We start from the raw sequence: 54,739 nt of genomic DNA, 5'->3' as shown, positions 1-54,739 counted from the left end.
CCCTGGCGGACCTGATGCCTTGCCTGGACCTCGGCCTTGTCCGGCTGCCGATGCGCCGCAATCCGCATCCGTCGGACTGGTCCTGCCTCCGGGCCGTGGCGCAGAGGGCCGCGGAGGTCGGCGCGGAGGTCCTGCACGGACACGGCGCCAAGGGCGGCGCCTATGCCCGGCTCGCCGCAGCGGGTCCGGCGATCCGCGCCTACACGCCGCACGGCGGCAGCTACAATTACCGGCCGGGCAGCCCGCTGCACCGCCTCTACATGGGTGCCGAGGCGGTGCTCGCCCGCCGCACCGACGCGTTCCTGTTCGAGAGCGAGTACGTCGCCGGCCGCCATCGGAGCTTCGTCGGGGGTCCCGAGCGGGTGACGCGGATCGTGCACAACGGCATCGCCGAGGCCGAGTTCGCGCCGCTGGACCGCGTCGCCGAGCCCTTCGACCTGCTCTACGTCGGCGAACTGCGGGAGGCAAAGGGCCTGCCCTACCTGCTCGAGGCCCTCGTCCGGCTGCGGGCCGAGGGCCGGGCGCTGCGCCTGCTCCTCGTTGGGTCGGGACCGGATGCCGAGATCCTTCGCGACACCGTGGCGCGGCTCGGCCTCGCCGACGCGGTGGCGTTCGAGCCGCCGCAGGCGATCCGCTCCGTGCTCGCCCGCGGGCGGATCCTCGTCGTCCCGTCGCTCGCGGAGTCGCTGCCCTACGTCGTGCTAGAAGCTGCCGCGGCGGCGCAGCCCCTGGTCGCCACTCGGGTCGGCGGAATCCCGGAGATCTTCGGCGCGGCCGCGCGCGACCTCGTGCCGTCGCGCGACCCGGCGGCGCTCGTGGAGGGCATCCGACGGGTCCTCGACGCCGCGCCGGAGGCCCTGGCCGAGCGGACGCAGAGTCTGAGCGCCTCGATCCGGCAGCGCTTCTCCCTGGAACGCATGGGTAGCGAGGTGATCTCCGGCTACGCCGCGGCCTTCGAGGCCCGCGCGGAGCGCCGCGACCCCGCACCGCGCGCGATCGCCGGGGCCCGGACCGCCTGACGACGAGACCAGCAGCAAGAGGAACGGGGGCCTGTGCGCCGCGGTGGAAAAGGCGGCGGCGCCCGCGCTCTTAAATGTTCCCACAACGCCCCGTGCCAGGGTTTCGCCGAGGCAGCGACCGCAAGGCTCGGGGGGAGCCGATCGATGAGCGCGTTCGACATTCGCGATCTTCTCGAGGCCGCCGTCCCGATGGAGGCGTCCTCGACCCCGGCCGCGGGCAGCGTGCCCCTCGCCGAGACCGCCGTCCCCGGCCCGACGGCGATCTCGCCCGTCGTGGTGGCCGGTCTGGTGCGCGGGCTGGAATGCGCGCTCATTTTCGGCTTGGGCGCATTGCTGCACGTGCTGATGCTCCGCGGCCGCGTCCCGTTCGGACTGACCTACGCGGGCGCGATCGGCATGATCGCGGTGATCACCGTGACGCTGATCCAGGCGTCCGGCGGCTACCGGGTCGCTGCCTTCCGGAGCTTCTTCAAGACCGCCGTCCGGCTGATCGCGGCGTGGTCGATGACATTCTTGATGGTGGCCGCCGGCCTCGTGCTGGCCAAGGTCGCCGACCACTACTCGCGCCTCTGGCTCGCGACCTTCTTCGGCACCGGCCTCGCGATGCTGCTGGTCGGCCGCTTCGTCCTGTTTCGCATCATCGATGCCCAGACCCGGGCAGGACGGTTCGACCGGCGCACCGCGATCGTTGGCGGCGGGCAGCCCGCGGAGGACCTGATCGCCGCCCTGGAGACGCAGAGCGAGAGCGGCATCCGCATCGTCGGGGTGTTCGACGACCGCAATGCCGATCGCTCTTCGGACGTGGTGGCGGGGCACCCGAAGCTCGGCAACGTCGACGACCTCGTCGCCTACGCGCGGCACGCCCGGCTCGACCTGATCGTCTTCACGATCCCGATCACCGCGGAGGCCCGGATCCTCCAGATGCTCGCCAAGCTCTGGGTCCTGCCGATCGACATCCGTCTCTCGGCGCACGCCGCAAAGCTGCGCCTGCGCCCGCGCAGCTACTCGTATCTGGGCTCCGTCCCGGTGCTGGACGTGTTCGACCGTCCGATCGCCGACTGGGACGTCGTGGTGAAGGCGCTGTTCGACCGCTGCGTCGGCCTTATGATGCTGCTGGCGCTATCGCCGCTCATGCTGGTCATCGCTCTCGCGGTCCGGCTGACATCGCGCGGGCCGGTGCTGTTCCGGCAGAAGCGCCACGGGTTCAACAACGAGCTGATCGAGGTCTACAAGTTCCGCTCGATGTACGTGGATCAGTGCGACGCCGGCGCGGCCAAGATGGTGACACGGGGCGATCCCCGGGTCACGCCGGTCGGGCGCTTCATCCGGAAGACCTCGCTCGACGAGCTGCCGCAGCTGTTCAACGTGCTCAAGGGCGACCTGTCGCTGGTCGGCCCGCGCCCGCACGCGTTGCAGGCCAAAGCCGCCAACACGCTCTACGACCAAGTGGTCGACGGCTACTTCGCGCGCCACAAGGTGAAGCCCGGCATCACCGGATGGGCGCAGGTCAACGGCTGGCGCGGCGAGACCGACACCTCAGAGAAGCTGCAGAGGCGCGTCGAGCACGACCTCTACTACATTGAGAACTGGTCGGTGCTACTCGACCTGCAGATCCTGCTGACCACGCCGTTCGCGCTGTTCAAGACCGAGAACGCCTACTGAGAGAAAGGGCCGGCACCGGAGCGGCGCCGGCCGGAAGCCCGCTACGGCAGCGCGCCGGCCTTCTCCTTGGCCTTCAGGATCGTGTCGCGGCAGCCTTGGGCGTCGCCGGCCTTGTCCTGCTGGCGCGCCTGGGCGACCAGCTTCTTGGCCTCCTCCACGCCCGAGGCTGTGGGCTTCACGGCGGCGTCCGACTTGGTGAGCGCCGGCGGCGTGTCGAGCGCCTTGGGCGAGTTCGAGGACGTGGTGCCGCCGGGCGGCGTCGTGCCGGTCACCGAGGCCGCGCCGGCGCTGTCCAGCCGCCGCTGCAGCGTGTCGACCTCGTCGGCGCACGGGGTCGCCAGGGCTGGCGTCGCGGCCGCTAGGGCCAGGGCTGCAACGGCGAAACGCATGATCATCGGGACGAGGCTCCACGGTGTCGGGATGCGGCCGGCGCCGACCCCTCATGCATGAGCGGACGGTAATGCGCCGGTGCGGCTACCGGGGAGACGCCGGGCGAACGGGCCCGTTCCCGAGACAGGAGGCCGCATGCGGTAGCGCGGAAACGCGACGGGCGCCCCGCGCGGCCCTCTGGCCGCGGGAGGCGCCCGCCTCTCGACGCCGCTGACGGATCAGTACTTCCGGATGATCGGCTCCGGCGACATCGGCACCGGATCGGCGCCGAAGGCGTAGCGGATGCCGGCGTAGACCGAGAAGGGCTGCGCCAGGGTCGTGGTCCGCGGATCGCTGATCCGCAGGTTGCCCGCCACCGCGCCCGGCTCGGCGTAGGTGCCGAACGTGGTGTAGCGGTTGTTGGTCAGGTTGGTGATGAGGCCGAAGACCTCGAGGTTCTTCGTCACCTGATACTTCGTCTGGAAGTTCAGAACGTAGTACGGCGGCAGCTTGCGGTTCAGGTTCGACTCGTCGCCGCGGAAATAGGACGAGGAGAAGGCCTGGAGGTAGAGGCCGAACTGCCAGTTGGGCGTGACGAAGTAGTCGAACCCGGCCTTGATCTGGTGGGTCGGCACCAGCGGCACGACGTTGCCCTTGCGGACCTGGATCGCGCCGTCATCCGCGAGCGGGTTGTTGGGCGACGACAGGGTGCCGTTGAACTGGAAGGTCGCGTCGACCAGCGCGTAGTTGGCGTAGACCCGCAGGTAATCGGCCGTGTACTCGCCGCCGACCTCGATGCCCTGTCGCTGCGTCGACGGCACGTTGACGAAGTAGGCGCGGGCGGTGTTGCCCGGGGTGGCCAGCGACAGGATGTCGTTGGCGAGATCGGTGCGGAAGGCGCCGATCTTGTAGGTGATGATGCCGCCGTCATAGGTGTTCGGCAGCTGGCCGCGGAAGCCGACCTCGTAGGTCCGCCCGGTGACCTGCTTGAGCGGCGGGTCGGCCACCAGCGAGTTCGGCAGCAGGCACGGCCGGTCCGGGTTGGCGCAGGCCAGCTCCAGCGGGGTCGGGGCGCGGTTCGACTCCGAGTAGCTGCCGTAGAGGTTCAGCGCGTCGAAGAACCGGTAGGTCAGGCCGGCGACCGGGTTGATCTTGTTGAAGTAGTGCGTGCCGGTCACGTCCGGCGAGAAGCCGGTCAGATCCTCGCTCTGGATGCGCGCGAAGTTGAGCCGCGCGCCGGCGGTCAGCGACAGCCGGTCGGTCACGTCGAGCGTGTCGAGGGTGTAGAGGCCCATGTAGAGGTTGGAGCCGTTGACCGAGCTCGGAGCGATGCCGAGCGCGCCGGCGGTCCGCAGCTGCGGCGTGCCGAGGCCCGGGACGTTGCCGTAGAACGGGTTGCTCGGGTTGGTGGTGATCGACAGATCCGGGTTGATGACGCCGAGCGTGCTGGACGACTTGAAGCCGTAATTGGCCGCGTCGATGCTGCCGCCGACCACGAAGGTGTTGGACAGGCCGAAGATCCGGTCGCGGTTGGCGGCCTGGAGCGAGCCGCCGAAGCCGGTGGCTTCCGTCCGGGTCGTGTCCAGCGTGCCGTACGGGATGCCCGCCCGGAACGGAATGCGCTGGTTCTGCTGCCCCAGGATCAGGAACTGGTTGCGGAAGGCGAGCTGCGACTGTCCGGCCGCCGGGCTGAACCCATCATCCTCGAAGCAGAGGTTGCCGCGGAAGCTGGAGCGCGTGCTGCAGTTCTCGAAGTTGCCGTCGTTGCCGTCGACGTAGGTCTGGCTGAAGCGGCGGAAATAGGCGTTGCCGGCGAGATCCCAGGTCGGCGAGATGTCGACCCGGCCGGTCAGCTGGAGCGTGCCGACCTCGGTGGTGGTGGTCTGCGGGAAGGTGAAGATCGCCCGCGGGTCGCGGTGGGTGAAGTCCACCGGCGTGGCCGCGGCCGCGCCGAAGAAGCTGCGGGCGGCGAGCCCGATCAGGTGGAACTCCGCATCCTGCGAGCGGTAGCCGATGTCACCGTAGAGGCGGCCGATCGTGCTCGGGCTCTCGTAGCGCCAGCCGCGGTCGTTCAGGCCGTCGCCGGTGAAGTAGACGCTCCACGGGCCGGAGACCTTGCCGTACTCGAGATAGCCGGCGGTGCGCGCGTCCGAGCCGCCCCAGGCCGAGATCTCGGTGCCCTGCCAGGTGAAGCCGTTCTTCATCTGGATGTTGACCGCGCCGCCGAGCGCATTGAGGCCGAAGACCGGGTTGCCGGTAACGACGTCGATGCGCTGGATCGCCTGCGGCGGGATCAGGTCGAAATTGACGATGTCGCCGAAGGCCTCGTTGATGCGCACGCCGTTCTGGTAGACGGCGAGCCCCTGCGGCACGCCCTGCACGGGCGAGGCCGTGAAGCCGCGATAGGTGATGTCGACGCGGTTGTTGTTGCCCTGCGAGTCCGAGACGTTGATGCCGGGCGTGCGCCGGGCCAGCGTCGTGGTCAGGTTGTCGCTGGTGCGATCGATCGTGATATCGCTCGCCGTGACCGATTCGACGGTGCTGGGGATCTTGTAGAGCGGCTGCTCGGAGCCGCGCAGCCGTACGCCGGTGCTCGGTACCAGGGAGCCGGCCGGCGGCACCGGTCCGGGACCGTTGAAGATCTGCGCCTGGCTCGAATTTCCGCCGCCGGACCCGACCGGCGACGTCGAGACGACGCTGATCTCGCCGAGCGTCACCGATTGCTGAGCCTGCACCGCCGCCGGAACGACAGTCCCGGCGAGAACCGACGCCGACGCGACCAGGCTGCTCCGAAGCGCCCGAAGTGACATCCCCAACCCCCTCAAACCCAAACACGTGCTCGTGACTGCCGAGCTTGGGTCTTTCTTGGAGGGTGCCGGGAACGCGCACAATTGGTTCAAGAACACGTGAGATGCGTTTCGGCGTCATTTCCGGCCTGCGCCGAGCGAAGCCGCCGCCACGTGGTTAAACAGCAACAGTTTCGGTAAAGATTTCAGCCACTTAAGGATATTTCGGCAATCTGTCCGGGATAGTTTGGCAATGATCGCTGGCGCGGGGTCAGAGCCGCGCCTGAATCAGGCGCGCGATCTCGCCGAGCCGCTGCTCAAGCAGCTGCGGAACCTCGCAGACATAGGTCAGCGACTGGCTTCGCTCCTGAAAGATCCGGCGATCCCAGGCGAACTTCGTCTCCAGCTCGGACTGGTCCTTCGGGAGTTCCGTGGCGTCGGAGGCGCTCGGCGCGTCCTTCACCTGACTGATCTTGTCGGCCTCGTCGCGGATTCGCTCGGCCATCCGGCGCTGGCCCTGCGCGTAGCGCGCGATGCCACCCACTACCTTGTTGCGCTCGCCGTTCAGCACCTCGAACACGCCGGCGTAGACGCGGGTCAGGGACTTGTCCTTCGCGTCCTTGTCGGAGCCGAACTTCTCCGCGAACGTGTCGAGAAGCGGGCCGACCTGCGAGAGGTCGGTGCGGCGCGACGCGATCTTCTGCGCCAGGACGGCGGCGTCGTTGTCGCTGCCCCAGTCGCCGGCGGCCTCCACGTCGGGGCCGGTCCAGAATTGGCCGGGGCTGAGTGTGGCGACCTTGCGCTGGACGCAGGGCCAATCCGGATCCTGCTTCGGCTGCGCCAGGGCGGGACCGGCGAGGATCGCGAGCCCCAGCGCCGGGCCGACGATGCGGGTCAGGAGGACGTTCATCGGGCGGACTCCATCAAGTGTTGTCGCCGGCCGGGCCGCCGCGCCGGGCCATGATGCCGCGGCCGGGGTCGTAGGCGACCACCGCCATGCCGAAGAAAGCGAGCCCCACGCCCACCACAACGGCGCAGGCGACCGGCTCGAACTGAAGGTAGAGGGCGAAGCGGACGAGCTGGACCGCGTGGCTGAACGGGTTCAGCTCGCAGATCCAGTAGAGAGTCTCGGAGGATTCCCGGATCCGCCACAGGGGGTAGAGGGCCGACGAGGCGAAGAACATCGGGAAGATCACGAAGTTCATCACGCTGGCGAAGTTCTCGAGCTGGCGAACCAGCGAGGACAGGAACAGCCCGATCGCTCCCAGCATCAGCCCCGTGGCCAGGAAGGCCGGCAGCGCCGCGAGGTAGCCCAGCCACGGGATGTCGCTCTCCCAGAAATACGCCACGGCCAGGAACGCGTAGGCCTGCACGATCGAGACGGCGACGCCGGCGATCAGCTTGGCGAGCAGGAGCAGCCACCGCGGATAGGGCGAGGTGAGCAGCACCTTCATCGAGCCGACCTCGCGGTCGTAGACCATCGACAGCGACGATTGCATGCCGTTGAACAGCTGGATCATCACGGCGAGGCCCGGGACCACGTAGACCTCGTAGAGCACGTAGGTCTGGTAGGGCGGCTCGATGGACACGCCGAGCGTGTTGCGGAAGCCGGCCGCGAAGATGAACAGCCAGACCAGCGGCCGGACCAGCGCCGAGAAGAACCGCTCCTTCTGATTGAAGAAGCGCAGCAGCTCGCGGCGGACGATGCCGCCGAGGCAGATCAGGTAGCCGACCGCGTCGAGGCGGCCGATCCGCGCGGCCTGGCCGCGCGGCGGGGCGGTGCCGATCCGGGTGGCGAGCGGTGTCGGGTTCGTCATGCCGCCGCCCTCCCCGGCTCGGCGACCAGGCGGCGGAACGCGTCGGCGAGCGCCTCGCCGGGCCTGCCGATCCCGCCGGCCCGGCCCCGGGCGACGATCCGGCCCCGGTGCAGCACCACGGCGTCGTCGTCGTCCGCGATCTCCTCGAAGATGTGGGTCGCCCAGAGCACCGACAAGCCCTCCTCCCGCACCAGGGCGCGGACGATCGCCACGATGTCGGCCCGCGACTCGAGGTCGAGGCCGACGGTGGGCTCGTCGAGGAGCAGCAGGTCCGGGCGGTGGATCAGCGAGCGGGCGATCTCGATCCGGCGCGACTGGCCGCCCGAGAGTGTGCGCACCTTGTCGTGGCGGCGGTCCGCGAGTCCGACGCGGTCGAGCAGCTCGCCCACACGGACCTTGGCGGCGCCGCGGGCGATGCCGTGCAGGCTCGCGTGGTAGAGGAGATTCTGCTCGACGGTGAGATCGGTGTCGAGGGTGCGGGCCTGGAACACGACGCCGAGCCGCGCCAGCGCCCGGGACGGCTCGCGATCCAGGGCGTGGCCGAAGATCGAGACCCGCCCGGTCTGGTTGTTGTAGAGCCGGGTGATGACCGAGAACAGCGTCGTCTTGCCGGCGCCGTTCGGCCCCAGCAGCGCGGCGAAGTGGCCACGCTCCACCGTGATCGAGACGTCGTCCAGCGCGGCGCGGGCGCCGAACTTGTGGCCGACATGCTCGATCAGGAGGGCCGCCGGCTCGGTCGCGCTCATCGGCCCAGGACCTTCCGGGCGTCAGAGACGGCGTCGAGGCACTCGTCGAACTCGCCCTCCTTCTGCTCCCGCTCGGCCACCCGCAGGGCCTTCTTGAGCTTCGGCACCGCCGTCTCGGGCGGGTTCAGGGCGAGGGCGTCGCGGATCATCGTGATGCCCTCGGCGCAGGACGCGGCGTCGTCGGCCGCGAGGGCCGGGCCGGCGGCGAGGAGGCAGGCGGAGAGGAGGAGGATGCGCATCACTTCACCGTCAGCGTGCCGGTCATGCCCTTGGACTCCAGGCCGTGCACCGACCACGTGTAGGTGCCGGGCTTGATCGCGACGAACTCGATGGCGATCTCGCCGGGATCGTCGAACTCCAGGTGATCGGGTGGGCCGCCGCCGTGGATCTCCTTGTGCTCGATCACGATCTGGTTGAACCAGATGTAGCGGAAGAACTCCGGCGCGTAGAATTTGTATTCCTGGCGCCCCTTGGCGACGATCCGTAGCCGGTAGGCCTTGCCGGATTCCAGCGTGATGTCCTTGTTCTCGACCACGAAGTCGTTGCCCTGATCGTCGCCCAGGACGAGGTCGGGCAGGTTCTCCCGCTTCTTGGTCAGGTCGAGGGCACTGGCCGGTGCCGCGGCGAGCAGCCCTGCCAGGCCGAGGGCCGCCGTTCGAAACATGCGTGTCATGTCGTGTTCCACCCTAGGGCCGCGTCGCGCGCGGCCGTCCTCGCTCAGCGCCCGGAGGTCGCTCGGATCAGTTCGGCGAGATCGCCACGCCCCAGGGCAAGAGCCCGACCGGGATGCTCTTCACCACCTTCTCGGCGGCCACGTCGATCACCGAGACGTCGTTGGAGGTGCCGTTCGTGGTGAAGAGCTGCTTCTGGTCAGGCGTGAAGGCCAGCTGCCAGACCCGCTGGCCGACCGGCAGATACTTCTCGACCGCGTAGGTCTTGGCGTCGATCACGGCGACGCGGTTCGCCGGCCCGAGGGCCACGAAGGCCTTGGACCCGTCCTTGGTGATCCGGATGCCCACCGGCTGGATCGCCTCGTCGTTCACGCCCGGGATCTTGAAGGTGATCTTCCTGATCACGCGGCGCTGGGCGACGTCGATCACGCTCACCGTGCCGCCGACCTCCGACGAGACCCACAGGAACTTGCCGTCGGCGGTGAACTCGGCGAAGCGCGGCCGGGCGTCGACCAGCACGTTGTCGATGACCTGGAATGTCTTCGTATCGATGAAGTGGGCCATGTTGGTCGTCTCGGAGGTGTTGACGAGGATCTTCCCGTCCGGCGACAGGCCCATCCCCTCCGGCTCGACGCCCACCGGTACCTCGGCGAGCACCTTGTTCTTCTCGATGTCGATGATCGTGACCTGGCTGTCGTCCTCGTTGGCCACGTAGAGCGGGTTCCCGGAGGCGTCGAGGATGAACTGCTCCGGATCCGGCCCGGAGCGCAGCGAGCGCACCACCTTTCCGGAACTGGTGTCGAGCACGTCGATCCGGTCGTCGTCGCTCGCGCAGACGAACAGCTCCTTGCCATCCTTGGAGACGGTCACACCGCGCGGGCGCCGCCCGACCTTCCACGTCGCCGTCACCGCCATCGTGTTGGTGTCGATGACGCTGACCGAGTTGCCCTTCTCGTTCGTCACGTAGGCGGTGAAGGCGGCGGCCGGCCCGCACAGGGCGAACCACGCACCGAGGGCGACCCCACTCAGACATGCCTCGACGCGGCGGCTCATACGGTTTCCTTCCCTTGCGACGGCCCGGCGCCCTGGGCGGACGTTCTCGGGGGACGTTTGTAGTGCGATTTCCGCGCGTTGCGAGGGCCTTGGCCGCTCGCCATCGCCGCAGGCCGCGGGTTCACTTGAACTTGCAGGTGGTCTCGGGGAGGTCGACGCCCAGCGTGTCGAGGGGCGTGCGCTGGTGCAGGAAACCCTGCTCCGGCGCGACGGAGACCAGCGCCTTCGGCTGTACCACGATGATCGCCTGGCGGAGCTGGTGGTCCCAGGGCCGGAAGCTCAGCGGCACGCCCTTGTAGGCCGGCAGCGTGAAGGCGGGCTCGACGAGGTAAGGGGCGATCACGGCCGGGTCGTTGGTCTTCTTGGCCGTCACGGCCTCGCCCACCGTCCGCACCGCGGCCCAGACCTGATAGTCCAGCGGGCGCATCAGCCGGGAGGCGAGCCGCCGGAACCGGTTCTGGGCCTGCGCGGCGCCCCAGGTCTCCAGCACGGGGGACCAGGTCGTCGGCGTCAGCGCCTGCGTGCCGCCGACGGGGCGCGGATCGACCGTGCGGTAGGGCACGTAGTCGCCCCAGTCGCCCTCCTCGTCGGCCACGATGGCCATGTCGTAGTCGAGGCCCCGGGTGAAGACCATCGCCTCGGCGCGAGTCGGCGTGTCGCCGCGCGCCTTGGCAAGGGGCCCGAAGGTCCAGGGCTTCTCGGCGGTGATCTTCAGCGCGAACTTCCGCGCCGAGTTGCGCATCGCGTCGGCGTAGGCCTTGTCGGCGTCGGTCGGGCCGACGATCAGGAAGAGCTTCCGCCAGCGCATCACGGTCAGGTACTGCGCCAGCGCGTCGGTGAGCATCGCCCGCGACGGCAGGATGTGGAACACGTTGGCCCGGCACTCGGCGCCGCGCAGACGATCGTCGGGCGCCCCCGCGTTGAGCACGACCGCGCCCGTGTCCTTGACGGCGTCGGCCACGGCCAGAACCGCGTCGGCGGGGAGCGCCAGGACCAGGTAGCGCACGCCCTTGCCGATCAGCTCCTTGGCCGCCGCCACCGCGTCCGGCTTGTCGTCGGTCAGCGCGACTTCATCCAGGACGTAGGTCTGCTTGGTGAAGCGGCCGGTGGTGTTGTTGTCGGCGATGCCCATCTTGGCGCCGGCCAGGCCCTCGTCCTCCGGCGCCGCCTCGGCATCGTACGAGGACGGGGCAGGCTGCGGCCGGTAGATCAGGCCGACATGGGTCTCGAGCGCCTGCGGAGCGGCGGCCTGGGCCGGCTGCGCCGCCGCGGCCGGCGCCGGGTCCTCGGCCCGCGCCGCCGCCGGGGCGATGGCGAGCGCGACGGCGGCCGCGCGCAGCCAGGACGGGCGCGTCTTGTGCCGGAGGGCCGTGTCGGGTGCAGGATGGTGCATGCGCGCGGCCTCTATCAGCTTCCGCTCAGGCCGCTCAACCGCGGCGTCTCGTCCCGACGTTCACGTTACCGTCGTGGGATAGGCGGGCGCGGAAGTACATTGCCAAATTGTCCCTTCGCCCGACCTATGGCGGGAACGATGCCGCCGCCTCGGGCGGTCGAACGCCTCGAGAGGAAGCTCCCGCCGATGCGCCACATGTCTCTCAGCGCCGCGCTCGCCTGCGGCGTCGTCCTGTGGACCGCCCTGCCCGGTGCGGCCGGCGCCGCCGAGAAGGCCGCCGTCTTCCCGGTCGAGCTGTTCGATCCCGGTGCCGCCTACGGATCCCGGACGCGGCCGATGGACGCCCGGAAGCTCGCCCTCGTCACCGACGAGTTGCGCAACGCCCTGCGCGACAAGGCCGGTCTGGAGATCGTCGATACCGCGCCCAAGGCCGACGTCGTGGCCAAGGAGGGGCCGCTCTACAAATGCAACGGCTGCGCGGCCGACATCGCCAAGAGCCTGGGTGCGGACCTCGTCGTGACCGGTTATGTGGAGAAGGGGTCCGGCCAGATCTTCAACCTGAGCGTCGCGATCGCCGAAGCCGATACCGGCAAGGTGGTGCGCGGCGGGCAGGTGACGATCCGGGCCGACACCGACGATACCTGGGCGCACGCGATGCGTTGGGTGGTGAAGAACCGCCTGCTCGCCGAGCCGTTGCCCGGGAAGTCCTGAGACGGCCCGTTCAAGTCCGAGTGTTTCGTGCCCGCGTCCACCATCCAGCAAGACCCCCTGCCCCGGCTCCTCGTCAGCGTTCGCGATCCGGCCGAGGCCGAGGCAGCCCGCCTCGCCGGCGCCGACCTGATCGACGCCAAGGACCCGGAGCGCGGGGCGCTCGGCGCCCTGGACGAGGCCGTCGTGCGGGAGATCGTCGCCCGCGTGTCCGGCGGTGCCGCGACGAGCGCGGTGGCCGATCCGGCGGCCGGATCCGTCGCCGCCCTGGCCCGGACCGGCGTCGACTGGGTGAAGGTCGGTCTACGTCCTGCCGAGATCCGGGACGCGGCGACGCTGGCCGATCGCGTCGCGGCCGCGCCAGGCCGGCTGATCGCCGTGCTGTTCGCCGAGGACGGGCCGGCGGCCCCGCACGTGCCCGCCCTGGCGGCGGCAGGCTTCGCCGGCGCCATGATCGACACCGCCGGCAAGACTGGCGCCCGCCTGCCCGACCTCGCCGCGCCCTCGGACCTCTCGGCCTTCACCACCGCCTGCCGGGCGCACGGCCTGATGAGCGGCCTCGCCGGGTCGCTGCGGGTCATCGACATCCCCGGCCTCTGCGCGCACCGGCCGGATTACCTCGGCTTCCGCGGCGGCCTGTGCCGGGACTTCGACCGCCGCAACGGCATCGATCCCCTGCGCGTGGCCGAGGCCCTGCGCGCCCTGCGGCCGAGCCGGCAGGACGCGGCGTGACGAGCGTCATCAAGATCGGCGGCAGCCTCGAGGCGGATCCGCATCGCCGCCGCGCCCTGCTGGAGGCGATCGGCGACGGCGCGCACGGGCGCTGCATCGTGGTGCCGGGCGGCGGCGCCTTCGCGGACGCCGTCCGGGCCGCGCAGGCGCGGGAGCGCTTCGGCGACGCCGAGGCCCATCGCCGGGCGCTCGACGCCATGAGCGACGCGGCCGGCATCTTCCGCGGGATCGAGCCGCGGCTCGTGCAGAGCCTGGAGCCCTGGGCTGAGACGGCGCCCGCGCGGATTCGGGTCTGGAACCCGCGCGCTCTCCGAGCCGGCCACCCGGACATCCCGGAGACCTGGGACGTCACCTCGGACAGCCTCGCCCTCTGGCTCGCCGCGCGGGTCGGGGCGGAGCGCTGCGTCCTGGTGAAATCCGTCGATGCGCCGCCGCGCGTCGACCCCGCCGCGCTGGCGCGGGACCGGATCGTGGACGCCGCCTTCCCGGGCTTCGCGGCATGTTTCGGGGGTACGATCGAGGTCTGGGGACCGCACCGCCGCGTCGCGGTCGAGACGAGGGCCGCCGCGTGAGCACCGCCGAGCACATCGTCTTCGTCACCGGCCGCCTCGCCCGGGCGCGGCTCGAGAAGGTCGCGGCGGGGCTTCCGCAGACCCTCCACTGGAGCATCGCGGATGCCGGCGTGAAGGTCGCGGCGCTGATGACCGAGGAGATCATCCGCCGGCGGGTCGTGCTGCCCGAGGGCGCCACGCGGATCGTCCTGCCGGGCCGGTGCCGGGCCGATCCCGAGCACCTTGCGGCGCATTTCGGCGTCCCGGTGGAGCGCGGACCCGACGAGGTGGTCGACCTGCCGGCCTGGCTCGGCCTGACCGCCCGCAAGGTCGACCTGTCCCGGCACGACCTCCGGATCTTCTCGGAGATCGTGGACGCGTCGAAGATGAGCGTCGACCAGATCCTCGCCAAGGGGCTCGATCTCGCCGGGCGCGGCGCGGACGTCATCGATCTCGGCGGCCTGCCCGATACCCCGTTCCCGCACCTCGAGGATTCCGTGCGGGCCCTGAAGGGCGCCGGCCTGAGGGTCAGCGTCGATTCCTTCTCCCGCGAGGAACTGGTCCGGGGCGCCGGCGCCGGCGCCGACTTCCTGCTGAGCCTGAACGAGGAGACCCTCGATCTCGCCTTCGAGACCGACGCGATGCCGATCCTCGTGCCGATGCGGCCGGACGACCTGCCCTCCCTCGATCGCGCGATCGAGCGCATGCTCAAGGCGGGGCGGCCGTTCCTGGCCGACCCGATCCTCGAGCCGATCCACCACGGCTTCGTCGACTCGATCGCGCGTTACCGCGACACCCGCGCCCGCTGGCCCGAGATCGACATGATGATGGGCACCGGCAACCTCACCGAGCTGACCGAGGCCGATTCCCTGGGCGTCACGGCGCTGCTCGTCGGGATGTGCTCGGAGCTGTCGATCCGCAACGTACTGATCGTGCAGGTCTCCAACCACACCCGCCGCACCGTCGAGGAGCACGACGCCGCCCGGCGGGTCATGTACGCGGCCAAGGCCGATTCGGCGCTGCCGAAGGGCTACGGCCGGGCGCTCCTCGCCCTTCACGACAAGCGCCCGTTCGTGCAGACCGCCGACGAGATCGCCCAGGCCGCCGCCGAGGTGCGCGACCCGAATTACCGGATCGTGATCGCCGAGGACGGGATCCACCTCTACAACCGCGACATCCACAGGGTCGGCACCGACGCGATGGCCTTCTTCCCCGACCTCGACGTGGCGAGCGACGGCGCCCACGCCTTCTATCTCGGCGCCGAACTCGGCAAGGCCGAGACGGCGTGGCGGCTCGGCAAGCGCTACGTTCAGGACGAGGCCCTCGACTGGGGCTGCGCGGCCGACGCCGACGTCGAGGATGCCACCGCCTTCAAGAAGGCCGGCCACACCCGCCATTCCGGACCCGACGCGCCCCCGCCCGGGACCCGCGACGCGCGCCTGGCCGGGCCCGAAGCCGGCGCGAGCCCGCCCGAGACCGTCCCGGAGGCCGCGGCGCGCGCCGCGGTCGCGCCCGAGCGCCCGCAGGATCTGCCGTCGAAGCTGGTCTGCGGGCGCCTCGTCCCCGCCGACAAGGCGTGAGGCCATGCCGCTGATCCTCGAGACCATCGTCACCACCCTGTCCCCGGCGGGCGAGCTGCACCTCGTCCCGTTCGGGCTGATCGGCGAGGATGAGGGCTACGTCCTCGCGCCGTTCCGGCCATCGCCGACGATCGTCAACCTGGAGGCCAATCCCTGCTTCGCTGCCTCGAGCCCGCGCGACATCCGCGTGATCGCCGGCGCGGTGACGGGCCGGCGCGAGTGGCCGACGCTGCCGTGCGCGGCGATCGAGGGCCGCCGCCTCGCCGACAGTTTCGGCCACGCGGAATTCGCGGTCGCCTCCGTCGAAGCCCACGAGACCCGGCCGCGCTTCCGGGGCCGGATGGTCCACAGCGCCGCGCACGCGCCGTTCATCGGCTTCAACCGCGCGCAGGCGGCGGTCCTCGAGGCCGCCATTCTTTCGACCCGGCTCCACATGCTGGAGCCCGGGAAGGTGTTGACGGAGATGGCCTACCTCGCCATCGCCATTGGCAAGACCGCGGGACCGCGCGAGCGCGAGGCCTGGGGTTGGATCGAGGACAAGGTCGCGGCGGCCCTCGGCCCCGAGGCGCGCGTCCTCGATCGCGACGACCGCTGAGGGCGGGAGGAGAAGGACAAGATGAAGAAAATCACCCTGGCCCTGGCGGCCACGGCGGCTCTGGTGGCGGCGACCGCGCAGGCCCACGGCCCGACCCGGCGCAAGATCACCGAGTCGATCGAGATCAACGCCCCCGCCGACAAGGTCTGGGCCGTGGTCGGCGACCTGAAGAACGCCGACTGGATGCAGAACGTCACCAAGACGGAACTCAACGGCGACCCGGCCGGCAAGTTCAAGCGCGTTCTGACGCTCAAGAACGGCAATCAGATTTCCGAGACCAGCAACAAGTACAAGCCCGAGGACAAGATGTTCTCCTACTACATCGACAAGGTCGATGTGAAGGATCTTCCGGCGAACGACTACTCGGCGACGATCACGGTCGAGCCCGAGGGCAACGCCAAGTCGAAGGTCGAATGGAAGGCGGCGTTCTACCGCGGCTACATGAACAACGACCCGCCGCCGGATCTGAACGACGAGGCCTCCGAGAAGGGCGTCGGCGACTGGATCAAGGCGAGCCTCGCCAACCTGAAGGCCAAGGTCGAGAAGGGCTCGTGAGCCCAGCACGGGGCCGCGCGGCCCTCGCCGCCGGCCTCGTCCTCGTGGCGACGGCCTCCCGTGCCGAACCGGCCCGGGAGGCCATCGTCACCGCCCAGCTCGGCGGCGCGGTCGAGATCGTCGACCTAGCCGCCGGGAAGGTGGTGCGCCGCATCCCCGTCGACGGGGCCCCGGCTGGGATCGCCCTGTCGCCCGATCGCCGGCGGGCCTACGTCACGCGCCCGGAGGGGCACGGCCTCGCGATCCTCGACCTCGACGCTGGCAAGGTCCTGTCCGAGGTGCCGCTGCCCGGCGGCCCGCTCGGCGTCGCTTCCGACCCGCGGGGCTGCGCGGTCTACGTGGCCGACTGGTACGGGCACCGCCTGTTCGTGCTGACCGAGCGCGACGGCACCCTGGTTCCGGACGGCGAGATCGCGGTCGGCGCTTCGCCCTCGGGGATCGCCGTCAGCCCCGACGGGGCGACGCTCTACGTCGCCAACCGCGAGGCTGACACGGTCTCGGTCGTGGACGCCGCGACCCGGCGGGAGACCAAGGTCATCCCGGTGGGGCAGCATCCGTTCGGAATCACGCTCGATGCCGCGGCGGGGCGCGCCTACACGGCCAACGTGACCGGCGACGACGTCTCGGTGCTGGATCTGAAGACAGGGCGCGAGATCGGCCGCATCCCGACCGGCCGCCGGCCCTACGTCATCGCCCTCGCCGGCGGGCGCGGCTTCGTGACGGACCAGTATGCCGGCAGCGTCACGGCGTTCGACCTCGCCACGCTCAAGCCGATCGCCGACGTCGATGTCGGCGACCACCCGGAAGGGATCGCCGCGGATCCCGACGGACGCCTCTACGTCGCCAACTGGGGCGACAACACGCTGAGCGTCCTCGATTCGAAGACGCTCAAGGTGCTGGCGACCATCCCGACGGGCAACGGCCCACGCTCGTTCGGCGCGTTCCTGCGCTGAGCGTCAGCCCGGTCGGCGCTGGGGCGCCCGCCGGTAGGCCGCCCGGGCCATCAGGAGCGCACCGCCGACCTGCAGGAAGCCGGTCTCGCCGAGATCCGAGGGGGCGATATGCGCCTGGATCAGCAGCCGTGTCAGCGCGTTCAGCGCGAGCAACGTCAGGCAGAAGGCCGCGGCGGCGAGCAGGCTGGCGACGAACTCGGGCATGATCTCCCTCCCGTGTCGAACGGGGAGAGATTAGCAAGCCGCGCGCCAAGGCCAAGCTGTCGCAGCGTCCGATCTCAGCGCTTGCGTCCGGCGGGTGCGGGCGCCGGAGTCCCGGCCTGAGCGGCCGGTGTGGGCCGCGGCGTCTCGACGGCGAGCCGCTTCACCGGCCAGCCGTCGCTCCAGCGCTCCATGTCGGCGAGGCGCGGATTGTTCTTCAGCGCCGCAGCATCCGACCCGGCGAAGGCCGCCGCGGCGGCGAGGTCGAAGGTCTTCCAGAAACCGAGATAATCGAGCGCGTCGACCCGGGCGAGGTTGATCTGCGAGACCAGGGTCTGCTGCTCGCCGGACAGCGCCATGTCGGCGGACCAGCGGAACGGCGGCGGCTTCGTCGCGTCCTTGGGCGCGTCCTTCGGCTCAGGGCCCGGCTTGATGGCGCCGCCGTCGTAGGCCGTGTCCACGCCGGCCGGGGCCGCCAGGGTCGCCGTCAGGGCCGGGAAGCCGTGATCGTCCGACAGCGCCCGCACGAAGAGCTTGCGCTCCAGCGGCACGGCACTCGCCTCGCGCAGGAGGCGCTTGGCCGCGAGATCGGCGGCCCGCGTGTCCTTGTCGCCGACCATGGTCACGATCAGCGTCGCGGGATCGATCGCCGACAGGTCGTTGAGGGCGATGCCGCGGGATTTCGGCCCGCTGGCGATGCCGCCAGGCATCACCGCGAAGATCAGCTTCGGCACCGGCAGGCCCTGGGCCTTGGCCGCGGCAGCCAGATCCATGGCGAGCGGAGCCCCGGCGAGGTGGCCGATCATCGCGACGCGGCCGAGGTCGGGCTTCGCCTCGCCGTCCGTCGCGATCTCGGCGAGGGCCGCCTTGACGAGGGATTCCGCGATGGCCGGGGCGTCGGCCGGGCGGGTCCGGTTCACCTCCTGAAATCGTGGATACAAGATGAGCCAGCCCTGGCGGGCGAGATGATCGATCCAGCCGCCGTAGCTCTGCGGATTGACCGCGCCCCACCCGTGCAGGACGATCGCGACCGGCCGGCCCGTCTCGGGGGCCGCGCCCGCGGCGTAGAACGCGTAGGTCGAGGCCGTGCCGCGCCCGAGCAGCCGCTTGGTCACCGTCGCCTTGCGGTCACCCACACCGCCCGCGCCGTCGGCGGGCTGGGCCGGCGGGGTCGCCGCCTGAACGGACGCGAGGCCGGCCAGGGTCATGATCGCGGCGGCGGTGAGCGATCCGCGAAGAACTGTGAGACGCATCCGGGACTCGACTGAGAGACGCACTGCGTCGGCAGGTCAGAATGCGCTGAATAGCAGATTCTCTCGTCTTGGCGACCCGCTGGCGCAGTCTCCTGTCAAGGTTCCGCGGCGGAAGCTAGGTCGGGCCGCAGCCCGCGGGACCCGGACGGTCGAGCTGCCGCGCCAGCGCCGCCAATTCCGCCGGCAGGTCGCGATCCGCCGTGCCGTAGACACTGAGCAGCCCCTCCCGGACCGTGTCGAGAACGGCGGATTCCGCCGAATCCCGCGAACCGGGGCGTCGGAGTGAATCGGCGTGGTTGGTTGCGACAATCTTCATGGCGGCGTCGGGGATCGGTTGTACTGCGGAAGTCCGGGCGCGGCGCGCTCCGGAGTGGCGTACAACTGTGCGGCCGCCTCAGGTTTCCAGGCCGGACGGGATTATTTTGCCGCCCGGTCCGATAACGGACGGTCCCGACCCGGCCGAGGGTCGCCCGGCCGCCTGCTCCACCCAGGCGAGGATGTCTTCGGCGCGCCACGGCTTCGGGATGAAGGTCGCCGAGACGCGCAGGTCGCTCGGCTGGTCGCCCGCGTCGCCCGAGGTCAGCAGGACCCGCACGCGCGGCCAAGTCACGCCGATGATCCGCGCGAGCTCGAAGCCGCCGATCGGTCCGGGCGTGCGGACGTCCGAGAAGACGACACTGACCTCGTCCGCGCGATCGTTGAGGATCGCCAGGGCGCGATCGGCGGTCTCGGCCTCGATCACCGTGAAGCCGGTATCCTCCAGCAGCGTGGCCGCGAGGAAGCGCTCGTCGGGCTGGTCCTCCACGACGAGGATCACGGGCTTCTGGCCAGGCTGTACCGAATCGCTCATGGACCAGGACACTCTACAGGGGCTGAACGGCGGTCGCTTCGATCGGTTCAACGCCCGAGCGCCGCGAAGGGCCAGACCCGCGCGGGCACAGATCCTCCTTGGATCCTTGCACGATTGTGAAGTTGTGGCCGTGTCTTGGGTAACACAGCCACCCCGGAACGCGCCCGATCGGGCGTCCTGGGCCGACTATTCAGCCGACGCCGTGCGATTTCAGGAAGGCCAGCGCGCGCTTCCAGCCGTCCTCCGCCGCCTCGCGGCGGTAGCTCGGACGATAATCCGCGTGGAAGCCGTGCGGCGCGTCCGGGTAAACCACGAGTTCGACGCTCTTGCCGGCCGCCCTGGCGCGGTCGCGCGCCTCCTCGACCGCCGCCACGGGGATGCCGGTATCGGCCCCGCCGTAGAGGGCGAGGAGCGGCGCGTGGATCTCGGCCGCCACGTCGCCGGCGGTGCGTGGCTGGATGTCGGTCCGCTCGCCACCGACCGGCCCGTACCAGGCGACGGCCGCCTTCAGGTCGCGACGATGCGCCGCGTAGAGCCACGTGGCGCGCCCGCCGCGGCACCATCCCATGACGCCGAGGCGGTTCGGGTCGCCTTTCGCCGCCGAGGCCGCCCAGGCCACCGTCGCGTCGAGATCGCCGATCCACTGCGCGTCCGGCGTCTTCGCGATGACGTCGCGGATGATCTGCTTCGGATCCGACATGGTCGAGAGGTCGCCCTGGCGGGCGTAGAGCTCGGGGGCCACGGCGCAGTAGCCGGCCTTCGCGAGCCTGCGGCAGATGTCCTTGATGTAGTCGTGGACGCCGAAGATCTCCTCGATCACCAGGACGATCGGGAACGGGCCCGCGCCCTCCGGAACCGCGCGGTAGGCCGGCATCGGCCCGTCCGCGGCCGGGATCTTTACCTCGCCGGCCTCGATGCCCGCACTGTCGGTGTGGATCACCTGGGCCTCGACGCGGGTGGTCGCGAGCGTCAGCCCGCTCATCAGGCTCGTCATCACGAAGCCCCGTCGCGACAGGGGCGGCGTGATCAACCCGTCGAGTCCGGCCCGTTCGTGATCCGCCATCGTGCTCTCTCCCTCGTTCCGAGGCTGAGGGCTATCCGCGGGCGGCCGCCCGGGTCAAATCGGCCGCCGTCGCCGGGCCCTCAGGCGCCGGCCGCCGCCAGGGCCCGGACGGGCCGCGGGCTGGCGGCGCGCGCCGGCTCGGCGATCTCGCGGGGCTTCAGCATGTCGCCCAGGCTCACGAAGGTCTCGGCGGCCGGCGAGATCACGGCGCGAATGCCGTAGCCCAGCGCGAAGGAGCGGATCAGCTCGGCGTCCCGCGGGATGCCGAACCGGTCGAGAGCGGCGAGGAACGCCTCGCGGAACAGGCTCGGCCGGCACCAGCGCTTCTCGGCCATCTGCAGCGGCCAGTCCCACAGGCCCTCCGCCCGGCGCGTCGCGAGCGCCGAGCGGGCGATGAAGTAGCCGGTCTGGCGGTGCTCGATTCCGTCCGCCTGCACCGACCAGTCGTCGTTGCCGAACAGTTCGACCTCAGCCGCGTCGCCCATCGGGTCCTCCGCCCTGAACCAGCCTTCCGGCGCGCCGGAACATTGCCGGAACACTGGAGCGGAAATCGGCGGTGGTCAAGGCGCTTGTTCCCGGTGCGTTCGCGAATCGCGCGGGCCGCCTCAGCGGGCCTTGAACATGGCGTGCTCGATCCGGTCGCCCGGGGCGATCCCGAGCTTCGCCGCGGTGCCGGCGTTCAGCTCGAGTACCGCCACCACCGGGCCGCCCGACGGGATGATCGCCGTAGAGAGCGGCTCAGTGTCGGCGGCGATCCGGCTGATCGTCCCGTCGGGCCGGATGAACACCATGTCGAGCGGCAGGTAGGTGTTCTTCATCCACATCGTGACGGGCTGGTTCTGCTCGAAGTCGAACAGCATGCCGTGGTCGGCCGCCATGTGCCGGCGGAACATGAGGCCGCGGGCGCGGGCGGCGTCGTCGCGCATTACCTCGACGTCGAAGCGCTTCGGCCCGGCCTTCGTGACGATCGTCAGCGGCTCCGACTTGGTCGCGGCGGCCCGGGCGGCCGCCTGCGCCACGACGGCGGGCGCCGGGGCGATCGCGGTCAGGGCGAGGCAGGCGATGGCGGTCACCCGGGCGGTGCGAAGGAGGGGTTTCACAGGCTCATGCCTCTCGTGGGATGGCGCGCGGACCGTAAGGCCCGTCGCCCGGTGATAGACCAGGACATGCCGAAGGGGAATCCGGTTCCGGATTTTCCGAGCTTCAACAAGGAGATAGGACGGGGTATGCCGGGCCGGGGAAACGCGGCCTCAATGGGACGCGGGCATCGTCCCGTCGATCAGCCGCACCTCCGCCGCCATCACGCCCTTCGAGCCATCGCCGTAGCGCACCAGGACGGACTCGCCGGGCTTCAGCTCGGCGATCCCGTAGCGCCGCAGCGTCTCCATGTGCACGAAGATGTCCGGCGTCCCGTCGCCGCGGGTCAGGAATCCGAACCCGCGCAGGCGGTTGAACCACTTCACGACGGCGGTCTCGAGCCCGCTGGTCGGCGTCACGGTGACGTGCGTGCGCGGCATCGGCAGCTCGGAGGGATGCACCGCCGTCGCCTGATCGAGGGAGATGACCCGGAAGGCCTGCCAGCCGCGGGGCCGCTCGACGGCCTCCACGACGATGCGGGCGCCCTCGCTGGCCGCCTGGTAGCCGTCGCGCCGCAGGCACGTGACGTGGAGCAGGATGTCGGGCGCACCGTCGTCGGGCACGATGAACCCGAAACCCTTGGACACGTCGAACCACTTGATGCGGCCGGCCACCTCGACGAGGTCGAGCGCCTCATCCTCGTGCTGATCCAGTTCGCCGGTTCGGGCGACAATCCCCCGCTCGGGGTTCTCCGGCCCGGATCCGCGTTCGTCAGACATGGCCGAGCAACCTACACCGAATCACGCCGCGCGCTCTCCCAGCAAGATTAACGAAGTCCTGATGTCCGGGAAGCCCATTTGGCCGGCAGAACAGTGACGCCAAGTTGCAATCTTGGCGCAAGGAGGCGGGGCCGCAACAGTCGATCGGTCGCAGGCTCGGGCGAAACCGGCGTTTAAGCGTCGGGGCTGCCGAGGGGTTTTCCGGATGCCGGCTCTCCCTCCCGGCACTCCCGCGCACGCCGCGTCGGCGTTCACGTTTCCGAGAGCCGACGCACCCGCTTCGGGCTCGGTCGGAGCGTCCGTCGCACGGCGCGATGGAAAGGGCGGCCCCGACATGGTTTGGGTGCACCATCATGTCCGTTGACGTCACCCTCGACCGTCCCGTCGCCGCCTCCCCGGTCGCGCCCGCCTCGCAGCGCCGCCGCCTGCCGGTCGTCGACGCGGCGCGGGCGGCCGCCCTGCTGGCGATGGCGAGCTACCACACGCTCTGGGATCTCGGTCACCTGCGGCTGACCGCGGAGAACTACGCGCTGACGCCGACGGGGCGGCACGCCGCCGAGGCGATCGCCGGCACCTTCCTGGTCCTGGTCGGCATCGGCCTCGTGCTGATGAACGGGCGCGGGGTCCGGCTTCGACCGACGCTGCTGCGGCTCGCGCGGATCGGCGGGGCGGCGCTCTTGGTGACCCTCGGCACCTGGGTCATGTTCCCGGACGCCTTCGTGTTCTTCGGCGTGCTCCACTGCATCGCCGTCTCGAGCCTGCTCGGGCTGCCGTTCCTTTTCTTGCCGGTCCCGGTCACCGCCGTCGCGGCCGCGGCCGTGCTCGCCGCGCCGCACGTGGTGCACGCGCCCGTCCTCGACGCGCCGGCCCTGTTCTTCCTCGGCCTCGGCTCGGTGTTGCCGCGGACGAACGACTACGTGCCGCTCTTCCCCTGGTTCGGGCTTGTGCTGGCCGGCATCGTCCTGGGTCGTCTGGCCCTGCCGCCGCTCGCCCGGTCGCGGCTGGGAGCCTGGGCGCCGCGCACGCGGCTCGGCCGCGCCGCCACCTTCGCGGGCCGGCACAGCCTCGCGATCTACCTCATCCACCAGCCGCTGCTGCTGGCGCTGCTGACCGGGCTCGTCACGGTGGTCGGCGCCAATCCGCGTGCCGGGCTGCGGGCGTTCCGCGCCGATTACGTGACGATCTGCGCGCGCACCGGCGGCGAGCCGCCGCTCTGCCGCATCGCGGCCCGCTGCACCTCGGAGGCGCTGCTCCGCGAGGACCTGTTCCGGGAGGATGGCCGCCCCTTCAGCGGGACGGAGCGCCTGCGCGCGCAGGCGATCTCGCAGGGCTGCTACGCCACCCTGGAGGCCGCCGCGCGATCCGCGCGCTGAACGCGGCGACCGACCTCGCAGGGTTGGTCGCCGGCGCGGACCGGATCAGTCCTTGGCGCGCTCGACGTAGGACCCGTCGGCCGTCATGACGACGACGCGGGTGCCGGCGGCGATGTGGGGCGGCACGGTCGTGCGCACGCCGTTCGACAGGGTCGCGGGCTTGTAGGACGACGAGGCGGTCTGGCCCTTCAGGACCGGCTCGGTCTCGGCGACCTCGAGCGTGACGCGCTGGGGCAGCTCGATGGTCAGCGGGACGCCGTTATGGACGGAGAGCATCACCGCCATGCCCTCCTGGAGATACGGGGCGGCGTCGCCGACCACGTCCTGCGGCACCGCGATCTGCTCGTAGTTCTCGGGGTTCATGAAATGGAACCCCTCGCCGTCGCTGTAGAGGAAGGTGTGCTCGCGATCCTCCACGAAGGCGCGCTCGACCTGCTCGGTCGTCCGGTAGCGCTCGGACACCTTCACGCCGTCCGTGATCCGGCGCATGTCGAGCTGGGTCACCGGGGTGCCCTTGCCGGGGTGGATGTTCTCGGCGAACAGGATCACGTAGAGCTTGCCGTCCTTCTCGACGACGTTGCCCTTGCGGAGCGTTGAGGCGATCACCTTCACGGAATTGCGTCCTGCATTGACATGGGGGCCGGCACGCGCCAAGCGCGGGCGCTGCATCTCGGACCCCGCCACTATCGCATCTGCGCCGCGGTTGCCAGCGGGCGGGCGCGGACCGTCGATGGCAACCGGCATCGGCCGCGGCGCGTCCCCGCGGTCCGGACCCAGTCAGGGCCGAGGATGATAGTGCTTCAGAACGCGACGCGTCCCGGTCGGAGCCGGCCGGTCCCGATCCGGCTCAGAGGCCGGTCGTGAGCGGACCCGCCTCCCCCTGGTGGTCGGCCGGCCGCCACGCCGACCGGCGCCCGGCGCTGCTCCTGCGCAACCGCGTCCTCGCCGCGTTCCGCGCGTGGTTCGCGGACCGCGACTTCGTCGAGGCCGAAGCCGCCTGCCTGCAGGTCTCGCCCGGCAACGAGGCGCATCTGTCGGCCTTCGCCACGGAAGCCATCGGCGCGAGCGGCGCCCGCACGCCGCTCTACCTGCACACCTCGCCGGAATTCGCCTGCAAGAAGCTCCTGGCCGCGGGCGAGACGCGGCTGTTCAGCGTCGCGCGGGTGTTCCGAAACCGCGAGCGCGGGCCGCTGCACCATCCCGAGTTCACGATGCTCGAGTGGTACCGGGCCGGCGCCCCCTACACGGCGCTGATGGGGGATTGCGCCGACCTGCTCGCCGGCGCGGCCGAGACCGCCGGCGCCCGCCGCTTCACCTTCCGCGACCGGGAGACGGATCCCTTCGCCGAGCCGGAGCGCCTGACCCTGGCCGAGGCCTTCGACCGCTTCGCCGGGATCGACCTGCTGGCGAGCGTCGCGCCGGGCGGCGAGACGGACCGCGAGACTCTGGCCGCCGCCGTCGCGGCCTCCGGCCTCCGGGTCGCCCCGGACGATACCTGGGCCGACCTGTTCTCCCGCGTCCTCGTCGCGCGGATCGAGCCGCATCTCGGCCTCGGCCGCCCGACCATCCTGTGCGAGTACCCGATCAGCGAGGCCGCCCTCGCCCGTCCGGCGCCGCACGACCCGCGGGTGGCCGAGCGGTTCGAGCTCTACGCCTGCGGCGTCGAGCTGGCCAACGCGTTCGGCGAGCTGACCGACCCGGCGGAGCAGCGCCGCCGGTTCGAGGCCGAGATGGCCGAGAAGCAGCGGGTCTACGGCGAGCGCTACCCGATCGACGACGAGTTCCTCGCGGCGCTGGCCGTCATGCCGGAGGCGTCGGGAGTTGCCCTGGGCTTCGACCGCCTGGCGATGCTGGCCTGCGGGGCTACCCGGGTCGAGGACGTGATCTGGACTCCCGTGGCGGAGACGCGGCCATGAACCGGGTCCTGAGCAGCGCGGACGACCTCCTCACCGCCGGCCTGATCTCGGGGGCGGAGGCCGAGGCCCTCGGCGCCGTCCTCTCGCGCTATGCGGTCTCGGTGACGCCCGACATGGCCGAGCTGATCGACCCGCAGGACCCCGACGACCCGATCGGCCGCCAGTTCGTGCCCCGCGCCGCGGAAGCCGTGGCGACGCCGGAGGAGCGCGCCGACCCGATCGGCGACGCCGCCCACGCCCCGGTGACGGGGATCGTGCACCGCTACCCGGATCGCGTGCTGCTGAAGCCGCTCCACATCTGCCCGGTCTACTGCCGCTTCTGCTTCCGCCGGGAGATGGTCGGACCCGACGGGCTCGGGACCCTCACCGACGCCGAGCTCGACGCCGCCCTCGCCTACATCGCGCGGGATCCGCGGATCTGGGAGGTGGTGCTCACCGGCGGCGACCCGTTCGCGCTCTCGCCGCGCCGCCTCGGCGCCATCGCGGAGCGCCTCGCCGCCATCCCCCATGTCCGGGTCATGCGGGTCCACACGCGCGTGCCCGTGGTGAAGCCCGATCTCGTCTCCGACGCCCTCGTCGAAGCGCTCAAGCGGTTCGGGCGCGCGGTCTTCGTCGCCGTCCACGCCAACCATCCGCGGGAATTCACCGCCGCCGCCAGCGCCGCCTGCGCCCGCCTGGTCGATGCCGGCATTCCCCTGGTCAGCCAGTCGGTGCTCCTGCGCGGCGTCAACGACGAGGCCGCGACCCTCGAGGCGCTGATGCGGGTCCTCGTCGAGAACCGGATCAAACCGTACTATCTCCACCACGGCGACTTGGCCCCCGGGACGGCGCACCTGCGCACGGACGTGCCCGAGGGGCAGGCGCTGATGCGCGCCCTGCGCGGCCGCCTCTCCGGCCTCGCCCAGCCAACCTACGTGCTCGACATTCCCGGCGGCCACGGCAAGGTGCCGATCGGACCGGGCTACCTGCACGACACCCCCGACGGGGTGCGCGTGACCGATCCGGGCGGGCAGGACCACGCCTACCCGCCGAAGGCGTGACGGAGACTCTTCGATTATGCGCAGGCTATGGGGCCGCCTCACCTCGGTGAACGTGCAGAAGGCGGTGTGGGGACTCGACGAGACGGGCCTGCCGTACGAGCGGGTCGAGGCCGGCGGCGCCCACGGGGTCGTCGACGACCCCGGCTACCGCGCGATGAACCCGAACGGTCTCGTCCCGACCTTGGCGGAGGACGGCTTCGTCCTGTGGGAATCCAACGCGATCCTCCGCTACCTGGCGGCTGTGAGCCCGGCCCTGGCCCTGCCGGCTGACCCCCGGGCGCGCGCCCACGCGGAGCAGTGGCTCGACTGGCAGGCCACGAGCTTCACGCCGGCCATGCGCGACGCCTTCTGGCAGCTCTACCGCGCGGCCGACCCGGACCGCGGCCTGATCGCCGCATCGCTGAAGAAGAGCGAGGCCATGGCGGAGATCCTCGACCGCCATCTCGCGGACCGGACCTACGCGGTCGGCGACAGCTTCGGCATCGCCGACATCGCCCTCGGCTGCGCGGCGCATCGCTGGCTGAACCTTCCGGCCGAGCGGATCGAGCGCCCGGCGCTGCGGCGCTGGTACGACCGGATCGCCGCCCGGCCCGGCGCCGCCCGGGCGCTCGGCGAGCCCATCGCCTGACGGCCGCCGCGGGCGCCCGGAGCCTTGCCGGCACGCCCGCGCGATCCACCTTCCCCGATCGCGCCGCCCGGACCGGGACCGGCCTTTCACGGAGCCCCCGATGGCGATCGACCCGACCCTGCGCGACGCGCTCTCCGCCGTGACACCGGCGAGCCTCGCCCGCGCCCTGGCGCGGGCCGGGGTGAAGGCCTGCACGCCGCACGGGCTCTCGGCGCGGGGGAGCGGAACCGTGGTCGGGCCCGCCTACACGATGCGGATGATCCCGGCCCGCGACGACGCCGCGGGCGATCTCGCCGCGGCCATCGATGCCGTCCCCGAAGGCGCTGTGGTCGTGATCGATGCCGCGGCCTCCGCCCTCGCCCTGCCATTCGGAGCGATCCTGGCGGCACGCCTCGCCCAGCGCGGCGCCGTCGGTCTGATCACCGACGCGGCCCTGCCCGAGGAGATCGGCCTCCCCGCCTGGTGCCGGCCGGCCGCGGCCACAGGGGCCCTGGCCCTGGTCGGCACGCAGGAGCGCGTCGCCTGCGGCGGCGCCGCCATCCATCCCGGCGATATCCTGGTCGGCGACTCGAGCGGCCTCGTCGCCGTGCCGGCGGCGCTCGCCGAGCGGGTCGCCCTGGAGGCCGTCGAGCAGCAGCGCCTCGATCTCTGGATCCAGCGCGAGGTCGAGCGCGGCGCCGACCTCGCGAGTCTCCTTCCGCCGGACGCCGCGGCGCTCGCCCGGTTCGAGGCCGAGACGAAGCCGGCCTGAGCACCGTGTTCTTCCCCGTCTCGAAGGTGATCTTCTTCCTGATCACCCCGTCGAACTTCTGCATCTTCGCGATCCTGCTCGGGATCGCCGTCGCGGCGGTGACGCGGTGGCGGAGGGCCGGCCTCGGCCTGGCGCTGCTCGGCACCCTGCTGCTCGGCGCGGCCGGGCTGGCGCCCCTGTCGGACGTGGCCCTGATTCCCCTCGAGCAGCGCTTCCCCGCCTATCCGGATGACGGGCCGGCCCCGGCCGGGATCATCGTGCTGGGCGGCGGCATCGAGACGGGCCTCTCGGAGGCGCGTCGCCAGATCGTCGTCAACGATGCCGGCGAGCGGCCGATCTATCTCGCCGACCTCGCCCGGCGCTACCCGGCGGCGCGGCTGGTCTTCTCCGGCGGCAGCGGCTTCATCGCGGGCGGCATGGCCGAAGCCGACATCGTGAGCCGGCAGGCGGACGTGATCGGCGTGCCGCGGACGCGCCTCATCCTGGAGAACCGCTCGCGCAATACCCACGAGAACGCCGCCTTCTCGGCGGCCCTGGTCCAGCCGAAGCCCGGCGAGCGCTGGCTGCTCGTGACCTCGGCCTGGCACATGCCCCGGGCGGTCGGCTGCTTCCGGCAGGCCGGTTTCACGGTGGACGCGTTCCCGGTGGATTACCGGACCCGCGGCTGGGGCGACGTCGCGCATTTCCACGGCTTCGCGTCGGACGGGCTGCTCCAGTTCGACCTGGCCGTGAAGGAGTGGATCGGCCTCGTCGCCTACCGCCTGTCCGGCTACACGCCGGACTGGCTGCCGGGCCCGGATCCCGAGGGGGCCGCATCGGAGGCCGGCAGCGACAGGCGGTAGATCCCGCGGAAATCGTCCGGGTCGACGGGCTTCCCCTTCCGCAGGATCGCGATCCGCCCGGCATGGGCGAGCCGCACCGCGACCCGGCGGACCGGCTGCATCAGCGGGCCCCAGCCGTCCGGGTGCGGGCCGCCGAGGGCGCGGGCGACCTCCGAGGGGCAGACGGTCTTGTCGGCGCCGCGCTCGGCCACGAGGCGCAGCATCGCCGTCTCGATCGCGGCGTCGTCGGGTCGTGGGTCGGTCATGTGCGGGCCTCTTCGGCGGGCGACAGGAGCGGCGCCTCGAGCGGTCCCTCGTGAGGCCCCTCCCCGGCTTCGAGGAGCGCCTTGCGGATCTCCGAGGCAAACTGGCGGCGCCACATGATGATCACGACGGCCGTCGTCGAGACGAACAGCACGTAGGGGCTGATGAACCAGCCGAGATAGGCCAGCGCGAAGAAGAACGCGCGCTGACCGCGGGCGAAGTGCCGCCCGGCGCTGACGTTCATGGCCGCGAGCCGCCGCACTGCCCGCAGCATCTCGACGTCGCTCGTGCCGGACCCCTTGTGCGGCACGGCGCCCAGCAGGATCGCCGTGTAATTGAACAGCCTGTAGGCCCAGGCGAACTTGAAGAACGCGTAGACGAAGATCAGCGCGAGGCCGGCGACCTTCAGCTCCCAGGTCAGGCGATTGGCCACCGTCCCGAAGGGTAGCGTGGCGAACAGGTTCAGGACGTCCTCCCCGGAGCGCGACAGGGTCAGGACGGACCCCAGCGCGATGAGCGAGGTCGAGGCGAAGAAGGCCGTGCCGTTCTGCAGCGACGCGTTGATCTGCGTGTCGACCACCCGGTTGTCGCGGCCGATGACCTGGCGCGCCCAGTTGGCCCGGTGGCCGTTCATGATCTGGCTGAGGGAGACCATCCTGCCGCGCAGCCGGCCGACGGACAGGCCGTAGGCGATCCAGGCGAGGACGAAGTAGAGCAGCGCCGCGAGATCGAGATGCGAGAAGGCGGCGCTGCCGGCGGACAGGTCGGTCATGGTCTCCGGATGGCGGATACGCGAAGGGGCCGTCCGCCATACCAGTCCGCGGGCGCGCGCTGAACCCGCGGCGGCGATCTCAGTCGCGCAGGATCCGGAATTCGCCGCCGCGCGGCACGTCGCCGCCGTCCCGCGCGGCCACGTCGGTCACGCGCGCACCCGGCGGACCCGACCGGCACAGGGCCGCCATCTCCGCCACGGCCTCCGGCGCGCCGCTGAAGACCGCCTCGACCGTGCCGTCGTCGCGGTTGCGCACGGAGCCGGCGAGGCCGCGGGCGCGGGCCTCGGACTGCGTCCAGGCCCGGTAGGACACGCCCTGGACGCGACCGGTGACGATGACGGAGATCGTCCGGGTCTCGCTCATGCGGGCGCGGTCTCGCCTGGAAGGGCCCGCGCCGGCGGCGCGGGCCGGGATGGCCTCACTCGGCCGCGATCGGGCGACGCATGCCGGCGCCGAGGGCCGGGGTCCGCGTCGCGCCGGTGCGGACATGCGTGGAGTAGAGCATCAGGCCCGTGAAGGCGATGCCGCCCACGATGTTCCCGATCAGCGTCGGGATCTCGTTCCAGAGCAGGTAGTCCATCACCGTGAGGTGGCCGCCCATGAGGATCGCCGACGGGAACAGGAACATGTTCACCACCGAGTGCTCGAAGGTCATGAAGAAGAACACCGTGATCGGCATCCACATCGCGATGACCTTGCCGGGCACCGAGGTCGACAGCATGGCGCCGATGACGCCGGTCGAGACCATCCAGTTGCACAGCATGGCGCGGACGAAGAGCGTCAGCATCCCCGAGGCGCCGTACTTCTCGTAGCCGAGGGTGCGCGCCTCGCCGATCCCGGCGATGAGCTTGCCGACGGCGTTCGGCTCGGTGGCGAAGCCGAAGGTGAAGACGATCGACATCATCACCGCGGTGGTCAGGGCGCCCGCGAAGTTGCCGAAGAAGACCAGCACCCAGTTGCGGGCGACGCCGGCCACGGTGACGCCGGGGCGCTTGTCGATGAGGGCGAGCGGCGTGAGCACGCAGACGCCGGTGAACAGGTCGTAGCCGAGAAGGTACAGCATCGAGAAGCCGACCGGGAACAGCAGCGCCGCGACCAGCGGCTGGCCGGTCGCCTGGTTGACGCTCACCGCGAAGGCGGCGGCGAGCGCCAGGATCGCGCCGGCCATGTAGGCCCGGATGAACGTGTCCTTGGTAGCCATGAAGACCTTCGCCTCACCGGCATCGACGGCCTTCTTCACGAAATCGGCGGGCGCCAGATACGACATGCACAACTCTCCCTCGCGAACGCACGCCGATCGTCGTTGACCGACGGGCGCGCCGCGCAATCACGGATGGCCGGACGGGCGCGGTGCTGCCGCTCGCCCTCCAGCTCGCTCGTGGGCAAGCATGTCGCGTACCAACTGCGCGACGCTCAGGCGGGCAGGCCGCGGGTCCAGGTGCCGAGTTCCCGAAGATAGGCGGGCGGCAGCTGCGCCGCGCGCGCCGCCGCGACGACCGCCTCCAGGTACCCGGGCCTCGGACGGCCGGGCGCCGTCGAGCATCCGCGATAGATCAGGGCGCGCTTGACGCCCTCCCCGGTGCGGACCGGCAGCGCCGCCTTGGTGTAGAGACCCCCGGCGACACCCTCGTAGCGGTCGAGGGCCGGGATGTCGTCGGGAGCGAGTTCCCACAGGACGCCCCAGACGGTGCGCCTTGGATCGGGCACGACGGACGCGTAGCCCTCGCGCATGATGATGAAGCGGTGGTTCGGCAGATGTCCGCCGCCGATCAGCCGCGAAACCGGGCAGCGCAGCGCCATCGCGGCGGCATCCATGTTGGCGCCGTAGGCGAAATAGAGGGGCATGCCGGAGCTTTGAGAGCCTACTCGCCCGCTGGGGGATCGAGGCGATGCGCGGCCCGCTCGTTCGCGCGCACGGCCGCGTAGGCGATCGCCAGCGTGATCGCCGGAATGCCGAACGTTACGAAGATCCAGTCGTAGTTCACGGCTTCAGGCTCCGGAGGGCACGCCTCGCACCGTAACAGTAGTGCGCAGCCGGTCCCCAGCCAAACGAGCGTGAAGATCGCGTTCTCGACGCGCAGCGCCGGTGCACTCGGCACACCGAAGCTCGCGGCCGTCATCGGCGTGACGAAGCCGATGACGACGTAGGCAACGGCGATGTTGTTCAGCGCCGTCGCCAGCAGCTTGGTCTGCTCGTTGTGAACCGCGGTCACGGCCGCGAGCGCGACGCGTGCCCCGCGATCAGGCGAATTCCAGGATCACCGCGTCGACCGCGAGGCTGTCGCCCTCCTTGGCGTGGATCTTCCCCACCGTCGCGTCGCGCTCGGCGCGGAGGACGTTCTCCATCTTCATGGCCTCGACGACCGCGATCGGCTCGCCGTTCTTCACCTCCTGGCCCTCGGTGACGAGGATCTGCTTCACGAGGCCGGGCATCGGGCAGAGCACCTGCTTGCCCGAGCCGGCCTGCTCCTTCACCGGCATCAGGGCGGCGAGCTCCGCCTCGCGACGGGTGTAGACCCGGGCCTCGGCGGCCGCGCCGGCGTGCTGCAGGAACACGCCGTTGAGCAGGCTGCGCACCTGGATCGCCACGCGCTCCGAGCCGATCGTGCCGATCCAGACCGGCTCGCCCGGGCGCCAGGCGCTCGCCACCGTGAGCGCCGTGCCGTCGTCGCGGGTGACGAGGATGTCCTCGCCCTCCGGCTCGACCGTCACCGGGAAGGAGTGACCCGCCAGGATCACCACGCGCTCACGCTCGAAGGCGAAGAGGCCGGGCGCGCGCATCTGCCCGGAGATGCCGCGCTTGCGCTGGTTGAGCTTGTGGTCGATCGCCGCCGCCGCCGCCATCATGCGGATCGCCACCGGGCCGGCGGGCTCCGGAGCCGTGAAACCCTCGGGGAATTCCTCGGCGATGAAGCCTGTGGACAGCCGACCCTCCTGCCAGCGCGGATGAGCCATCAGCGCCGAGAGGAACGGGATGTTGTGGCGGATGCCGTCGATGGCGAAGGCGTCGAGGGCCTCGCCCTGCGCGGCGATCGCCTCGGCCCGGGTGGGCGCCCAGGAGACCAGCTTGGCGATCATCGGGTCGTAGTGGATGGCGATCTCGCCGCCCTCCTCCACGCCGGTATCGTTGCGGATGATCGCCGTGCCCTGCTGGCCCTCCTCCGGCGGACGGTAGGTGGTCAGCCGACCGATCGAGGGCAGGAAGTTGCGGGTCGGGTCCTCGGCGTAGACGCGGCTCTCGACCGCCCAGCCGTTCAGCTTCACGTCGTCCTGGGTGATCGGCAGCTTCTCGCCGGCCGCGACGCGGATCATCAGCTCGACGAGGTCGAGGCCGGTGATCATCTCGGTGACCGGATGCTCGACCTGCAGACGGGTGTTCATCTCCAGGAAGTAGAAGGACTTGTCCTGCCCGGCGACGAACTCGACCGTGCCGGCCGAATCGTAGTTCACCGCCTTGGCGAGCGCGACGGCCTGCTCGCCCATCTTGCGGCGGGTCTTCTTGTCGAGGAGCGGCGACGGCGCCTCCTCGATCACTTTCTGGTTACGGCGCTGGATCGAGCACTCGCGCTCGCCGAGGTAGACGACGTTGCCGTGCTTGTCGCCGATCAGCTGGATCTCGATGTGGCGCGGGTCGGTGATGAACTTCTCGATGAAGACGCGGTCGTCGCCGAAGGAGGAGGCCGCCTCCGACTTCGCGCGGGCGAAGCCCTCCGCCACTTCCTCGCCCGAGTAGGCGATGCGCATCCCCTTGCCGCCGCCGCCCGCGGAGGCCTTGATCATCACCGGGTAACCGATCTCGTCGGCGATCTTCCTGGCGTGCTCGGGTGATTCGATCACGCCGAGGAAGCCCGGAACCGTCGAGACCTCGGCGGCGGCGGCCGCCTTCTTCGACTCGATCTTATCGCCCATGGCGGCGATGGCCCCCGGGTTGGGGCCGATGAAAACGATTCCGGCGGCCTCGAGCGCCTTCGGGAAGGCCTCGCGCTCGGAGAGGAAGCCGTATCCCGGATGGACGGCCTGGGCGCCGGTCTTCTTGCAGGCCTCGACGATCTTCTCGATCACGAGGTACGATTCGGAGGCGGCAGCGGGCCCGATATGCACGGCCTCGTCGGCCATGGCGACGTGCACGGCGTCGCGATCGGCATCCGAGTAGACCGCTACGGTCTTGATGCCCATCCTCCGGGCCGTCTTGATCACCCGGCAGGCGATCTCACCCCGGTTGGCAATCAGGATCTTGTCGAACATCGCTGGCGCACTGCTTTCGAGATCGCCGGATTGCGCACCGGCTTGACTGTCCCGATAGATCAGTTGCGCCGCGGACGGAAGCTGCGCCTTGGTCTGAGGCTCAGGCGGCCAGGGCGAAGGTCATGCGCGGGGCCTGGACCGTGTCGCGGGCGCGACGGTTGGCCTCGAGGGCGAAGGCCACCAGTGATTCGGCGCTGCTCTCGGCCTCGCGGACGACTTCCATGGCGATCCGGGCACCCACCGCGCTCGGGCCGTCGCGGCCGCTGAGCGAGGCGGCGAGCCACGCGGCGACGTCGCGGTCGATGTAGCCGGTCGGGCGCGAGCCCCACACGGCGAAGTCGACGACCGAGGCGACCAGGAAGTCGGCGAAGGCGTCGGAACCGATCACCGCCCGCTCGAGGGCGATCAGGAGGTCGGCCTCCTCGCGGTTCATGAGGCCGTCCGGGAGAACCTCGCGCTTCAGGACGAGCAGGTCCTCGTCGCTGATCGTGCCGGCCGAGACAGCATGGTTGCAGAACTGTTGAACGGAAATGGTGGTCATGATCGCCTGCCTCCCCGACCTTTGTTGCGGTCGGCTCTAGTCCCTGTGTGTCTTCAACTTACGAGACCGCTCCCCTTCCAGAGGTTAATGGCGAGATCTGAACGGAAGTTCAGGTAAACACCCCCCGAGCAAGCAGGCTTATTGGGACGTTGACCGGTTGCGTTACCGGACGATGACCGTGGCTCCCACGGGCACCCGGTTGTAGAGGTCGACCACGTCGATGTTGCGCATCCGGATGCATCCCGACGAGACCGCCTGGCCGATCTTCTCGGGCTCGTTCGTGCCGTGGATCCGGTAGAGCGTGTCCCGACCGCGATCCGACAGGTACAGGGCGCGGGCGCCGAGCGGGTTCATCGGGCCGCCCTGCATGGCGTGGACGTGCGGCCAGCGCCGGATCATCTCGGCCGGCGGGTTCCAGGCCGGCCACTCCGCCTTGCGGTCGATCCTGGCCGTGCCGGTCCAGCCATACGCCTCGTCGCCCACCGACACGCCGTAGCGCATCGCCCGGCCGTTCGGCAGGACGAGGTAGAGCTGGCGCTCCTTGGTCTCGACGACGATCGTGCCGGGCGCTTCCCGGGTCGGGTCGGCGATCTCGTAGCGGGCGAAGTGCGGATCGAACTCGGCCTCGGGCACCAGGGCCATGTACTCGGCGTCGCGGGCCGAGAGCGCCGGATCGGGCACGCCCTTGAAGGTGCAGCCCGCCAGCAGCAGGGCGCAGCCGAGTCCCGAGATGATGCGCATATCCCCGCCTCGAAGGTCGTCGCGACCGCGGACGGGGCGCGCGGATCGCCGATCCGGGTCCGTCCCGTGGAAGAATCACGCAACCATAAGGGGGCAACGGCACCCCGCCGTAGTCCGCGCGTTGGGCCCGTGGCACATTGCCGGCTCCTGTTGCCGGTGCGCGACAGGCGAGCATCCCGGGAGCGACCCTCGTGACCACCCTCTACGTGAGCCATCCCGCCAGCTTCGATCACGAGGTCCCCGAGGGGCATCCGGAGCGACCGGCCCGGATGCGCGCGGTGGAGCGGGCCCTGGAGGACGAGCGCTTCGCGGGCCTCGTGCGGGCCACGGCGCCCCGGGGCGAGATCGAGGCCGTCACCCTCGCGCACCCGCGCGAGTACGTGGACGCGCTGGTGGCGGCGGTGCCCGAGCACGGCATGGTCGGCATCGATTCCGACACGATCCTGTCGGCGGGCAGCCTCGAGGCGACGCTGCGGGCCGTGGGCGGCGGGATGCACGCCGTCGACGCCGTCGTCGGCGGCGAGTGCCGCAACGCCTTCGTGGCCATGCGCCCGCCCGGCCACCACGCGGAGCGGACCCGCGCGATGGGCTTCTGCCTGTTCAACCACGCCGCCATCGCGGCCCGCCACGCCCGGCAGAAGCACGGCGCCGAGCGGGTGGCGCTCGTGGACTGGGACGTCCACCACGGCAACGGCAGCCAGGACATCTTCTGGAACGACGCCTCTGTGCTCTACTGCTCGACCCACCAGATGCCGCTCTACCCGGGAACCGGATCGCCGTCCGAGCGGGGCGAGAAGGACACGATCGTCAACGTGCCGCTGCGGCCGAACGACGACGGCGAGGTGTTCCGCGAGGCGTTCGAGACCGGCATCCTCTCCCGCCTGGAGGCGTTCCGGCCGGACGTGATCGTGATCTCCGCCGGCTTCGACGCGCACCGGCTGGACCCGCTCGCCAACCTGCGGCTGGAGGCCGAGGATTTCGGCTGGGCGACCCGCCGCCTGATGGACCTGGCCGAGCGCTGCGCGGGCGGCCGGGTCGTCTCGATCCTCGAGGGCGGCTACAGCCTCGAGGGCCTCGGCAAGTCGGTGGCCGCCCACGTCGACGCGCTGATGGGCCGCTGACGGCGGCTGCGTTGCGGTCGTCCGGCGGCACGCGATAATCGGCGTCTCGGAGGAGATCGCCGCCATGCCGCCACGGAGCCGTCTGCGCCCACCCCTGCGGAGCATTCCCGTCCCGGCCGCGGGCACCGCTCGATGACGCTCGCGGGCTTCCTGACCTACGCGCTGGCCCTCGGGGTCGCTGCCGCGATCCCCGGGCCCGGCGTCGTCGCCCTCGTCGCCCGGGCCCTGGGCGCCGGTTTCGGCGCCGCGATGGCCTTCTCGCTCGGCCTGATCCTCGGCGACCTGACCTATCTCGCCGCCGCGATCTTCGGCCTGTCGCTGATCGCGGAGGCGCTCGGGGCGGTCTTCGTCGTCGTCCGCTACGGCGCGGCGCTCTACCTGGCCTACCTGGCGTTCCGGCTCTGGCGCGCGGCCGGAGCCGCAGCCCGGGTCGAGGGGGAATCGCGGGACCGGCCGTGGACCAGCTTCGTCGCCGGGCTGACCATCACCTTGGGCAATCCGAAGACGATCGTCTTCTACCTCGCGATCCTGCCAACGCTCGTCGATCTGCGGGGCGTGACGGCGGCGGATTGCGTCAGCCTCGTCGTCATCACGGCCGCGATCCTCTTCGCCGTGATGACGCCCTACGCGGCGCTGGCGGCGCGGGCGCGCGAGTCTCTCCGGCGGCCGGCCTTTCGCGCGCGGCTGAACCGCGGCGCCGCGGCGATCATGGCCGGCGCGGCGGTCTGGACCGTCCTGCGCCGCGCCTGACCGGGGCGCTCTTCCGGGCCTCAGCCCTCCAGGGGCTCGTCGCCCAGGAGCTCGATACCGAAGCCCGAGAGGCCGACATAGGAGCGGGACGAGGTGGCGAGGTTGCGGATCGAGACCACGCCGAGATCGCGCAGGATCTGGGCGCCGAGCCCGACCTCGCGCCACTGCCGCGCCCGGAGCGCCTCCGTTCCCTCGTCGGTGACGCTCTTGACCGGGACACCCGCGGTGCCGTCGCGGAGATAGACCAGCACGCCGCGCCCGGCCGCCGCGAAGCGCTTGAGCACGGCGTCGATCTGCTTGCCGCCGCCGATCACGTCGGCAGCGACATTGGAGCGGTGCAGGCGCACCAGCACGTCGCGGCCGTCGCCGATCTCGCCCATCACGAACGCGAATTGCTGGATCGACTCGAAGGGCGTCGAGAAGACGTAAGCGTTCAGGTCGCCGTGGTTCGAGCGCACCGGGAAGTGTCCGACCCGCTCCACCAGACGATCGCGGGCCTGCCGATAGGCGATCAGGTCGGCCACCGAGACCTGCTTGAGGCCGTGCGTCTCGGCGAAGGTCTCGATCTGCGGCCCCTTCATGACGGTGCCGTCGTCGTTGGCGAGCTCGCAGATCACGCCCACGGGCGGCAGCTCGGCGAGGCGGCACAGGTCGACGGCGGCCTCGGTATGGCCCGAGCGCATGAGCACGCCGCCGTCGCGGGCGATCAGCGGGAAGACGTGGCCGGGCCGCACGAAGTCGCCGGCGCCCATGTTGCCGTTGGCCAGCGCCCGCACGGTGTTGCAGCGCTGCTCCGCCGAGATGCCGGTCGTCAGCCCGTGCTTGACGTCGACCGTGACCGTGAAGGCCGTGCCCAGCGGCGCGTCGTTCGACGCGACCATCGGGGCGAGGTGCAGGCGCCGCGCCTCGCTCTGGGTGATCGGCGCGCAGACGATGCCGCAGGTGTTGCGGATGATGAACGCCATCTTCTCCGGCGTGCAGAGCGAGGCGGCGACGACGAGGTCGCCCTCGTTCTCGCGATCGTCGTCGTCGGTGACGACCACGATCTCGCCGCGGGCGAAGGCCGCGATGGCCTCTGTGACGGTGCAGTGGGGCACGGGCATTCTCGAATCGTTGGGACGGACCCGGATCAGGGCTGGGATCCGACCTGTCCGCGATGGCGCAGATAGTGATCGGCCAGCACGCAGGCCATCATGGCCTCCGCGACCGGCACGGCGCGGATGCCGACACAGGGATCGTGCCGGCCCTTGGTGACGAGATCGACCTCGCCGCCGTCGCGGGTGACGGAGCGGCGCGGGGTCAGGATCGAGGAGGTCGGCTTCACGGCGAACCGCACCACGACCGGCTCGCCGTTGGAGATGCCGCCCAGGATGCCGCCCGCGTGGTTCGCCAGGAAGCGCGGCCGGCCGCCGTTGCCGGCCCGCATCTCGTCCGCGTTGTCCTCGCCGCGCAGGGCCGCCGCCGCGAACCCGTCGCCGATCTCGACGCCCTTCACGGCGTTGATCGACATCATCGCGGCGGCCAGGTCCGCGTCCAGCTTGCCGTAGACCGGTGCGCCGAGACCGGGCGGCACGCCCTCGGCGACGACCTCGATGACGGCGCCGACCGACGAGCCGTCCTTCCGGAGCCCGTCGAGATAGGTCTCGTAGAAGGACGCCGTCTCGTCATCGGGGCAGAAGAACGGGTTGTTGCCGACCGCGTCCCAGTCCCAGCGGGACCGGTCGATGGCGTGCGGGCCCATCTGCACGAGGGCCGCCCGAATGGTCACGCCCGGGATGACCTTGCGCGCCACCGCGCCGGCCGCGACCCGCGCGGCGGTCTCCCGCGCCGAGGACCGGCCGCCGCCGCGGTAGTCGCGGATGCCGTACTTCACGTCGTAGGTGTAGTCGGCGTGGCCGGGGCGGTAGCTGTCGCGGATCTCCGAGTAGTCCTTCGAGCGCTGATCCGTGTTCTCGATCATCAGCGCGATCGGCGTGCCGGTGGTGAGCTGGCGGCCGCCGGTGCGGTCGTCCGCGAAGACGCCGGACAGGATCTTGACCTGATCGGGTTCGCGGCGCTGCGTCGTGAAGCGCGACTGGCCGGGCTTCCGGCGATCCAGCTCGGCCTGGATCTCCTCGGCCTCCAGGGGCAGGCCGGGCGGGCAGCCGTCGACGACGCAGCCGAGCGCGATCCCGTGGCTCTCGCCGAAGGTCGTGACGCGGAACAGGTGGCCGAAGGTGTTGTGCGACATGGCGCGGCTGCCTTAGCGCGGGAGCGGCGGGGGCACAAACGCGGCCCGTGCAGGGCGGCGGGGCAGACCCGCGCGCGGCGACGGGCCGAAGCGGTCGCCAGCCTCATGGCGACTTCGGCGAACCGGGCAGATCGAGCCCGCCCCGCGCCTTGAGCGCCCGGTACGCCGCGACCGCGGCGGCCAGATCCCGGTGCAGCCGGCGCTCGTCACCGAGATCGGCGAGGGCGTAGGTGAGGCCGAGGATGTGGGCGGCCTCGTAGCCCTCCGGCAATTCGCCCGCGCTGCCGAGGGCGATCGCCGCGTTCGGCAGCGCGTCGGCGAAGTCCGACAGTCGAGTCCTGAGCGCGGCGCCGCTGGCGCGAAGATGGGCACCGGCCGCCGCCGGACCGTGGCTGCGGATCGCCGCCACCGTTCCCTGCGCCAGTGACAGGTGCACCGCCTCGCGGTTCGCCGGAAACAGGTAGACGAGGTAGTAGCCCCGCGTGGCGCTGGTGGTGACGGCGGGATCGAACACGGCGATCCAGGGGATCGCGGCCCAGTGGCTCCCGCGCCCCGGGCTGCCCTTCACCAGGAACGGCCCGTCGATCGGCTCCAGGGCGGCGCGCAGCTCGTCCGGCGCACCCCTGCGGATGACGGCAGCGAGCGGGTGGCCGGCCGGCGGGTCGAGCCGGGCGAGCGGGTATTCCTCGACGATCCGCCGGAGGGCGTAGCCGAGGCTCACGGCCGCGCCAGCACCCCGCCGGTGATGGCCTCGCGTACCCCGGTGGTCGCCGGGAAGGTGATCGGCAGGCCCTTGAGCGAGCGCACCGCGAGGTACGCGAAGGCCTGCGCCTCCAGATAGGCGGAGGACCAGCCGATCGCGTCCGCGGTCGTGATCTCGGCGCGCAGGTGGTAGTTCAGGAGCCGCACCAGCTCGCCGTTGCGGGCGCCGCCGCCGGCCACGATCCAGCGGGTCGGGACCTCCGGGGCGTGGTCGAGGGCCCGGGCCACGGCCCGGGCCGTGAAGGCCGTGAGCGTCGCGGCGCCGTCCTCGGTCGAGAGTTGCCCGGCGAGCTTGTGCGAGAACCAGTTCCGGTCCAGCGACTTCGGCGGTTTGCGGAAGAAGAACGGGTGCGTCAGGAGCCAGGCGAGCAGCTGCTCGTCCGGGCGGCCGCGGGCGGCGGTGCGGCCGCCATCGTCGAGGTTCTTGCCCTCGCGCTCCTGCATCCACTCGTCGATCAGGGCGTTGCCGGGACCGGTGTCGAAGGCGATGACGCCGCCCTTCGAGTCGATCAGCGTCGCGTTGGCGACGCCGCCGATGTTGAGGATGCCGAAGGGCCCGTCGAAGCCCGACGCCTCGGCGAGCGCCTTATGGAAGACCGGCACCAGCGGCGCCCCCTGCCCGCCCGCCTCGATATCGGCCCGGCGCAGGTCCGAGACGACCGGGATGCCGAGCCGGGTCGCCAGCGCCTGCCCGTCGCCGATCTGGATCGAGATCCGCTGGTCCGGGCGGTGGATCACGGTCTGGCCGTGGAAGCCGATCACGTCGATCTCGGAGGCATTCAGGCCGTGCTCCTCCAGGAAGCGCTCCACGGCCTCGGCATGGGCGAGGGTGACGAAGGCCTCGGCCTCCGGCAGACGCCCCGGCCGGTCGGCGGGATGGAGGACGGATTCGGCGTCCTTGGTGGCCGCGCGCAGCAGCGCCTTCTCGTCGTCGGCGTAGCCGCGGTAGCCGGTGGGGCCCAGCGGCTCGAGGAAGTTGTTGTGGCCCTTGACCACGTTGACGCGCTCGCCGTCGGTCTCGATCAGCGCGATGTCGACGCCGTCCAGCGAGGTGCCGCTCATCAGTCCGATCGCGCGCATCATCGCCATGCCGTGCTGCCCCGTGCCTTTCGGTCAACGCCCTGCTAAGAGCGCGCCGTATCCTGAACCCAGCGCGAGCTAGCATGCGGGGCCTCGGCCTGTCGCGCCAGCGCGCGACCCGAGATGGCATCCATGACCGCCGAGAGCTTCGCGCCGAAATCCGACTTCCTGCGGATCCTGACCGAGCGCGGCTATATCCACCAGACCTCGGACCTCGCCGGCATCGACGCCGCGGCCCTCGAGGGCCGGCTGACCACCTATGTCGGCTACGACTGCACGGCGCCCTCGCTCCATGTCGGGCACCTGCTGTCGATCATGATGCTGCACTGGCTGCAGGCCACCGGGGGCAGGCCCATCGCCCTGATGGGCGGCGGCACGACCCGGGTCGGCGACCCGTCCGGCCGCGACGAGACCCGCAAGATCCTCACCGTCGAGCAGATCGACGCCAACAAAGCCGAGATCCGCAAGACCTTCGACCGGTTCCTGCGTTTCGGCGACGCGGCCGGCGACGCCGTGATGGTCGACAACGCCGAGTGGCTGACCAAGCTCAACTACATCGAGATGCTGCGCGACGTCGGCCGCCATTTCTCGGTGAACCGCATGCTGTCGATGGACAGCGTGCGCCTGCGCCTGGAGCGCGACCAGGAGCTGTCGTTCCTCGAGTTCAACTACATGATCCTTCAGTCCTACGACTTCGTGGAGCTGAATCGCCGCTACGGCTGCGTCATGCAGATGGGCGGATCGGACCAGTGGGGCAACATCGTCAACGGCATCGATCTCGGCCGCCGCATGGGCACGCCGCAGCTCTACGCCCTGACCTGCCCGCTCCTGACCACCTCGTCGGGCGCCAAGATGGGCAAGACCGCGGCCGGCGCCGTCTGGCTCAACCCGGACATGCTCAAGCCCTACGATTACTGGCAGTTCTGGCGGAACACCGAGGACGCGGACGTCGCCCGCTTCCTCAAGCTGTTCACCCTGCTGCCCCTGGCGGAGATCGCGCGCCTCTCCGCCCTCGCCGGCTCCGAGATCAACGCGGCCAAGACGGTGCTGGCCACCGAGGCGACCGCCCTGATGCACGGCCGCGAGGCCGCGGAGGCCGCCGCCGAGACCGCCCGCAAGACCTTCGTCGAGGGGACGCTGGCCGCCGACCTGCCGAGCGTCACCGTGCCGTCCGCTGCCCTGGAGACGGGCCTCGGCGTGCTCACCGCCTTCGGGCCGGAGGTCGCCAAGCTCGTGCCGTCCACCAGCGAGGCGCGCCGTCAGATCAAGGGCGGCGGCCTGCGCGTCAACGACGTGCCGGTCACGGACGAGAAGGCTGTCCTCGGCCGCGGCGACGTGACCGCGGACGGGGTCATCAAGCTCTCCTTCGGCAAGAAGCGGCACGTGCTGCTGCGGCCCGAATAGGCCGCCCGAGACCGCCACGAGAGACGGAACGCGTGAGCATAGCCCGCATCCTGGTGATCGACGACGAGCCGCCGATCCGCCGGCTGCTCCGCACCGGTCTCGGGACGCAGGACTACGCGGTCGTCGAGGCCGCCGACGGGGCCGCGGCGCTCGCCGCCCTGGAGGCTGGCGGGGTGGATCTCGCGATCCTCGACCTCGGCCTGCCCGACATGGCCGGCCACGCGCTCCTGGCGGCGATCCGCGAGCGCTGGCCCGACCTGCCGGTCGTGATCCTGTCGAGCCGCGACGACGAGCGCGGCAAGGTCGAGGCCCTCGATCTCGGCGCCGACGACTACGTCACCAAGCCCTTCGGCATGAACGAGTTGCTGGCGCGCATCCGCGCTGCCCTGCGCCATCGCCTCGCCATGCAGGGGGAGCGGCCGGTCTTCCGGGTCGAGGACCTCTCGGTCGACCTCGTCCGCCGCATCGTCCGCGTCGGCGAGCGCGAGGTGAAGCTGTCGCCGCGGGAATACGAGTTCCTGCGCGTGCTGGTGCAGCACGCCGGCAAGGTGCTCACCCACGCGCAGCTCATGCGCCACGCGCCGGCCTCGTCGGACCCGCAGTACCTGCGCGTCTACATCCGGCAGCTGCGCCAGAAGCTCGAGCCCGATCCCGAGCGCCCGCGCTACCTGCTCACCGAGACCGGCGTCGGCTACCGCCTGCGCGCGCCGGACTGAGCCCGGCGCGCCGGCTCAGGGCTCCAGCCCCTCCTCGACGCGCCGCGCGGCGCGCAGCTTCTCGACCCGCGCCACCGAGAACACCGAGGCCTCGTAGAGGAGCAGCATCGGGATCGCGAGGGAGAGCTGCGAGATGACGTCCGGCGGGGTCAGGATGGCGGCGGCGACGAAGACCAGCACGATCGCGTAGCGGCGCTTCTCGCGCAGGAACGCCGCGTCGATGATCCCGATCTGGCCGAGGAGCGTCAGGATCACCGGCAGCTGGAAGGCGATGCCGAACGCGAAGATCAGCGTCATGATCAGCGACAGGTACTCGTCGACCTTCGGGAGCAGCTTGATCGTCGGCTCCCCGGCGACGCCCACCTGCTGGAGCGACACCGAGAATTTGATCAGCAGCGGCATCGCCAGGAAGAACACCACGAGCGCGCCGAGCAGGAAGAAGATCGGGGTGGCCACGAGGTAGGGCAGGAACGCCTTGCGCTCGTTGCGGTAGAGGCCGGGCGCCACGAAGGCGTAGATCTGGGTCGCGATCACCGGGAAGGCCAGGAAGGCCGCGCCGAAGACGCTGAGCTTGATGTTGGTGAAGACCTGCTCGAGGAAGTGCGTGGCGATCAGCTCGGCGTTCTGCGCACCCACGATGGAGACGTAGGGATAGACCAGCACGTTGTAGATATCGCGCGAGAAGAAGAAGCACGCGAAGAACATCAGCACGAAGGCGATGAGCGACTTGATCAGCCGCGACCGCAATTCGATCAGGTGCTCGAGCAGGGGCGCCCGGGACGCCTCGATCTCGGCCTCGTCCGCCTCGCTGATCATCGGGCAGCCGTGCCGTTCTTGGACTCTTCGGTGGCGGGGTGTGCGGCAGGCGGGTCGGGCGGAGGACCGAACGGATCGTCCACCGAGCCGGGCACGGGCAGGGGCGCCTCCGCGACCTCGGCCGCCGCACCATGGTCCGACGCGCCGGCGGGCGTCACCGGATGCGTATCGGCGGCGTGAGGCACCGCCGCGGCTTCCTGCTCGGCCTTCAGCTGCGCCGTGGCGTCGGCCAGCGACCGGGTCTCGATCGGGGGAGTCTCGGGGTCGGGCATCTCCGGTCCCATCTTCTCCGGACCCATCTTGGCCCGGCCCTCGACGGCGCCTTTCAGCTCGTCGCGGATCGTCTGCACCGGATTGAAGGTCGAGCCCGCCGTGCGGACGGTGTTGCGGATGCCGTCGACCTCGCGCCGGACGTCGTCGAGCTCGGCCTCGCGGATCGCCTCGTTGAACTGCATCTGAAACTCGCCGGCCATGCGGCGCAGCTTCGTGGTGATCTGCCCGACGGTGCGCAGCGCCTTCGGCAGATCCTTCGGCCCGATGACGATGAGGGCGACGCCGCCGATCAGCATCACCTCGCCCCAGCTCATGTCCAGCATGTCGTCGACGGTCCTGCTGCCCCGAGATCCGGCACGGCGGCCGGACCCCGTCAGGCTCTACACGAGCGCGCGCGCTCTGACAGTTCTACAGTCGGGCTCGCCTACAGTCGCGCCCGCCGTTAGACCGGCTTGCGCTCGCCGCCGGGGATATGGCTCGCCGGGATCGCGGTGCCGGGGCTCGTCTCGGCGGTGTGCGGGATGGTGCGGACCGGCTCGGCCGGCGGCGGCGCGGCCTGGGCCGCCGGCGGGGTCTCGTCCTCGGCCATGCCCTTCTTGAAGGCCTTGATGCCCTTGGCGACGTCGCCCATCAGGTCGGACACCTTGCCTCGTCCGAAGAGCAACATCACGATGACCGCGACGATGACCCAGTGCCAGATACTCATGCTGCCCATGGCAACCTCCTGCGGGCGCCCCGAAGAAGCGGGAGCGTGACGCCACGTCCGGTTGAGGATTTCGGGGCGAACCTAGGGATCGCGCCGCTCGAACACAAGCAGAGGCGATGCCACGGCCGGTGGAAGGCCGCGATGGAACGTCGCGCGGTGTCTCAGGTCAGGCGGCGGCGAGGGCCGCGGCGAAGCGGTCGCGGGCTTCCGCGACGTCGAACCCGTCGCCGGCGGGGTCGAGCCGCGCCAGGGCGGCGGCGGCGCGCCGCGCGGCCTCGCCGGTCAGTTCGGGCGCCGCCTCGGCCACAGCCTGCATCTCGTCGCGCGCGCCGTTGCAGTGGAGGCCGATGTCGATCCCCGCCGCGAAGGCGCGCTCCGTCCGGTCGCGGAACGTGCCGGTCAGCGCGTGCATGGACAGGTCGTCGGTCATCAGCAGGCCGTCGAAGCCGATGGCGCCGCGGATGATGTCGCGGATGACGGTGTCTGACTGGGTCGCCGGCCGGTCGGGATCGATGGCGGTGAAGACGACGTGCGCGCTCATCGCCATCGGCAGGTCGGCGAGTGCCCGGAAGGTGCGGAAATCCTGCCCGGCGAGATCCGCGCGGGTCGCGTCGACCACCGGGAGGCCGTGGTGGCTGTCGCAGGTGGCGCGCCCGTGCCCCGGAATGTGCTTCATCACCGGCAGGACGCCGCCGGCCATCAGGCCCTCGGCGACCGCGCGTCCGATCTCGGCGACCCGCTCCGGACTCGTCGCGTAGGCGCGGTCGCCGATGATGTCGTGCGAGCCCGGCGCCGGCACGTCGAGGACGGGGGCGCAGTCGACGTTGATGCCGACCTCGGCAAGGTCGTGCGCCATGAGGCGCGCGCCGAGCCGGGCGACGGTCGCGGCGCTGCCGTTGAGGCGGCCGTAGCGGCCGCCGGCCGGATAGGCCGGCCAGTGGGGCGGGCCCATCCGCTGGACCCGGCCGCCTTCCTGATCGATCAGGATCGGCGCCCGGTCGGACCCGACGCAGTCCCGGAGTGCCCCGGTGAGGGCGCGGACCTCGTCGGGCGTCCCGATGTTGCGCTTGAACAGGATGAAGCCCCAGGGCTTCACGTCCCGGAAGAAGGCCCTCTCCTCCGCCGTGAGCGACGGGCCGGTGCAGCCGAGAATCAGGGCGCGGGAGGTCATCTGGAACGGCTCGGATACTGCTCGGTGGCGGCGCGAAGACGGCGCGAGAACGGCGGCGGGGCCGCCGGGCGGCGCGAATCGATGGCGACAGAGTCGGGCGGGAACGGGGAGCCGGCAAGACCAAACCGGGGCCCCGGACCGGTGGCCGGGGCGATCGCGCCGCCCGTGTTGCCTAGGGGACTCGGTCGGATGGGCGACGCGGATCACCGCGGACGGGCACGCCGTCCCGTCCACGAGGTGCCGTCAGGAGATCAGTTCTTGGCCACGAAACACTGGCCACCCGCGCCCTGCAGGGCGCTGCACAGGCTCGCGGCCTGGGCCTTCTCCAGCGGTCCGACGCGGACGCGGTAGATCGTCTTGCCGTTGACCTCGGCCTGCCGGATCAGCTCGGGCTTGCCGGCGAGCTGCGAGTACTTGGCCTGCAACTGGTGGAACGCGGCCTTGGCCTCGGCGGCGGAGCTGCGCACCCCGAGCTGGACCGAGAAGCCGCTGACCGGGCCGGACTTCACGGCGTCGTCGTCCGTCGTGGTGCTGGCGGTGGTGTCGGGCGCGGCCGCCCCGGCCGGAGCGACGGCGGCGATGCGCTGGGCGGCCTTCGGCGGCGGCTTCACGGCCACCGGCTTGGGCGCCGGCTGCTCGACCGCGGCTTCCGGCTGCGCGTCGACGGGCGTGGCCGTGGTCGCCGGCATGGCTGCGGCGGTCTGGCGGACGGGCCTGGACTTCGGGGCCGGCGGGGCGGGCGGCTCGTCGCTCGGCAGGACCATGGTGGGGATCGGGGCCGGCCCGGCATCGGCGGCCTGCTGCTCGCGCGGCGGCGGCGCGGGCGGCGCTTCGGGCTTGACCGCCACGGTGCGGACGCGGCGCGGCTCCCCGAAGGCCTCGAACGGGCCGCTGCCCGGTGTCGTGCCACCCTGGGCGCCGCTCGGCTGCGACGGGCCCTGGGCCGCCCGCGCGGCCTCGGCCACGTCGAGGGGCTGCTCCTCGCGGTTCACGATCTTGATCTGGCCGTCCTTCTTGCCCTTCGGGTCGTAGATCTGCCGGTTCTGATCCGGGATCTCGACGCCGTCGGCGACCTTCGGGGCGACCTTGAGGGGCGTGGAATCGGCCTGGACCACCGGAACGCCGCCGTGGCCCGAATTGCTCAGGCCCTTGTAGGTGAGCGCCCCGGTGACGGCGAGCGCCACCACGGCGACGCCGGCACCCACCGAGGCGAGCCGCCGCCGCGGATTGGCGCGCCGGAGCGCGCGGCTGTCCGCGTAGGTCTCCTCGTCGCCGGTCGAGGTCGGGCCGCCCTCCGGAGCGTAGCCGGCGCCCTCGCGGTGCGTGTCCTGCTCTACCGAGGCGAGATACTGGTCGAACGCGTCGGCCGGCGTGGCCTTGGCGGGTTCCGGGGCGAAGCTCGGCTCGACCCGGGCATTCCAGGCGGCCTGCTGCGGGGCGGCGGGCGCGACGGCGCGCATCTCGTCGCGGGCCGCGAGCAGCGCCCGGAACGGGTCGTCCTGGCCGACGATGCGGGCGAGTTCCGCCAGCGGGTCGCCCTTGCCGGACGCCTGCGGCGCCTGGCCCTTCTCCTGACGCAGATCGCGCGCGAGGGCGTCCAAATCGACCTGAGCGCGCGAAGCGTTCGTCATGGCAGCATCCTCACATCAACGCCGAAGACCGGCCCGATGCACCCGGGCCTATCGCATCTCGTCCGGCGCGGTCACACCGAGAATCGCAAGGCCGGCCGCCAGCGTGCTCCGCAGAGCTTCGACGAGCGCCAGCCGGGCCCACGTCGACTTTCGGTCGGTTGCATTAACAAACCGTAATTGCGGCAAGTCTTTGCCCTTGTTCCAGAAACTATGCAGCGCGGAGGCCAGTTCATAGAGGTGGAAGGCGATTCTGTGCGGCTCGTGCGCCAGCGCCGCGGATTCGAGGACCCGCGGGTACTGAGCGATGAGGCGCATCATCTCGATCTCGCCCGGGTCGCTCAGCACGGAGAAATCCGCCTCGCGGGCCAGCGCCGCGGCCGAGAGGTCGGCGTCCGGGAAGGCCTCGCGCGCCTGCCGCTGCACCGAGCGGACGCGGGCATGGGCGTACTGGACGTAGAAGACCGGGTTGTCCTTCGTTTGCTCCACGACCTTGGCGAGGTCGAAATCCAGGGTCGCGTCGTTCTTCCGGTAGAGCATCATGAACCGGATCGCGTCGCGGCCGACCTCGTCGATCACGTCGCGCAGGGTCACGAACTCGCCGGCCCGCTTGGACATCTTGACCGGCTCGCCTGCGCGCAACAGCCGCACGAGCTGGCAGAGCTTGACGTCGAGCGTGGCCTTGCCGTCGCTGACCGCCTTCACGGCGGCCTGCATGCGCTTCACGTAGCCGCCGTGATCGGCCCCCAGGACGTCGATCAGCTCGGTCGCGCCGGCGAGGTACTTGGCCCGGTGGTAGGCGATGTCGGAGGCGAAGTACGTGTACGAGCCGTCCGACTTCAGCAGCGGGCGGTCGCTGTCGTCGCCGAATTCCCGGGTGCGGAACAGCGTCTGCTCGCGGTCCTCCCAATCCTCCGGCAGCTGACCCTTGGGCGGCGGCAGGCGGCCCTCGTAGACGAGGCCCTTGGCGCGCAGTTCCGCGAGCAGGGACTTCACGGCCCCGCTCTCCTGGAGCGTGCGCTCGGAGAAGAACACGTCGTGGCGGATGCCGATCGCCGCCAGGTCGGCCCGGATCATCTCCATCATCATGCCGAGCGCGGTCTCGCGCACCGCGGGCAGCCACTCCGCCTCCGGCTTGTCGAGGAGCGCGCGGCCGTGGGTCTCGGCCAGCGCGGCGCCCACGGGCTTCAGGTAGTCGCCCGGGTAGAGGCCCTCGGCGATGGCGAAGGGCTCGCCCAGGGCCTCGCGGTAGCGCTGGAAGGCCGAGCGGGCCAGCACGTCGACCTGAACGCCGGCGTCGTTGATGTAGTATTCCCGCGTCACCTGCCGGCCGGCGGCGGCGAGCAGGTTGCACAGGGCGTCGCCGAACACCGCGCCGCGGCCGTGCCCGACATGCATCGGCCCCGTCGGGTTCGCCGACACATACTCGACGTTGATCGGGCCGCCGGGCAACCGCGCGCGGCCGAACGCCTCCGGCGCCGTCAGCGCGTCGCGCACGACCGCGTGGAAGATCCCGGGGTCGAGCCGCAGGTTGATGAAGCCCGGCCCGGCGACGCTCGCCTCGACGATCCGCGGGTCCGCGCGGAGTTCCTCCGCCAGGGCCTCGCCGAGCGCCTTCGGATTGGTCCGCGCCTCCTTGGCGAGCACCAGGGCGGCATTCGTGGCGAGATCGCCGTGCGACGCGTCGCGGGGCGGCTCGACGACCACGCGGCCCAGGTCGAGGCCCTCGGGCAGGTGGCCGGCGCGGGTCAGCGCCTCCACGGCCTCGCGCACGCGCGCCTCGAACAGGGCGAAGATGTTCATGGGTCTCGATCTCGCTCGCGCGGGGGTCTCGTCGCCCGGCCCGTCCGGCCTGCGCCCGCCCCGGCGGTCTAGCAAGGGGGCGGGAGGGTGTCACGGCGCCGGGCCGCGCACCGAGCCCGCGGAATCCGCGGTCGCGGCATCGCTCCGGTAACCACGTGCGCGTCGCCGACGGGTTATCCCGCGCGACGAATACGGATCGCCCAGTGTCCGTCTTGTCTCGAACGAGACGACACGGTGTCATCGTTGGCGATCGTGAGTAGGCCGATCGCGGAGTTACTGATGAAGACCTTGACGATTGCGGGCACGGCGCTCTGCGCGCTCATCCTGGCCGCGCCGAGTGCCGAGGCGGGCGGGTTCCGCGGCGGCGGATTCCATGGTGGCGGATTCCATGGCGGCAGCTTCCGGGGCGGTTACCGCGGCGGCTACGGCTACCGCGGCGGCTACGTGGCCCGCGGCTTCTACGGGCGCGGCTACGGTTACGGCTACCGCGGCGGCTACGGTCGGGCCCTCGGCTACGGGCTGGCCGGCGCGGGGATCGGCCTCGGGCTCGGGCTCGCCGCCGGCAGCGTCTACGGCGGCTACGGTTATGGCGGCTACGGCTACGGCTACGGCTACCCGGCCGCCTACGGCGGCTACGGCTACGGCTATCCCGCTGCCTACGGTGGCTACGGCTACGGCGGGTGCTACGGCAGCTTCACCTGCGGCTGCGGCTGCTGACACGCGCCGGCCCCGCGCCGGGCCCTTAGGGCTCGGCGAGGGGCAGGCCCCGGCTGGGCAACTCCCAGTGGAGGTCCGGCGTCGTCGCGTAGAGCTTGCGGTGCGCCAGGACCGCGTAGGTGTCGGTCATGCCGGCGATGTAGTCGGCGACACGGCGGGCGACCCGGGCCTCGGTGGCCCCGTCGAGACCGGCGCTCCACTCCTCCGGCATCCGGGACGGCGCCGCGGTGAACGCGGCGAACAGGTCGTTGACGATGGCGTCGGCCTTCTTCCGCACGGCCACCACGCTGGGATGCCGATACATCCGCTCCCACAGGAAGCGCATGATCTCGGCGTCGGCCGCCGCGATCTCCGGCGAGAACACGATGACCGGCTGATCCGCGTTGCGGATGTCCTCGACGCGCTGCGGATCCAGGGCGGCGATGCGGCGGCCGCCCTCGCGGATGACGTCCTCGACGAAGCGCGTGATCACCCGGCGGGCGAGCTCGTGGATCATCCGCGACGGCTCCAGGCCCGGATGCAGCCGGTCGATCTCGTCGAGCAGCCCGGCCAGGAACGGGACCGCCCGCAGCTCCGGGATCTCGAACAGGCCGGCGCGCAGCCCGTCGTCGAGGTCGTGGGCGGCGTAGGCGATGTCGTCCGCCAGCGAGGCGGCCTGGGCCTCGGGGCCGGCCTGGCTCCACAGGTCGAGGGGATTCAGCGCGTCGTATTCCAGGATCGCCGCCGGGATGCCGCGGGCGGCGTAGCGGGGCGTCGGGTGGCCGTCCGCGGTGAGCAGCGGACCGTTGTGCTTGACGAGGCCCTCCAGCGTTTCCCAGGCGAGGTTCAGCCCGTCGAAGCCGGCGTAGCGCCGCTCCAGCCGGGTGACGATCCGCAGCGCCTGGGCGTTGTGGTCGAAGCCGCCATGGCGCGCCATGCAGGTGTCGAGGGCGTCCTCGCCGGTATGGCCGAAGCAGGTGTGGCCGAGGTCGTGGCTGAGGGCCAGAGCTTCCGCGAGGTCCTCGTCGAGCCCGAGGGCGCGCGCGAGCGCCCGGCCGATCTGGCTCACCTCCAGGGTGTGGGTCAGGCGGGTGCGGTAGTGGTCGCCCTCGTGATGCACGAAGACCTGCGTCTTGTGCTTCAGCCGCCGGAACGCCGTCGAGTGGATGATCCGGTCCCGGTCGCGCTGGAAGTCGCTGCGGGTCGGCGAGCCGGCCTCCGGGATCAGGCGGCCCCGGGTGCGGGCCGGGTCGGTGGCGTAGGGCGCGCGCCAGCGCTCACCGTTCGGTCGCACGGCATCCGCTCTGTAACTCACGCACCCTGCTCATGACGGCTCCCCGCCCGGCGCGTTGCGGCGCGGGCTTGCGGCTCATATCTTGTGGGTCGAGGCGCCCTCGGCAACGGGCCGGGCGCGCCGTCCACCGAACGAATGCGTGGCCAGAGACCGATGGCTGAGATCACCCTGACCGCCCGCGCGGCCAAGCGCATCAACGAGATCATGGTGGCGGAGCCGGCCGGCTCGTCGCTGCGGATCAGCGTCAACGGCGGCGGCTGCTCGGGCTTCTCCTACGCCTTCGACATCACCCGCGCCCGCGAGGCGCAGGATGTCGCGATCGAGCGCGACGGCGCCACCGTGATCGTCGATCCGGTCTCGCTCGAGTACATGAGCGGCTCGACCATCGATTTCGTGAACGACCTGATCGGGCAGTCCTTCAAGATCGAGAACCCGCTCGCCACCGCCTCCTGCGGCTGCGGCACCTCCTTCTCGTTGTAGCGCCCGGCCCGGCGCCGCCGCGCCGTTGCGTCCGTACGACACCTTTCCCGGCTCGATCGCCCGGGCCGACGCGCGCGATTGCCTCGCCCGGCAAAACACGGCACGGCTAGGGCATCCCCGCGAGAGCCCTGGTCCGGACGCTGCCATGAACCACCCGAAGGCCCGTCTCCGCCTCCGGTCGGCCTGGGCGGCGGCCGCCACACTGGCCCTTCTCGGCCTCGCGCCGGCGCCGCTCGCCGCGCAGGAAGGCGCCGCCGCCGTCCAGGACGTGACGGTCAACGACGTGGTGATCCCGCTGGGCGGCACGCTGCTGAAGGCTCCGAAGCTGACGGCCAGCGGCACCCGCCTCTCCAAGGAGGATCTCGCAGCGATCCTGCGCCCGGATTCCAACGTGCCCTGGGAGCAGCGCCTCGCCCGGCTCGACGCCGGCAGCCTGACTGTCCCGGTCCTCGTCTCCGAGAACGCGGGTCCCGGCGAGAACCGGCAGACCGTCACCTACCGCGATGTGGTCGCCCGCGACATCCGGGCCGGCCGCGTCGGCGAGCTGACGGCGGCCGGCGCGACGGTCAGTTCCGTCGCGGGGCCGAACCGCGGGTCCGGGACCTACGGTCAGGTGCGCGCCACGGACCTGGATCTCGCCGCGCTCAGCCGGCTCTACACGGTGCCCGGCGACGGCAAGGGACCGGTCCAGCGCGTCTACGGCACCATCCAGGTCTCGGACGTCACCTACTCGGACGCGCGCGGCACCACCGTGAAGATCGCCCGCCTCGACGGCCGCGACCTCGGCGGCCGGCAGGTCCCGGACGGCTGGAGCGGTGCCTTCGCCATCGTGGCGAACGGCTTCGACGGCGCCAGCGACCGCCGACCGCTGGCCGCCGCCGCCGCCGATCTCATCGACGCTACCTCGGTCGGCAGCCTGGAGATGCAGGGCCTGAGCGTCAGCGACACCGATCCGAAGGGGCCGGTGCTTTTCGAGATCGGCCGGGCCGCCTACACCTCCTCGGGCTCCGAGGGCGGCACCACCCTGGACAACCTGTCGATGACCCGCGGCGCGCTGCGGATCCATGTCGGCCGCGTGGCCGCGCTGGGGACCTCCCTGGCGCCGACCGTCGCGACCCTCCAGGGCATCGCCGCCGAGCCGACGGGCGGCGCCGGCTTCTCCGACGTCGAGATGCGTCGCCTGACGCCGAAGCTCGGCACGCTCACCCTCACCGACCTGTCGATCGACCTGCCGCCCGAGGCGGAGGCCGAGCGGGCGCCTCCCCGCGACGTCCGGCCCCCGGCCCGCGGCGCCCTGCCCGAGCCGGGCCGGTCGGCGCGGACACCCGAGCCCAGGCCGGCCGACAGGACCGCGGATCCCCTTGCGGTCACGGTGTCGCCGCGGCCGTCCCCCCGCGTCGCGCTGCGCGAGGCGGCCCTGGCCTTCGGCCCGCTGACCGACGGCGTGCCCAGCGCGACCCGCATCAGCCTCACCGGCCTGAGCCTGCCCGCCGACCTGCTCGCGGGCGCGCCGCTCCTCGGCCTGCTGCCGGCCTACGGCTACCGGGACCTCGACCTCGACCTCGTGGCCGACGCGAGCCTGGACGAGAAGGCCCGCGACCTCGCCCTGCGCGAGGTCACGATCTCCGGGCGGGACATCGGCACCGTCCGCCTGTCCGGCACGCTCGGAGGCATCGGGCCCGAACTGTTCTCCGGCACCCTGCCGGCGGCGACCATGGTGATGTTCTCGGGCAGCGCCAAGACCCTGAACCTGACGGTCGAGAATGCCGGCCTGTTCGAGCGCTTCCTGGCCGCGCAGTCGAAGGATCTCAGCCTCAAGCCGGACGAGCTGCGCAAGGAATACGTCACCGCCAGCCTGCTCGGCGTGCCGATCATCCTGGGCAACAGCGCGGCCGCCAAGGGGATCGGCGCCGCCATGGGCCAGTTCGTGATGAAACCCGGCAAGCTCGTGGTGCACGCCAAGTCCAGGGAGCCGGCGGGGATCGGCTTCATCGACCTGGGCGCGGCGCGCTCACCGGCCGCCGTCCTCGACCGGCTCGAGGTCGAGGCGAAAGCGAACTGAGCGACGCCGCGATCGGCCGAGGCCGTGGCCCGGCTCCGAAGGCGACGCCCGCATATCTGGAAGGGCCGCCTATGCTCGCCGTCCGCCTCTCGAAGGCCGCCCTCGTCGGCGCCCTGGCCCTGACCTGCACGCTGGTCGTGTACGGCAACGTCACGGAGCCGGCGGTGAACCTCGCCTTCGTGCAGCACGTGCTGTCGATGGACACGATCCTGCCGGATTCGGGCATCGCCGACCGCGCGAT

61 protein-coding genes (2 of these 61 cut by a window edge) are annotated in these 54,739 nt (G+C 71.3%); 23 read left to right on the top strand and 38 right to left on the bottom strand.

Annotated features, from left to right (window positions below):
- Both BM419_RS13165 and BM419_RS13160 read left to right on the top strand, forming a co-directional pair.
- Positions 1–1,019 carry the 3' portion of a glycosyltransferase family 4 protein gene (locus tag BM419_RS13165; RefSeq protein WP_091926708.1) on the top strand. The gene continues 181 nt to the left of window position 1, outside the view, so only the last 1,019 of its 1,200 coding nucleotides appear in the window; its start codon lies off the left edge, out of view; its stop codon occupies positions 1,017–1,019.
- A 144-nt stretch (positions 1,020–1,163) separates the two neighbouring features.
- Complete coding sequence (locus BM419_RS13160; RefSeq protein WP_020092093.1) at positions 1,164–2,681, top strand: undecaprenyl-phosphate glucose phosphotransferase; 1,518 nt, start codon at positions 1,164–1,166, stop codon at positions 2,679–2,681.
- 41 nt (positions 2,682–2,722) lie between these two features.
- Here BM419_RS13160 and BM419_RS13155 read toward each other — a convergent pair whose 3' ends face one another.
- The 9 genes from BM419_RS13155 to BM419_RS13115 all read right to left on the bottom strand — a co-directional run bounded on the left by BM419_RS13155 (position 2,723) and on the right by BM419_RS13115 (position 11,516).
- On the bottom strand, positions 2,723–3,076 hold the full coding sequence (locus BM419_RS13155) for a hypothetical protein (RefSeq protein WP_082557930.1): 354 nt from the start codon (positions 3,074–3,076) through the stop codon (positions 2,723–2,725).
- 213 nt (positions 3,077–3,289) lie between these two features.
- Positions 3,290–5,860, bottom strand: coding sequence for a TonB-dependent receptor (locus BM419_RS13150; protein ID WP_091926707.1), 2,571 nt, complete (start codon positions 5,858–5,860; stop codon positions 3,290–3,292).
- A gap of 247 nt (positions 5,861–6,107) precedes the next feature.
- Positions 6,108–6,746, bottom strand: coding sequence for a hypothetical protein (locus tag BM419_RS13145; RefSeq protein WP_091926706.1), 639 nt, complete (start codon positions 6,744–6,746; stop codon positions 6,108–6,110).
- 13 nt (positions 6,747–6,759) lie between these two features.
- On the bottom strand, positions 6,760–7,653 hold the full coding sequence (locus tag BM419_RS13140; RefSeq protein WP_091926705.1) for an ABC transporter permease: 894 nt from the start codon (positions 7,651–7,653) through the stop codon (positions 6,760–6,762).
- On the bottom strand, positions 7,650–8,399 hold the full coding sequence (locus tag BM419_RS13135) for an ABC transporter ATP-binding protein (protein WP_091926704.1): 750 nt from the start codon (positions 8,397–8,399) through the stop codon (positions 7,650–7,652). The genes BM419_RS13140 and BM419_RS13135 overlap by 4 nt, the downstream gene beginning before the upstream one ends.
- Positions 8,396–8,638 carry a hypothetical protein gene (locus BM419_RS13130; protein WP_091926749.1) on the bottom strand — a complete coding sequence of 81 codons (243 nt, stop codon included), beginning with the start codon at positions 8,636–8,638 and terminating at the stop codon, positions 8,396–8,398. The genes BM419_RS13135 and BM419_RS13130 overlap by 4 nt, the downstream gene beginning before the upstream one ends.
- Positions 8,638–9,072: a cupredoxin domain-containing protein gene (locus BM419_RS13125; RefSeq protein WP_081636452.1), complete on the bottom strand. Its 435-nt coding sequence runs from the start codon at positions 9,070–9,072 to the stop codon at positions 8,638–8,640. Before BM419_RS13125 ends, BM419_RS13130 begins: the two co-directional genes overlap by 1 nt.
- Positions 9,073–9,139: 67 nt before the next feature.
- Entirely contained in the window at positions 9,140–10,123 is a 984-nt protein-coding gene (locus BM419_RS13120) for a YVTN family beta-propeller repeat protein (protein ID WP_091926703.1), read from the bottom strand.
- A 121-nt stretch (positions 10,124–10,244) separates the two neighbouring features.
- On the bottom strand, positions 10,245–11,516 hold the full coding sequence (locus BM419_RS13115) for an ABC transporter substrate-binding protein (protein WP_091926702.1): 1,272 nt from the start codon (positions 11,514–11,516) through the stop codon (positions 10,245–10,247).
- 186 nt (positions 11,517–11,702) lie between these two features.
- Here BM419_RS13115 and BM419_RS13110 point away from each other — a divergent pair, with 186 nt between their 5' ends.
- The 7 genes from BM419_RS13110 to BM419_RS13080 are packed head-to-tail and all read left to right on the top strand — an operon-like array spanning position 11,703 to position 17,190.
- Positions 11,703–12,227 (top strand): DUF3280 domain-containing protein, encoded by a 525-nt coding sequence (locus BM419_RS13110; RefSeq protein WP_091926748.1) that lies wholly within the window; start codon positions 11,703–11,705, stop codon positions 12,225–12,227.
- A gap of 27 nt (positions 12,228–12,254) precedes the next feature.
- Entirely contained in the window at positions 12,255–12,956 is a 702-nt protein-coding gene (locus BM419_RS13105; RefSeq protein WP_091926701.1) for a (5-formylfuran-3-yl)methyl phosphate synthase, read from the top strand.
- Positions 12,953–13,528, top strand: a complete 576-nt coding sequence (locus tag BM419_RS13100; RefSeq protein WP_091926700.1) for an amino acid kinase family protein — start codon at positions 12,953–12,955, stop codon at positions 13,526–13,528. Before BM419_RS13105 ends, BM419_RS13100 begins: the two co-directional genes overlap by 4 nt.
- Complete coding sequence (locus BM419_RS13095; protein WP_091926699.1) at positions 13,525–15,087, top strand: DUF6513 domain-containing protein; 1,563 nt, start codon at positions 13,525–13,527, stop codon at positions 15,085–15,087. The genes BM419_RS13100 and BM419_RS13095 overlap by 4 nt, the downstream gene beginning before the upstream one ends.
- A gap of 4 nt (positions 15,088–15,091) precedes the next feature.
- A complete protein-coding gene (locus BM419_RS13090; RefSeq protein WP_056528823.1) occupies positions 15,092–15,682 on the top strand; it encodes a DUF447 domain-containing protein in 591 nt (196 codons plus the stop codon).
- A gap of 21 nt (positions 15,683–15,703) precedes the next feature.
- Complete coding sequence (locus BM419_RS13085; RefSeq protein ID WP_056528820.1) at positions 15,704–16,237, top strand: SRPBCC family protein; 534 nt, start codon at positions 15,704–15,706, stop codon at positions 16,235–16,237.
- Positions 16,234–17,190 carry a YncE family protein gene (locus tag BM419_RS13080; protein ID WP_091926698.1) on the top strand — a complete coding sequence of 319 codons (957 nt, stop codon included), beginning with the start codon at positions 16,234–16,236 and terminating at the stop codon, positions 17,188–17,190. The genes BM419_RS13085 and BM419_RS13080 overlap by 4 nt, the downstream gene beginning before the upstream one ends.
- Before the next feature lie 3 nt (positions 17,191–17,193).
- Here the strand turns inward: BM419_RS13080 and BM419_RS13075 are convergent, their stop codons facing one another.
- The 8 genes from BM419_RS13075 to BM419_RS13040 all read right to left on the bottom strand — a co-directional run bounded on the left by BM419_RS13075 (position 17,194) and on the right by BM419_RS13040 (position 22,413).
- Positions 17,194–17,394 carry a hypothetical protein gene (locus BM419_RS13075; protein ID WP_020092076.1) on the bottom strand — a complete coding sequence of 67 codons (201 nt, stop codon included), beginning with the start codon at positions 17,392–17,394 and terminating at the stop codon, positions 17,194–17,196.
- Between the two features lie 74 nt (positions 17,395–17,468).
- On the bottom strand, positions 17,469–18,644 hold the full coding sequence (locus BM419_RS13070; RefSeq protein WP_091926697.1) for an alpha/beta hydrolase: 1,176 nt from the start codon (positions 18,642–18,644) through the stop codon (positions 17,469–17,471).
- 115 nt (positions 18,645–18,759) lie between these two features.
- Positions 18,760–18,960 carry a hypothetical protein gene (locus tag BM419_RS13065; protein ID WP_020092074.1) on the bottom strand — a complete coding sequence of 67 codons (201 nt, stop codon included), beginning with the start codon at positions 18,958–18,960 and terminating at the stop codon, positions 18,760–18,762.
- 78 nt (positions 18,961–19,038) lie between these two features.
- Positions 19,039–19,494, bottom strand: coding sequence for a response regulator (locus BM419_RS13060; RefSeq protein WP_042675510.1), 456 nt, complete (start codon positions 19,492–19,494; stop codon positions 19,039–19,041).
- Between the two features lie 190 nt (positions 19,495–19,684).
- Positions 19,685–20,557, bottom strand: a complete 873-nt coding sequence (locus BM419_RS13055; protein ID WP_091926696.1) for a dienelactone hydrolase family protein — start codon at positions 20,555–20,557, stop codon at positions 19,685–19,687.
- 80 nt (positions 20,558–20,637) lie between these two features.
- Entirely contained in the window at positions 20,638–21,042 is a 405-nt protein-coding gene (locus tag BM419_RS13050; RefSeq protein ID WP_020092071.1) for a hypothetical protein, read from the bottom strand.
- A 120-nt stretch (positions 21,043–21,162) separates the two neighbouring features.
- Positions 21,163–21,597, bottom strand: a complete 435-nt coding sequence (locus BM419_RS13045; RefSeq protein WP_081636457.1) for a DUF192 domain-containing protein — start codon at positions 21,595–21,597, stop codon at positions 21,163–21,165.
- A gap of 210 nt (positions 21,598–21,807) precedes the next feature.
- Positions 21,808–22,413, bottom strand: coding sequence for a cold-shock protein (locus BM419_RS13040; protein ID WP_056528802.1), 606 nt, complete (start codon positions 22,411–22,413; stop codon positions 21,808–21,810).
- 353 nt (positions 22,414–22,766) lie between these two features.
- Between BM419_RS13040 and BM419_RS13035 the strand changes: the two genes are divergently transcribed.
- Positions 22,767–23,786 carry a heparan-alpha-glucosaminide N-acetyltransferase gene (locus BM419_RS13035; RefSeq protein ID WP_091926694.1) on the top strand — a complete coding sequence of 340 codons (1,020 nt, stop codon included), beginning with the start codon at positions 22,767–22,769 and terminating at the stop codon, positions 23,784–23,786.
- 45 nt (positions 23,787–23,831) lie between these two features.
- On the opposite strand, the gene efp is transcribed toward BM419_RS13035, so the two are convergent.
- Positions 23,832–24,455, bottom strand: a complete 624-nt coding sequence (gene efp / locus BM419_RS13030; protein ID WP_199778764.1) for an elongation factor P — start codon at positions 24,453–24,455, stop codon at positions 23,832–23,834.
- A gap of 191 nt (positions 24,456–24,646) precedes the next feature.
- Here efp and epmA point away from each other — a divergent pair, with 191 nt between their 5' ends.
- From epmA to BM419_RS13005, 5 genes are all read left to right on the top strand, one after another.
- Entirely contained in the window at positions 24,647–25,702 is a 1,056-nt protein-coding gene (gene epmA / locus BM419_RS13025) for an EF-P lysine aminoacylase EpmA (protein WP_091926693.1), read from the top strand.
- Positions 25,699–26,742: a lysine-2,3-aminomutase-like protein gene (locus tag BM419_RS13020; RefSeq protein ID WP_091926692.1), complete on the top strand. Its 1,044-nt coding sequence runs from the start codon at positions 25,699–25,701 to the stop codon at positions 26,740–26,742. Before epmA ends, BM419_RS13020 begins: the two co-directional genes overlap by 4 nt.
- A gap of 16 nt (positions 26,743–26,758) precedes the next feature.
- Positions 26,759–27,370, top strand: a complete 612-nt coding sequence (locus BM419_RS13015; RefSeq protein WP_091926691.1) for a glutathione S-transferase family protein — start codon at positions 26,759–26,761, stop codon at positions 27,368–27,370.
- Between the two features lie 100 nt (positions 27,371–27,470).
- On the top strand, positions 27,471–28,121 hold the full coding sequence (locus BM419_RS13010; protein ID WP_020092063.1) for an RraA family protein: 651 nt from the start codon (positions 27,471–27,473) through the stop codon (positions 28,119–28,121).
- Positions 28,122–28,126: 5 nt separating this feature from the next.
- Positions 28,127–28,963, top strand: coding sequence for a YdcF family protein (locus tag BM419_RS13005; protein ID WP_091926690.1), 837 nt, complete (start codon positions 28,127–28,129; stop codon positions 28,961–28,963).
- Here the strand turns inward: BM419_RS13005 and BM419_RS13000 are convergent.
- From BM419_RS13000 to BM419_RS12960, 9 genes are all read right to left on the bottom strand, one after another.
- Positions 28,891–29,208 (bottom strand): DUF3253 domain-containing protein, encoded by a 318-nt coding sequence (locus BM419_RS13000; RefSeq protein ID WP_091926689.1) that lies wholly within the window; start codon positions 29,206–29,208, stop codon positions 28,891–28,893. The two genes, BM419_RS13005 and BM419_RS13000, sit on opposite strands and share 73 nt — an antisense overlap.
- Positions 29,205–29,978 carry a DUF599 domain-containing protein gene (locus tag BM419_RS12995; protein ID WP_091926688.1) on the bottom strand — a complete coding sequence of 258 codons (774 nt, stop codon included), beginning with the start codon at positions 29,976–29,978 and terminating at the stop codon, positions 29,205–29,207. The genes BM419_RS13000 and BM419_RS12995 overlap by 4 nt, the downstream gene beginning before the upstream one ends.
- A gap of 79 nt (positions 29,979–30,057) precedes the next feature.
- A complete protein-coding gene (locus BM419_RS12990) occupies positions 30,058–30,342 on the bottom strand; it encodes an acylphosphatase (protein ID WP_091676823.1) in 285 nt (94 codons plus the stop codon).
- 55 nt (positions 30,343–30,397) lie between these two features.
- Positions 30,398–31,246, bottom strand: a complete 849-nt coding sequence (locus BM419_RS12985) for a formate/nitrite transporter family protein (protein WP_020092058.1) — start codon at positions 31,244–31,246, stop codon at positions 30,398–30,400.
- Positions 31,247–31,392: 146 nt separating this feature from the next.
- Positions 31,393–31,824, bottom strand: coding sequence for a gamma-glutamylcyclotransferase family protein (locus BM419_RS12980; RefSeq protein WP_091926687.1), 432 nt, complete (start codon positions 31,822–31,824; stop codon positions 31,393–31,395).
- Between the two features lie 17 nt (positions 31,825–31,841).
- Positions 31,842–32,192: a hypothetical protein gene (locus BM419_RS12975; RefSeq protein WP_091926686.1), complete on the bottom strand. Its 351-nt coding sequence runs from the start codon at positions 32,190–32,192 to the stop codon at positions 31,842–31,844.
- Between the two features lie 28 nt (positions 32,193–32,220).
- Positions 32,221–34,224, bottom strand: a complete 2,004-nt coding sequence (locus BM419_RS12970; RefSeq protein WP_056528777.1) for an acetyl-CoA carboxylase biotin carboxylase subunit — start codon at positions 34,222–34,224, stop codon at positions 32,221–32,223.
- A gap of 100 nt (positions 34,225–34,324) precedes the next feature.
- Positions 34,325–34,765, bottom strand: coding sequence for a hypothetical protein (locus BM419_RS12965; protein ID WP_020092054.1), 441 nt, complete (start codon positions 34,763–34,765; stop codon positions 34,325–34,327).
- Between the two features lie 162 nt (positions 34,766–34,927).
- The gene (locus tag BM419_RS12960) at positions 34,928–35,506 is read right to left on the bottom strand and encodes a L,D-transpeptidase (protein ID WP_020092053.1); all 579 of its coding nucleotides are present in this window, start codon (positions 35,504–35,506) and stop codon (positions 34,928–34,930) included.
- A 191-nt stretch (positions 35,507–35,697) separates the two neighbouring features.
- Between BM419_RS12960 and BM419_RS12955 the strand changes: the two genes are divergently transcribed.
- Positions 35,698–36,627 carry a histone deacetylase family protein gene (locus tag BM419_RS12955; RefSeq protein WP_091926685.1) on the top strand — a complete coding sequence of 310 codons (930 nt, stop codon included), beginning with the start codon at positions 35,698–35,700 and terminating at the stop codon, positions 36,625–36,627.
- A 132-nt stretch (positions 36,628–36,759) separates the two neighbouring features.
- Entirely contained in the window at positions 36,760–37,377 is a 618-nt protein-coding gene (locus tag BM419_RS12950) for a LysE family translocator (RefSeq protein WP_091926684.1), read from the top strand.
- Positions 37,378–37,397: 20 nt separating this feature from the next.
- Here the strand turns inward: BM419_RS12950 and ribB are convergent, their stop codons facing one another.
- The 4 genes from ribB to BM419_RS12930 all read right to left on the bottom strand — a co-directional run bounded on the left by ribB (position 37,398) and on the right by BM419_RS12930 (position 41,458).
- Positions 37,398–38,474, bottom strand: coding sequence for a 3,4-dihydroxy-2-butanone-4-phosphate synthase (gene ribB / locus BM419_RS12945; protein WP_091926747.1), 1,077 nt, complete (start codon positions 38,472–38,474; stop codon positions 37,398–37,400).
- 32 nt (positions 38,475–38,506) lie between these two features.
- The gene (gene aroC / locus BM419_RS12940) at positions 38,507–39,607 is read right to left on the bottom strand and encodes a chorismate synthase (RefSeq protein WP_091926683.1); all 1,101 of its coding nucleotides are present in this window, start codon (positions 39,605–39,607) and stop codon (positions 38,507–38,509) included.
- Between the two features lie 103 nt (positions 39,608–39,710).
- Positions 39,711–40,328, bottom strand: a complete 618-nt coding sequence (locus tag BM419_RS12935) for a DUF3578 domain-containing protein (RefSeq protein ID WP_091926682.1) — start codon at positions 40,326–40,328, stop codon at positions 39,711–39,713.
- Complete coding sequence (locus BM419_RS12930; RefSeq protein WP_091926681.1) at positions 40,325–41,458, bottom strand: anhydro-N-acetylmuramic acid kinase; 1,134 nt, start codon at positions 41,456–41,458, stop codon at positions 40,325–40,327. Before BM419_RS12930 ends, BM419_RS12935 begins: the two co-directional genes overlap by 4 nt.
- Positions 41,459–41,581: 123 nt before the next feature.
- Here BM419_RS12930 and tyrS point away from each other — a divergent pair, with 123 nt between their 5' ends.
- Together tyrS and BM419_RS12920 are read left to right on the top strand one after the other, a co-directional pair.
- Positions 41,582–42,853 (top strand): tyrosine--tRNA ligase, encoded by a 1,272-nt coding sequence (gene tyrS / locus BM419_RS12925; RefSeq protein ID WP_091926680.1) that lies wholly within the window; start codon positions 41,582–41,584, stop codon positions 42,851–42,853.
- 32 nt (positions 42,854–42,885) lie between these two features.
- The gene (locus BM419_RS12920) at positions 42,886–43,569 is read left to right on the top strand and encodes a response regulator (protein ID WP_042675256.1); all 684 of its coding nucleotides are present in this window, start codon (positions 42,886–42,888) and stop codon (positions 43,567–43,569) included.
- Between the two features lie 15 nt (positions 43,570–43,584).
- Here the strand turns inward: BM419_RS12920 and tatC are convergent, their stop codons facing one another.
- From tatC to argS, 6 genes are all read right to left on the bottom strand, one after another.
- Positions 43,585–44,385: a twin-arginine translocase subunit TatC gene (tatC, locus tag BM419_RS12915; protein ID WP_020092044.1), complete on the bottom strand. Its 801-nt coding sequence runs from the start codon at positions 44,383–44,385 to the stop codon at positions 43,585–43,587.
- Positions 44,382–44,981, bottom strand: a complete 600-nt coding sequence (tatB, locus tag BM419_RS12910) for a Sec-independent protein translocase protein TatB (RefSeq protein ID WP_091926679.1) — start codon at positions 44,979–44,981, stop codon at positions 44,382–44,384. The genes tatC and tatB overlap by 4 nt, the downstream gene beginning before the upstream one ends.
- 119 nt (positions 44,982–45,100) lie before the next feature.
- Positions 45,101–45,373 (bottom strand): twin-arginine translocase TatA/TatE family subunit, encoded by a 273-nt coding sequence (locus BM419_RS12905; RefSeq protein WP_020092042.1) that lies wholly within the window; start codon positions 45,371–45,373, stop codon positions 45,101–45,103.
- A 157-nt stretch (positions 45,374–45,530) separates the two neighbouring features.
- Complete coding sequence (gene nagZ / locus BM419_RS12900; RefSeq protein ID WP_091926678.1) at positions 45,531–46,535, bottom strand: beta-N-acetylhexosaminidase; 1,005 nt, start codon at positions 46,533–46,535, stop codon at positions 45,531–45,533.
- Between the two features lie 251 nt (positions 46,536–46,786).
- Positions 46,787–48,166 (bottom strand): SPOR domain-containing protein, encoded by a 1,380-nt coding sequence (locus BM419_RS12895; RefSeq protein WP_091926677.1) that lies wholly within the window; start codon positions 48,164–48,166, stop codon positions 46,787–46,789.
- 48 nt (positions 48,167–48,214) lie between these two features.
- Entirely contained in the window at positions 48,215–49,966 is a 1,752-nt protein-coding gene (gene argS / locus BM419_RS12890; RefSeq protein WP_091926676.1) for an arginine--tRNA ligase, read from the bottom strand.
- 279 nt (positions 49,967–50,245) lie between these two features.
- On the opposite strand from argS, the gene BM419_RS32370 reads away from it, so the two are divergent.
- Complete coding sequence (locus tag BM419_RS32370) at positions 50,246–50,683, top strand: hypothetical protein (protein WP_091926675.1); 438 nt, start codon at positions 50,246–50,248, stop codon at positions 50,681–50,683.
- A gap of 25 nt (positions 50,684–50,708) precedes the next feature.
- Here BM419_RS32370 and BM419_RS12880 read toward each other — a convergent pair whose 3' ends face one another.
- Positions 50,709–51,956, bottom strand: a complete 1,248-nt coding sequence (locus BM419_RS12880) for a deoxyguanosinetriphosphate triphosphohydrolase (protein WP_091926674.1) — start codon at positions 51,954–51,956, stop codon at positions 50,709–50,711.
- 153 nt (positions 51,957–52,109) lie between these two features.
- On the opposite strand from BM419_RS12880, the gene BM419_RS12875 reads away from it, so the two are divergent.
- From BM419_RS12875 to BM419_RS12865, 3 genes are all read left to right on the top strand, one after another.
- Positions 52,110–52,436 (top strand): HesB/IscA family protein, encoded by a 327-nt coding sequence (locus tag BM419_RS12875; RefSeq protein ID WP_020092036.1) that lies wholly within the window; start codon positions 52,110–52,112, stop codon positions 52,434–52,436.
- A gap of 145 nt (positions 52,437–52,581) precedes the next feature.
- The gene (locus BM419_RS12870) at positions 52,582–54,498 is read left to right on the top strand and encodes a hypothetical protein (RefSeq protein ID WP_091926673.1); all 1,917 of its coding nucleotides are present in this window, start codon (positions 52,582–52,584) and stop codon (positions 54,496–54,498) included.
- A gap of 71 nt (positions 54,499–54,569) precedes the next feature.
- Positions 54,570–54,739, top strand: the 5' portion of a protein-coding gene (locus BM419_RS12865) for a DUF2165 family protein (protein WP_091926672.1). It continues 346 nt past the right edge of the window; only the first 170 of its 516 coding nucleotides appear in the window; the start codon lies at positions 54,570–54,572; its stop codon lies beyond the right edge, outside the window.

This window comes from Methylobacterium sp. yr668, assembly GCF_900116245.1.
GTDB lineage: Bacteria > Pseudomonadota > Alphaproteobacteria > Rhizobiales > Beijerinckiaceae > Methylobacterium.
This window is presented reverse-complemented; position numbering and strand designations above follow the sequence as displayed.

Excerpts from the sequence above, each read along its gene's own strand:
- BM419_RS13155 (WP_082557930.1), bottom strand. The coding sequence starts at position 3,076 with ATGATCATGCGTTTCGCCGTTGCAGCCCTGGCCCTAGCGGCCGCGACG.
- BM419_RS13130 (WP_091926749.1), bottom strand. The coding sequence starts at position 8,638 with ATGCGCATCCTCCTCCTCTCCGCCTGCCTCCTCGCCGCCGGCCCGGCC.
- BM419_RS12985 (WP_020092058.1), bottom strand. The coding sequence starts at position 31,246 with ATGTCGTATCTGGCGCCCGCCGATTTCGTGAAGAAGGCCGTCGATGCC.
- BM419_RS13120 (WP_091926703.1), bottom strand. The coding sequence starts at position 10,123 with ATGAGCCGCCGCGTCGAGGCATGTCTGAGTGGGGTCGCCCTCGGTGCG.
- BM419_RS13065 (WP_020092074.1), bottom strand. The coding sequence starts at position 18,960 with ATGAAGATTGTCGCAACCAACCACGCCGATTCACTCCGACGCCCCGGT.
- BM419_RS13060 (WP_042675510.1), bottom strand. The coding sequence starts at position 19,494 with ATGAGCGATTCGGTACAGCCTGGCCAGAAGCCCGTGATCCTCGTCGTG.
- tatB (WP_091926679.1), bottom strand. The coding sequence starts at position 44,981 with ATGCTGGACATGAGCTGGGGCGAGGTGATGCTGATCGGCGGCGTCGCC.
- BM419_RS13085 (WP_056528820.1), top strand. The coding sequence starts at position 15,704 with ATGAAGAAAATCACCCTGGCCCTGGCGGCCACGGCGGCTCTGGTGGCG.
- BM419_RS12990 (WP_091676823.1), bottom strand. The coding sequence starts at position 30,342 with ATGAGCGAGACCCGGACGATCTCCGTCATCGTCACCGGTCGCGTCCAG.
- argS (WP_091926676.1), bottom strand. The coding sequence starts at position 49,966 with ATGAACATCTTCGCCCTGTTCGAGGCGCGCGTGCGCGAGGCCGTGGAG.
- BM419_RS12905 (WP_020092042.1), bottom strand. The coding sequence starts at position 45,373 with ATGGGCAGCATGAGTATCTGGCACTGGGTCATCGTCGCGGTCATCGTG.
- BM419_RS13125 (WP_081636452.1), bottom strand. The coding sequence starts at position 9,072 with ATGACACGCATGTTTCGAACGGCGGCCCTCGGCCTGGCAGGGCTGCTC.
- BM419_RS32370 (WP_091926675.1), top strand. The coding sequence starts at position 50,246 with ATGAAGACCTTGACGATTGCGGGCACGGCGCTCTGCGCGCTCATCCTG.
- BM419_RS13160 (WP_020092093.1), top strand. The coding sequence starts at position 1,164 with ATGAGCGCGTTCGACATTCGCGATCTTCTCGAGGCCGCCGTCCCGATG.
- BM419_RS13020 (WP_091926692.1), top strand. The coding sequence starts at position 25,699 with ATGAACCGGGTCCTGAGCAGCGCGGACGACCTCCTCACCGCCGGCCTG.
- BM419_RS12960 (WP_020092053.1), bottom strand. The coding sequence starts at position 35,506 with ATGCGCATCATCTCGGGACTCGGCTGCGCCCTGCTGCTGGCGGGCTGC.
- tyrS (WP_091926680.1), top strand. The coding sequence starts at position 41,582 with ATGACCGCCGAGAGCTTCGCGCCGAAATCCGACTTCCTGCGGATCCTG.
- BM419_RS12970 (WP_056528777.1), bottom strand. The coding sequence starts at position 34,224 with ATGTTCGACAAGATCCTGATTGCCAACCGGGGTGAGATCGCCTGCCGG.
- BM419_RS13055 (WP_091926696.1), bottom strand. The coding sequence starts at position 20,557 with ATGGCGGATCACGAACGGGCCGGACTCGACGGGTTGATCACGCCGCCC.
- BM419_RS13040 (WP_056528802.1), bottom strand. The coding sequence starts at position 22,413 with ATGTCTGACGAACGCGGATCCGGGCCGGAGAACCCCGAGCGGGGGATT.
- nagZ (WP_091926678.1), bottom strand. The coding sequence starts at position 46,535 with ATGACCTCCCGCGCCCTGATTCTCGGCTGCACCGGCCCGTCGCTCACG.
- BM419_RS12950 (WP_091926684.1), top strand. The coding sequence starts at position 36,760 with ATGACGCTCGCGGGCTTCCTGACCTACGCGCTGGCCCTCGGGGTCGCT.
- tatC (WP_020092044.1), bottom strand. The coding sequence starts at position 44,385 with ATGATCAGCGAGGCGGACGAGGCCGAGATCGAGGCGTCCCGGGCGCCC.
- BM419_RS13115 (WP_091926702.1), bottom strand. The coding sequence starts at position 11,516 with ATGCACCATCCTGCACCCGACACGGCCCTCCGGCACAAGACGCGCCCG.
- BM419_RS13140 (WP_091926705.1), bottom strand. The coding sequence starts at position 7,653 with ATGACGAACCCGACACCGCTCGCCACCCGGATCGGCACCGCCCCGCCG.
- efp (WP_199778764.1), bottom strand. The coding sequence starts at position 24,455 with ATGCAGCGCCCGCGCTTGGCGCGTGCCGGCCCCCATGTCAATGCAGGA.
- BM419_RS13035 (WP_091926694.1), top strand. The coding sequence starts at position 22,767 with ATGTCCGTTGACGTCACCCTCGACCGTCCCGTCGCCGCCTCCCCGGTC.
- BM419_RS13150 (WP_091926707.1), bottom strand. The coding sequence starts at position 5,860 with ATGTCACTTCGGGCGCTTCGGAGCAGCCTGGTCGCGTCGGCGTCGGTT.
- BM419_RS13145 (WP_091926706.1), bottom strand. The coding sequence starts at position 6,746 with ATGAACGTCCTCCTGACCCGCATCGTCGGCCCGGCGCTGGGGCTCGCG.
- BM419_RS12965 (WP_020092054.1), bottom strand. The coding sequence starts at position 34,765 with ATGACCACCATTTCCGTTCAACAGTTCTGCAACCATGCTGTCTCGGCC.
- BM419_RS12895 (WP_091926677.1), bottom strand. The coding sequence starts at position 48,166 with ATGACGAACGCTTCGCGCGCTCAGGTCGATTTGGACGCCCTCGCGCGC.
- BM419_RS12980 (WP_091926687.1), bottom strand. The coding sequence starts at position 31,824 with ATGCCCCTCTATTTCGCCTACGGCGCCAACATGGATGCCGCCGCGATG.
- aroC (WP_091926683.1), bottom strand. The coding sequence starts at position 39,607 with ATGTCGCACAACACCTTCGGCCACCTGTTCCGCGTCACGACCTTCGGC.
- BM419_RS13090 (WP_056528823.1), top strand. The coding sequence starts at position 15,092 with ATGCCGCTGATCCTCGAGACCATCGTCACCACCCTGTCCCCGGCGGGC.
- BM419_RS13015 (WP_091926691.1), top strand. The coding sequence starts at position 26,759 with ATGCGCAGGCTATGGGGCCGCCTCACCTCGGTGAACGTGCAGAAGGCG.
- BM419_RS13070 (WP_091926697.1), bottom strand. The coding sequence starts at position 18,644 with ATGCGTCTCACAGTTCTTCGCGGATCGCTCACCGCCGCCGCGATCATG.
- BM419_RS12930 (WP_091926681.1), bottom strand. The coding sequence starts at position 41,458 with ATGGCGATGATGCGCGCGATCGGACTGATGAGCGGCACCTCGCTGGAC.
- BM419_RS13075 (WP_020092076.1), bottom strand. The coding sequence starts at position 17,394 with ATGCCCGAGTTCGTCGCCAGCCTGCTCGCCGCCGCGGCCTTCTGCCTG.
- BM419_RS12875 (WP_020092036.1), top strand. The coding sequence starts at position 52,110 with ATGGCTGAGATCACCCTGACCGCCCGCGCGGCCAAGCGCATCAACGAG.
- BM419_RS13000 (WP_091926689.1), bottom strand. The coding sequence starts at position 29,208 with ATGACCGACCCACGACCCGACGACGCCGCGATCGAGACGGCGATGCTG.
- BM419_RS13050 (WP_020092071.1), bottom strand. The coding sequence starts at position 21,042 with ATGGGCGACGCGGCTGAGGTCGAACTGTTCGGCAACGACGACTGGTCG.
- BM419_RS13010 (WP_020092063.1), top strand. The coding sequence starts at position 27,471 with ATGGCGATCGACCCGACCCTGCGCGACGCGCTCTCCGCCGTGACACCG.
- BM419_RS13110 (WP_091926748.1), top strand. The coding sequence starts at position 11,703 with ATGCGCCACATGTCTCTCAGCGCCGCGCTCGCCTGCGGCGTCGTCCTG.
- BM419_RS12995 (WP_091926688.1), bottom strand. The coding sequence starts at position 29,978 with ATGACCGACCTGTCCGCCGGCAGCGCCGCCTTCTCGCATCTCGATCTC.
- BM419_RS12870 (WP_091926673.1), top strand. The coding sequence starts at position 52,582 with ATGAACCACCCGAAGGCCCGTCTCCGCCTCCGGTCGGCCTGGGCGGCG.
- BM419_RS13135 (WP_091926704.1), bottom strand. The coding sequence starts at position 8,399 with ATGAGCGCGACCGAGCCGGCGGCCCTCCTGATCGAGCATGTCGGCCAC.